Source organism: Pseudoalteromonas aurantia, assembly GCF_005886875.1.
In the GTDB taxonomy this organism is placed as follows: domain Bacteria; phylum Pseudomonadota; class Gammaproteobacteria; order Enterobacterales; family Alteromonadaceae; genus Pseudoalteromonas; species Pseudoalteromonas aurantia_A.
This window is the reverse complement of record NZ_PNBY01000014.1, coordinates 1-51,158: the sequence shown is the minus strand read 5'-3', so window position 1 is coordinate 51,158 and position 51,158 is coordinate 1. Positions and strand designations below refer to the sequence as shown.

Genomic DNA, 51,158 nt, shown 5'->3' with positions numbered 1-51,158 from the left:
CTATTTTTTTGTCAACACTTAATTTTAAACATTTTCTTAAGTGAAAAGCTAAACTAAGTTTTACTTGACGCTGACTCGTTTTAATTTGCCTTTCAGCGTGTTGCTCCGTTTCAGTGGGGTCGCATTATAGGGAGATGCAGAAAAAGCGCAAGCATTTATTTAAATAAAATCACAAAAACATGTACTTCGCTTAAAAAGCATACCAAACACCTCAAAACAGACAGAAAAAGTAACAGTAACGTCATATTTCTAGCTACTTTTCTTGCGACGGAAGTTAAGTATTGTCTATATTTAGCAATACGCAAACATAAAAAGCAAAAAAGCCGTTAATCTTCATTAACGGCTTTTATATCTGAACTCATGTTGCGGCTAATATAACAAGCTATACAATTTCCTGCGGAAGGTTGCCGCCAGCGCATCTCCATCAGGTAAAGACGCGACAATATCTAAGTACTGCTTTTTAGCGTCACCAAAGTTTAAATCTTTTCTCAATACAGTGAACAATAACTCAAGCGCTTGCTCTTTTTTACCTGCATCATTCAATAATGAGGCAAGTTTTACTTTAATATCATTATTATCAGGCTCAGCTTCTAATGCTTGGCTCATCGCTTGAATTTCAGGTGACTCTTGGGCTTGAAGTGCTTGTGCTAATTTAGCCGTTAAATTTTGGTAATATGCATCGCGCTCTTCTTCTAAAATGCTATCAAGTAAGGCTTGAGCATCTTCTAGCTTTTGGATCTGTATACAGATATCTGCCAATACCAACTTAACTCGCGAATTAGTTGGGTCTATTTCATACGCTTGTTTAGCAAAATTAAATGCACTGTTTTGGTCATCACTTTGCAGTGCCTGCTTTGCTTGATCTAACAGAAGCATCTCAGGCTTTGGTAAATGGTTGGCAAGCGCTTTTTTGATGTCTTCTTCAGTTTGCGCACCCGGTAGCATTTCTACAGGCGCACCATTTTTTAGCATGACTAATGTAGGTAAAGCTTGTAAGTTTATTTGCTGCGCTAATTGACCTGCTAGTGCTTGTTGTAAATCGCAGTCTACCGTCGCAACAATAATATGGTCAGTATAAGTCACAGCTAGGTTAGTCAAAATTGACGCTTGGGCAACACAATCAGGGTTTTGTGCGCTGAAGAAAGTAAGCAATATTAGTTTTTCTTGGTTTTGCTCACCCAATGTCTGTTGAATATTTTCAGGCGTTAATTGAATTTGGTTACTCATATTTGCTTTCTGTGATGTATTTTCTTCTTATATAGTGGCAAAAATCTTATTTACAAGCTTAACTTTTTGCCTTTGTACGCTTTCGAGTTTTACGCTTAAACGTTCGAGGCTTAGACAGCCCTTTCAAATCTGGGTTATTTGCGACCTTTGCATCGCTAACAAATTCACCCAGTTGAGACAACAAAGGGTCCATAAACATTTGATAAGTACATTCCTTATTGGCTATTTGCGCAAGGTGAGACTCCCATAATGCGGTCCTATCAGGCAGCGTAAGTGATTCAGGTAACATGGCTATCATTGCTTGCCCTAGCTCTGTTGATCTGATCTGTTTGGCATTGCGTGCTAAAAACCCACGCTTAAAGAGCAGTTCGATAATACCTGCGCGTGTGGCCTCAGTGCCTAAACCATCGGTTTCTTTTAATATCTTTTTAATGTCTTTGTCTTTTACATAACGACTGATCCCCGTCATTGCAGCCAACAGTGTTGCATCGGTATAATACTGAGGAGGCTGAGTATGCTTTTCTTGTATTTGGGCATCGTGACACTGTAAACGCTGCCCTTTCACCAAAGGCGGTAAATAGGTAGATAAGTTATCCTCATCATCACGGGCTTTACCAAACAATACTTTAAAGCCAATTTCATTGACTTGTTTTGCCTTCGCGATGAACAAACCACCAGCAATCATAATGTCAGCTTTGGTTTCATCATAACTAAACGCAGGGTAAAACTGTGCTAAATATTGCCTGCTGATCAGGCCGTACACTTGTTGCTCTTGATGGCCTAACTGTGCGGACTTCAACTTTTTACTGGTCGGAATAATGGCGTGGTGGGCAGCGACTTTTTTGTCATTCCAGCATTTTGATTTCAACGATAGGTTAGCAGCATCCACTTTAGATTGCTCACACCCATTATTATTTACCATTGCTGCCACGACCGATTCTCTTTCTTTATAGTGCGCCACTGGTAAATATCGGTTATCAGAACGTGGATACGTAATAAGTTTGTGCTTTTCATATAGGCTTTGGCACACGTCAAGCACCTGTTTAGCCGACATACCAAATGCTTTACTGGCATCGATTTGTAATGCTGATAAGTTATACGGTAAAGGCGCAAGCTGCTTTTTAGGCGTTTTCTCAATCGCGGTGACTTCACCTTCTTGATCCTTTATGCGCGAGGCCACATTTTCAGCAAGCCCTTTGACTAATACGCGTTTTTCTTCATCCATATAGGGCGCACAGGCATCACTGGGCTGCCACTTAGCACAGAAACGGCTCTTATCTTGCGTCTGTAAATGTGCAAAAACCTCATAAAATGGTTTTGATACAAACTCTGCAATGTCTGCGTCTCTTCTCACCACCAAACCAAGTACTGGTGTTTGTACTCGCCCTACAGACAGCACCCCTTGATACCCTGACTTTTGTCCCGCTAAGGTATAAGCACGTGTTAGGTTCATGCCATATAACCAATCGGCTCTGGCTCTGGCAAGGGCAGATACACTCAACGGCACAAAGTTCTGATTCGATTGCTGCGTATTGAGCGCCTTTTTTACCGCTTGAATATTCAAGTCACTAATCAGCAACCTTTGCGTCGTGTGTTTTTGCCGTTCTGATAGCCCCACATATTGCAGTACTTCATCCACAAGTAACTGCCCTTCTCTATCCGGATCACCCGCGTGCACAATCGTCTGTGCCTTTTTTATCAGCTTTTTCAGGACACCAAGCTGCTTTTTGGTATTTGCCTTGGCTTTAAATTGCCACTCAGTTGGTATGATAGGTAAGTCTTGATATTGCCATTTTTTATACTTAGGGTCATAGTCATCAGGCTGCGCTTGTTCAAGTAGATGGCCAATACACCACGAAACAACACTGCCATCGCTGGTTTCAATAAAGCCATCTTGTTTTTTATGTGGCTTGGGCAATGCATCTGCTATCGCTCTGCCTAACGATGGTTTTTCAGCAATATAAAGTTTCATGTGTGGTCTTAATATAGAATAACTGTATAAATTAACAGTTATTCTAAGCCAAGTTTGCAATAGATTCCAGCTTTGAGGCTCACGCCAGTTATTTTGATGATTTATCAATCTTATAATCGGCCTAATATGAGTGTTGCCCTATTTGCTCTTTTGCATCATAAATCTACTCACCACTTAGCTGTTAAAAACTGACTACTTTGAACAGCGCCAAAAGCACTTATAAGATCATTAAACTGGCTTTTTTACTCTAACTTAACGTTATAGCCGCACAAAATGTAAACAAAATGTTTGCTTTTTCTTTATTTGTAAATATCATGTCGACATAGAATGTGGGAAACCACCCCTTTTCTAGCTATTAATAAAAAAGGATAAGGATGTGATAAATGGAGATGATCTTCGAGCTATGCGAGTCAATGCGGCCATTTCTCAAGAGAAAATGGCTAAAAAACTCGACTGTGATAGAAAAACCATCATTAATTATGAGCTTGGTGTAAGTGATATTCGTTCAAAACAGCTTTTCATGTGGCTTGTATATTGTAAGATAGACGCTGGATCGTTATTAAACGAAATAAAACAGATCCGCGACATCACAAACAGTAAAGAAAAACCCAACTTACAGGATTAAGAACCATGAATAAATTTAGCCTACACCATGTTTTTAGCTCTATGAATCTATTTATTAAGGCGAATGGGAAGCACAAGGAAATAGCAAGAAGTGATTGTAGTTTGGTGTCGGATGGCTATTTGGCTATTAAGCCACCAAGAGTAAAAACTGTTAAGAACAATTTAACTTCATCAAAAACCGAGAACGCTATTTGCGAACTTTCTACCAAAGTGTGTACTCTTGCATTGGGAGGGACGGCATATAAAACCCCTAGAGCGGTTGCGACTAACTTTGCCCCAGTCCCTCCGATTGTTAAGGATGATAAAAAGCAAGGATAGACAATGAAACTTTCAAACCTAATTTTACTAAGTATTACATCTATCGCATTTTTTTATATTCAACTTTGGGATGTACAACTGGTAACCCCCTTATACCTGTCTTTATTAGGAATATGTGCAGCCTATGGTATATACACAAAAAATATAAATATGACTCATATTGCTGGGTTCATCTTTGTTTTAAATACTATCGCATATGTCATTTTTGAAACAGGTTTAATAAATCACGTAACACCTGATGAAAATACACTATTACAGAGCACTTTTATTTATGGTGTTCAATTACTCTTTAGCATATCAACTGTATTAGTACTAATTTTTCGCGTACAGTTATCTAGAATATTATCAAACTCAAGAAACATTGAACTAACACATTTTGACGGTATATTTCATTGGCTATATATATATAACTCTATAATTTATTTATTAACCCTGCTTGAAGATGTGTTCTATAATTCCTTTGATATGAAATCTTGGACTTTAATCTATGACAATTTTGAAGGACTTATTTATATTTCTTGGGCACTTTGCTGTGGTGTATTATTGACTATGATGATTTGCTCTTCTAAAGACAATCGTAAAGATGAAGTCGGCGCTTTATAATAAACACAGGTAATTACATCTCGATATGTAATTACCTCCAGCCACCTTCCTACTCCTCCTAAATACCACTCTAACATGCCTCATACTTTATGCTTAAGCTCCATTTGATTACTCAACCATAAAAGCCTTTATTAATTTTCAGTTAATACTGATATGCTTGCAATTTATTTATTAACTTATTTTCTTAAAAAGATCATACTATATATAAACCTGCCCTTTGCTACCCATAAATAGCTAAGTAAGGCGATAATCAATAAAGGTGATTTCTCTAATATGCATTCAAACATAGAATTTAATGCAACATAGGTCAAAAGATATGATTAACGGTGAAGATCTAAAAGCTATCCGGATACGTGCTAGCATTACTCAACAAACCATGGCCAATAGGCTAGACGTTGATAGAAAAACCATCATCAATTATGAGTTAGGTGTTAGTGACATTCCGTCTAAGAAACTTTTTAGCTGGTTACGTTATTGTAAATTAGATACCTCTGTATTGCTCACACAAATAAAAAGTATACGTGAGCAAGCTAAAAACAATGATACAGCCAAGTTACTTGATTGCGTCACTATCGCGTTTGTTTGCAGCCAAATATGGACCCTTGATGTAATAACGCATTTTTATTTATTATTACTTGGAATATGTAGTGTCTACGGCATATACCTAAAAAATATAAATATGGTGCATATCACCGGGTTTATTTTGCTTATCACAGGAGTAAACAAAACCGTATTTGATATAGGCTTAATAAATAACATTATTCCTGCTGACAATCTACTTTTACAAGGAACGCTCGTTTATGGCACGAACTTGATGTTTAGTTTGGCTCTCGCCTTAATATTAATTTTTAGGGTACAGCTTTCGCGAATAATCTCCCATTCAAAAAATATTGAACTCACCCACTTTGATGGTATTTTTCACTGGGTTTTTATCTATATGGCAACTATAAATTTAATCTCACTGTTGGAGCATGTCGCCTGGTCTTATTTCGAAATGAAATCATGGTCCTTGATTTACGATAACTTCGAACGGCTTGTTTACATTGCGTGGGCTGTTAACTGCGGTGCATTACTGACTATGATGATTTGTTGTTCTAAAGAAAATCGTAGCGATGATGCCAGCACTTTTTAATTAATAGCAAGAAAAGTGCTCACACTGCTTGTTTGCGTAGTGCTACGTGGCGAACTTAAAAATAAGCAGCCCTTTTACATCTCTGCATCACTACATCTCTGCATAAAACAAGGCTGCATATTGCTAGGCAGCCCATTACGGTGTGGCAAGGATGCTACTTTGTTTTCAGTAAATTTAATTGTGTATGCTTTTGTTCAACAATTTCCGTCATAACGCTGGCGGCCTGCTCAACTTGGTCAGCAAGTTCCGATAGCTCAGCGGCCGCATCTGCAATACTGGTGGTATTGGTATTGATCTCTTCCGTTACCATGCTTTGCTCTTCTGCTGCTGTGGCAATTTGCGTTACCTCATTAGAAATACTGGTCAATGCGGCCACCATGGTACTCATTGCCTGAGACGACTGCTGACAGTAATCAACCGCTTGCTCCCCATGCGCGACCGAGCTTTCGATGATTTTCTCTGAGCTACCCACTTCAAACGTTAAGTTATCAATCAATTTGCTGATATCGTCGGTTGATGCCTGTGTTTTTGAGGCAAGCGCCCTGACTTCATCAGCCACGACTGCAAAGCCACGCCCCTGCTCGCCCGCTCTTGCGGCTTCAATAGCGGCATTTAATGCCAGCAAGTTTGTTTGCTCTGCAATGGCCCTAATCACATCGAGGATTTTTGAAATATCACTACTTCGTTCTGCCACCTTGTTTATTGCTTGTTTCGCTTCAAGTACTTGAGAGGCCATTTCATGAACTGTTTCAGTTGTTTTTATAATGCCGGCTTCACTTTCTTGCACTTGCTTTGTGGCATCATTGGTACTACTTGCTGCTTGTTCAGACGAACGTGCAACCTCAGCCGCGGTGGCACTGAGTTCATTTATGGCGGTAACCACACTGTCTATTTCAATATGTTGGTTCGCGACTTTATTTTTAATGTTGATTGCCACTTCTGTGGTCGAAAATGATTGTTGGTAAGATTGCTCAGCCAGTAATTTCAAATCATCAATCATGTTACGCAGTTTATTGGTAAAGGCATTAAACCCTCTGCCCAGTGCGATCAATTCCGCATGCTCACTCACCTCGAGTTCATGGGTCAGGTCCCCTTCACTTGAGGCTAAGTTTTCTACTCTATGTTGAATATGGGTTAAAGGTTTGATGACCGTGTTCACTAAAATAACCGTCACAAACACACCAATACCTGCAATAATAAGGCCCACGAACATCATCCGTCGACCTAATGCATCCGTTGATTCTTCAAGCTCTCTTGCCAGTAAATTGGCATTACTTAATACGACCGCTTTAGGCAATTCAATCACTAACGACCAAGTTGTGCTTGCCAGCGGAATATCAATGGCAACCGCGACAGCAATATCTTCATTAAATTCGGAAAAGCCTCGGTTACGATGTAACACTTTTAAACTATCGGCTCGAGTTTTATTAATTGATTCGCTCAGTGGCCTTGCTAGGTTTTCATAGTGGCTAGAACCAACCACAAGCCCTAATTCACTTAATAAAGTTACTTTGGCTTGCCCGTTATATAAAGAGCGAGACAACTCTTCAACAAGCTCTTGAAAAATAGGCAGATTAACATCGACACCCACTAATCCTTTAAATGCACCACCTCCATTAACTGGTACCGTTAATGATGTCATCATGGTTTGTGTACCAGGACTCACCTCATATAAATACGGTTCCATAATACAAGGGGCATTTTTATCTCTTGCACATAAGTACCATTCAGCCTCACGTAGCCCAAACTCATTTCGTTTATCTAAGTATTTATCACTTGCTGACGCAACTTTTTGCTGTGCTATACCCGATGCATCTTGGGTAAAGTAGAGTTCAAATGTTCCTGCCCCGACTACCGAATGAGAAGCACCTGTTGTATATTGAGCATCTAACCCATCATAGCCATTTTTTTCAAATTGTGCATACATGGATGACACTAGCTTATTCTGTGCTAGTGCACCAGAGATGGCAAGCTGAACACTTTCCCGTGTTAATGGCTTTTCTGCACTGGTGCTGTTGAGTAAACCGGCAAACGTATATGGGATCCGATAAGCTTCATTAATGAAGCCCGCAACTTGCTGTCCATAAAACTGGCTTTGAGCAGTTAAATTTTGCCGTATTTCATTAAATAGCACTTCTTGAACACGTTTGTTCTGTGAGTTGTTTTCTTCTTTTAGGTGTAACCAAGTAAAAACAGTTAAGGCTAATACCATTACTGTAACGAGTACTCCAACAAAAACCAATAGCTTACTGCGAATAGAGATATGCTTCATTGTCCACCTTAATACCCTGTGTTTAACTGAAAATGGCAGCTTAAACTAATCCAAGCATAGCAAGAGTTTAAAATACAAAAATGAAGAATGATAGTTATTTACAACAAAGGCACAATGATAAGAAATAAATCACGCACAACAGATACAAAAAAGCGAGGCTTAAATCCTCGCTTTTTACTTGAAATTAAAGACTAGACGTCGTCTTCAATATTATCTTTTCCAGATGTGCGCTCTATACTATCGAGCTTATGATGTATCGCTGATTTGATCAGCATATAGCCACTAATAGGTGCCGTAAGTAATAAGAAGATTGAAATCAATATTTCTTTAACACTTAAACCTTCACCTGTGGTACTAAAAAACACCATCGCCGCAGTCAACAAACTAGCCATACCCAAGGTCGTTGCTTTTGTTGGCCCGTGTAAACGCATAAAAAAATCGGGCATTTTTACCAAGCCAATCGACCCGACCAAGACAAAGCAACCACCGATCAACAATAGTATTGAAATGATATATTCAGCCATACTTGCCTCTACTCTATAATATCGCCACGCAGTAAGTATTTACATACTGCAACCGTGCTAACAAATCCTAACATCGCAATAAGTAGCGCCGCTTCAAAATACAACGCCGTGCCCATGCTCATACCATATAAAATGATCAGCGCAATGCTATTAATATACATGGTATCTAACGCTAAGATCCTATCGGGTACTGAAGGCCCAACCACTAAGCGCCACAAGTTAAGCAATAACGAGATCCCTATCATAGCGAAAACAATTAAAATAACAGTTTCTAGCATTCAAAGATCTCCTTTAGCGGTGCTTCGTAGCGCTGCTTTATTGTTTTTATCAACGCCTCTTCATCTTGCAGATTTAACACATGGATCAATAAATAGCGCTGACTCGGATCTTCACCTTCTGGCAATGACTCTAACCAAGGATATACTTCTGCACTGACAGTACCAGGAGTTAGAGACACTGTACTTGCCAAAATTGTAATTGGCATACTGTGCGTTAAATCTAAGGGGACTTTAACAAACCCCGGATTTAACTTTTTAGTTGGCCCTAAGATCAAAATAGCCACCTGTACATTCGCGGTAATAATGTCATACAAAACCAACAACAAGTGACGCAATGCCAAACCTGGGCGCATGATCAATGGTTGCTTTGTACGAAATGGATACGTTGCCAATGGAATTAATATTGCCAGTACCGCTGCTAAAATAATATGTCCCAACGACATTGTATTATTTAGTAACAACCATACTGTAAATAGCAGCAAGCTGCGAAATGGCGTGGGTAACCAACTAAATCGTGCTTCTAAACGCATTTACTGACCTCCCTCTAAAATAGCCGATGTGGTGCCTCTAAAATCATGTAACACCGTTGCTGCATTTAATGCATATTCACTTGCTGGACCCGCAAATATTGCCATAAGAGGCGCACTTGAAAGTAACACAATTAACGCAGCCAATTGAGCCGGATGAACGCGCTCTTGTTCATGACTATCATTGGTATTGCCTTTATGATGCCAAAACACGGTACTGCCCGCTTTTGAAATACCCACCAATAAGGCTAAGCTAGCTAATAAATATAATGGCCAAAATACGACGCCATATTCGCTGTTAAAGGTGGCTTTTAATAACCAGATCTTAGCGATAAAGCCCGACAAAGGCGGCATACCTATGGCAGCAACGGCCGCAATCACAAACCCAAAGCCGAGTAATACAGGCTGAGTCACTGGACGACCTACGGTGATCCTATCTGCGACTTTACCGCGTTGCTTACCTATGAGATCAGCGAGTATAAATAATGCGGCTGTGACCATGGTTGAGTGAACGAGGTAATAGATCGCTGCGGCACTGGCTTCGACGGTTTGCACCGCGACTAAAGCCACCAATGTACCCACAGATACAATCACCAGATTTGCGACTAACTTACGTAAATCTTGGCTGGCTAATACGCCAATAGCCCCCATGACAATGGTTGCCAATGCCAACCACCAAAGCCAATTTTGTGCCATATGACTCAGCTCGCCCGCCTCATCACCAAAAATCAGCGTGTAAACACGCATCATAGAATACACGCCCACCTTAGTCATAATCGCAAACAAGGCTGCCACAACGGGCATCGCCGTTGCGTAAGTGTTCGGTAACCACAAGTGCAAAGGTAAAAGTGCGCCTTTAAGTGCAAATACGACCAATAATAATAAGCCACCAATCTTAGCGAGATACACATCATCGCCTTCTAAAAAGGTCACTTTTTGTGCCATATCAGCCATATTCAACGTACCGAGTACACCATACAGCACACCCAAAGCGATTAAGAAAATTGCAGAGCCAACCAAGTTCATAATCACATACTGAAGCGCAGCACGCGTATTACGCTTATCACCACCATGCATCAACAATGAGTATGATGCGATAAGGAGCACTTCAAAAAATACGAATAGATTAAACGCATCTCCTGTTAAAAATGCACCGTTTACGCCCAGTAATAAAAAATGAAGTAATGGATGGAAAAAGCTTCCATTTTCATCATCTCCAGCACATGCATAGAGTGCACAGACGGTACATAATATACTGGTCAAAGACACCAATAAGGTAGAAAGTGGATCAGCGACTAACACTATGCCGAAAGGCGCGGACCAGTCACCAATGGCGTATACCGCAGTACCGTGCTGTTGAACTTGTAATAATAGTGCTATTGATACACATGATGTGATCAAGCCCAAAACAACCGAAGCGATACGACGTATCGCCACATTTTTACCACAAGGTGGCATCAGTAAAATAACACCTGCCAACATCGGCAGTAAAACAGGTAAAGATGTCAAATGCTGGATCATGCTTTGCCCTTTTTATCTTTCTCAGGAACCTGACCATTCACATGGTCATTTCCTAAATCTGCTCGACCACGGATCGCTAAAATAACGACAAATGCTGTCATCGCAAAACCAATTACAATTGCGGTTAAAACCAATGCTTGAGGCAGTGGATCAGCATAATCTGTGCTATAGCCTAATACTGCCGCTTGATTTAAGCTCAGTCTACCTGAGGAAAACAAAAATAAATTCACTGCATACGACAGCATAGTTAAACCCAAAACTACGGGAAATGTACGCGACCGTAAAATCAAAAATACGCCACACGCAACCAACAACCCCACGCAAGATGCATATAATAATTCCATTAGACTTTCACCTCATCTTTATGTGCACTTGCAGTCAGCTTACCTAAACTCGCAAGGATCATTAACGTGGCACCAACTACGGTAATATACACGCCCAAATCGAAGACTAATGCACTCGCAAGTTCAATTTTACCAATGAATGGAATATCAAAATACTCAAACCATGTGGTCATAAATGGACGACCAAAGGCCCAACTACCCACGCCTGTAAATAACGCAATGGCAATACCTGAGGCAATTATTTTGCGGTAGTTAATCGTCAAGCGCTCTGCTATCCAATTCGAACCATGAGCAATATACTGTAATATAAATGCAATCGCCGTTACTAAGCCCGCAATAAATCCACCACCAGGTAAGTTATGGCCTCGTAAGAAAATATAAAATGATACTAACAACGCCAAAGGCAGTAGCGATTGCGAAATACTGGCAAGCAATAATGGGTAACGCTCTTTCGCCCAAGGTCGACCTTCGCTGTCACTGCCTGGCATAAATAATGGCAAGTTAACTAACAGCTTATAAATACCCAATGCAGCAATACCCAGTACACAAATTTCACCTAACGTATCAAAACCACGGAAATCGACCAAGATCACATTCACAACATTGGTCCCGCCGCCACCCGTTTTGGCATTTGCTAGGAAGAAGTCTGAAATAGACTCAAGTGGTCGCGTGATCAGCGCGTAACAAATACTCCCCACTACTACGCCAATCGCAGAGGCAATACCTAGGTCACGCAATACGCGTATTGAGCTTGATTCTTTTGGTGAACGCTGGGGTAAAAAGAACAGTGCCAACATTAGGAGTATAATAGTGACTACTTCTACCGTGAGCTGTGTCAATGCGAGATCCGGCGCTGAAAAGCGCGTAAATGCCACCGACACCATTAAGCCAACGACTGAAATCATGAGCAACGACACCATACGTGAGCGATGCCATATTACCGTACCAATTGCACCAATCATCAATAATGCAGCACCAATGCCATTATGAATATCAACTGGGGTGGGTTGTTTACCACCGACAAGCTGACCCATTTCAAACAACGGCCAACCAGCACTAATAAGCACCACTACCAACATCAACATTAAATAACGCTGTAACGAGCCATTTTCAATTTCACTGATCTTACGCTGACACCACTTGATCATCACATATACGCTACCATCAAATACTTTTTTAGCATTAAGCGGAGGAAGTGACGCTTGGAATTGGAACAAGTATTTGCGCTGGGTATAAATTAACAAACCACCACATACTGCAATCGCACTCATAAGGAGTGGCAAGTTGAATCCATGCCAAATGGCAATTTTAAACTCAGGGACATATCCGCCAAGCACCGCAGTCGATGCTGCTTGTAAAACCCCATCTACTACAAAGTGCGGGAACATACCCACAACCAAACATAAGGCCACAAGTACTTCAATAGGAATACGCATATAACGCGGTGGCTCGCTCGGCTCTTTCGGCAACCCTACCGGCTCACCATTGAAGAATACATCGTGAATAAAACGGGCAGAATAAGCAACTGAGAATGCTGCAGCAACGGTCGCCAATACTGGCACTAACCAAGACATAGATCCTAATAATTGCTGATGAAGTGTTTCTGCAAAGAACATTTCTTTAGATAAGAAGCCATTCAATAGCGGCACACCAGCCATCGCTGCTGCCGCAACCATCGCAAGGGTGGCTGTGTACGGCATAAATCGCCACATACCATTGAGCTTACGCATATCTCGTGTGCCCGTTTCATGGTCGATAATACCGGTCGCCATAAACAACGACGCTTTAAAGGTTGCATGGTTAATAATATGGAAAATAGCCGCCACAGTCGCAAGCTCTGTATCTAAACCAAAGAGCAAGGTAATTAACCCTAGATGGCTAATCGTTGAATAAGCTAGCAGCCCTTTTAAGTCATGTTTAAACAATGCAACGTACGCTGCAAACAGCAATGTCACAAGACCTGTTAAACCAACTAAAATAAACCATAATTCAGTGCCCGCCAGTGCTGGGTAAAACCTTGCTAGCAGGAAAATCCCCGCTTTTACCATTGTGGCTGAGTGTAAGTAAGCACTTACAGGTGTTGGTGCTGCCATTGCGTGTGGCAACCAAAAATGAAATGGAAACTGTGCCGATTTTGTAAAGGCACCCAGTAAGACTAAAATAAGGGTGATTTCATACAGCCCATGTGCTTGAATAATTTCTCGACTAGCCAGTATTGTATCTAAGTCATAACTTCCTACAATATTGCCCAGTAATAGCAAACCAGCCAATAATGCTAAACCACCACCACCTGTGATGGTTAAAGCCATACGTGCGCCTTTACGGGCTTCTGATTTATGCCACCAGTAGCTGATCAATAAAAATGAGCTAATACTGGTTAACTCCCAGAATAGCCATAGCTGCAAGACATTATTTGACATCACAATACCGAGCATTGCGGTCATAAATAGCATCAAATAGGCAAACAGCTTAGGCATTGAATCTTTAGAGCTTAAATAATAACGGGTGTAAAAAATCACTAAGATCCCGATACCCAAAATCATAAAGACGAATAAAAGCGCCAACCCATCTAACCTAAGTGATAAATTCAGGCCCAAGAGAGGCACCCATTCAGCACTGTAACGGATCACTTCCCCGGCAAAGACCGCAGGGGCTAAATTCACTGCCATCGCAAGTGCAATAACTGGCATTAACAAGGTCAACCCTGTCGATTGATTACGTGTTAATTTACCCGTTAATGAAGAAATAATACTGCCGAATAAGGATAACAAGGGTATCCAAAGCAAAGTCATAGAGTAAACCTTTTATTATTGCGTCGTCCAAGTACGACCATACACCATATTTAGTGCGCTGTTTGGTGTTGGGCGTGAAAGAAAACAACCGTGACTTTCACCACACAAAACTAACCATAGTTATACTGTATTAGTGTTTGAGTTGTCTATAGTTTCAGATTCTAGCTGATTCTATTTTAGACAAGATTAACAAACAATTCAGATATATTTCATATCTCATGAGAAATGTGAGCCAACTAAAATTATTCAGTCAAATCGAGTCTTTCACTTTTTCACCCAACGCTTTGCGTGCTGTGCGTTAATGGCCTGTTGCCACAGCCGCCGATATTGTGCTGTAAGAGGCCTGTTTTGATACTCCATAATGCTCCAACCGTCGCTGGGTTTGTAAGCTTGTAAAGTACCATAATTACACGTATTACTTTTCACCCACCCCTTGGGCGCATCGTTTAACTCACCTACATACAAGTTAGGTGCATGACGCCCAGCTCGCTGACATAACCACTTAGCCTTTTGTTTGGGTACCGAGTATTCATCTTCAAAGCCACTAAAATGCATCAGTTCATGCATGAATACCGCATATTGGCTTTGTGTATTTAACGTCATCATATCGCCGCGCACATTTGCGTTACCTTGACGCGTCATCATCAACGCTTTATCGCCTTGAGCTAGTAGCTCTGGATAGGCTCGCTTAAGTGCTGCCACATCGCAGTAGGCAAACTGCGAATTATCCGGTGTGCACTGCATAATATTGCCAATATATATCGGCTCGCTAAAACAATAGCTCCAAACACTTGGCTCAGGAGCTCTCGTATATCGAATTTTAAATTGCTTTAACTTTTTAACCGCGGCTAAATGGTCCGTCAGCACTAACACTCGGTTGATACACTCTCTCGCAAAAGTCACACCATCTAGCGGAGATACCATATTATGCGCTGCTAAACGTTCGCTATTAAATGCACTTGGTAGCACACCACGATGCAAAGACAACCAGTCTGAATAATGCATCGGTAAGGGCCGCTTTGAGACAATCAATGAGATTGCATTAATGTCGTTGGCTGCTGTTAACAGTGCAACTAAACGTATCACCTGCGCCTGTGACGCATCGTTTAAATACTGCTGCCAATAAATCCGACTTCGTGTATATAACCCTTGCTTTGCAAGCCGAATGGCCCACTCAAAGGCAATCTCAGGCTGTTCTAGTTTTGATAAAGAGCGAATGGTTGCATCAGGCAGTGCATGTAACGCAATACGTGATTGTGCTTGATAAAATGAATGTGGATGCTGCGCTAAAAAAGCGGCTTGACTGTGTAAACTAAAAAGGAGGGGGTGATGGCCACTTTGGGCCATCAAAAACAAACAACTTGTAACGATTAAACTGTGCTTAACCTGCGTTTTCACGGGCTAACAAATCTAACTCTAAACGTGCATATTTATGTTCTACAAACTCAAACACGTTGGTTGCTAAGGTTAACTTGAAAAAATCAACGGCGACATCAGCCTTACCTTCGCTTTGATACAGTTTTGCAAGATAAAAATACGCTTCACACAAGCGTTCTGAATACGCTTTTTGATCCTTTACGCCAGTAGAAAGTTGCTTTAGAAATTGCCCTTCAGACAACTCCCCTAAATATAGCGCAACTAACTGTGAAGACCATTCTTCACTATTTATTGCCTGCTGGTTAGCTTTGAGGGTCGCTTTTGCAGCAATAGGATCTAATTTAGATTGCGCTAAATATAACCACATTGCGCGATATGCATCTTGCGGAGAGCGTTCTAAAAATGATGTTAAGTCGTCAGTTGCTAGTTCAGAGCGATCGCCATAATACAACGCAATGCCCCGATTTAAATACGCATACTCATGCTGTTCGTCAATCTCTAGCACAGTGTCAAACATTTCATAGGCTTTGCCAAATTCTTGCAACAATGTATGGTGAATACCTAAAAAATTGTAAACCTCAGCCAAGTCAGGCTTCATTTTAATCGCACGATTAAAATCTATTCTTGCTAAAGTGCTTAAGCCCAAGCTGTCGTAAAGCATACCGCGGTTATAATAAAGCTGTGCACGTTGCTCTTTGGGTAAATCAACGCCCAGTAATAATTCAGAATAGCGCGCAATGGCAATCTCATTACGAAAATTGGCTTGTAAAGGAACACTCAAAGGTACATTTACAACGCGTTGTTCAACTGGTTGCTCGGTAGATTGACAACCCATTAACCCAAGGAGTACCAGGGGTAAAACGATGATGGATTTTAAATTCATATCCTTCCTTTAGTAAGCCTAACTCTAAATTCAATGAGCTTGCATTAAAACATAAAAAAGGGGGCCAATCAGCCCCCTTTTTACATAGTAAATAACTTATTTACACAAAATTACCCAGCAGGCGCTTCTGGCGCTGGCGTAGCTGATTGCTCTAACGCTTCTTTAATGCTCAGACGTACGCGGCCTTGACGGTCTACTTCTAGTACTTTAACTTTCACTTCTTGACCAACAGTTAAGTGGTCGCCGACGCTGTTAACACGCTCAGAGCTAATCTGTGAAATATGAACTAGGCCATCTTTACCTGGTAATACGTTTACAAACGCACCGAAGTCAACGATACGTACAACTTTACCATTGTAGATAGTGCCAACTTCTAGTTCAGCAGTAAGCGCTTCAATGCGAGAAATTGCATCTTTTGCACTGAGGCCATCTGTTGCTGCGATTTTGATCGTACCATCGTCTTCAATTTCAATCGTTGTGCCCGTTTCTTCAGTTAACTGACGAATTGTAGCGCCACCTTTACCAATTACTTCAGCAATCTTCTTCGGCGGGATATTCATTGTATAAATACGAGGTGCAAATTCAGAAAGTTCTTCTGAAGGTGCTGCAATTGCTTGATCCATCACTGATAGGATGTGTAAACGTGCTGCTTTAGCTTGTTTAAGTGCAATTTGCATGATCTCTTTGTTGATACCTTCAATCTTGATATCCATCTGCAATGCAGTAATACCCACTTCAGTACCCGCTACTTTAAAGTCCATGTCACCTAAGTGATCTTCGTCACCCAGAATGTCAGAAAGAACAACAAAGTTTTCTTCTTCTTTAACTAGACCCATTGCGATACCCGCAACAGAAGCTTTTATTGGTACACCGGCGTTCATTAGCGCAAGTGACGTACCACATACAGAAGCCATTGAAGAAGAACCGTTTGATTCTGTGATTTCAGATACCACACGGATAGAGTATGGGAAATCTGTCAATGTTGGCATTACAGCTTGAATACCACGCTTTGCAAGGTTACCGTGACCGATTTCACGACGCTTAGGCGAACCAACAAAACCCGTTTCACCTACACAGAATGGAGGAAAGTTATAGTTAAGCATAAAGTGGTTTTTATGTGTACCAGTTAAATCGTCGATTAACTGTGAATCACGTTCCGTACCTAAAGTAGCAGTAACTAGCGCCTGAGTTTCACCGCGGGTGAAAATAGCAGAGCCGTGAGTACGTGGTAACACACCTGTCATTACGTCAAGTGCACGAACCATATCTGGTTCACGACCATCAATACGCTTCTCACCAGCAATGATACGGCTACGTACGATGTTCTTCTCTAATGCACCAAATAATTTACCAATTTCTTGCGTATCTAACGTTTCGCCTTCAGCTAGCTCAGCAGTAAGTGCTTCAATCACACCTTCTTTTGCCGCAGTTAGCGCTGTTTTACGCTCTACTTTATCTGTGATCAAGTAAGCTGCGCCTACTTTATCAGCTGCGAGTGCTGCAACCTTGTCTGACGCTGCAACGTTTTTCTCTGGTGCAGTCCAGTCCCAAGTAGGCTTACCTGCTTCAGCTTTAAATTCATTGATTGCAGTAATGATCGCCTGAGATTGCTCATGACCATACACAACGGCACCAAGCATTACGTCTTCTGGTAATACGTCTGCTTCAGACTCAACCATAAGTACCGCGTTTTCAGTACCTGCAACAACAAGGTCAAGCTTACTTTCTTCAAGCTCTTTTAAAGTTGGGTTTAGTACATACTGGTCATCGATATAACCAACACGTGCAGCACCAATTGGGCCACTGAATGGAATGCCTGAAATAGCAAGAGCTGCTGAAGTACCAATCATCGCAACCATATCAGGTTGGATCTCAGGGTTAACAGAAACAACCGTTGCAATAACCTGTACTTCGTTTACGAAGCCATTCGGGAAAAGAGGGCGAATTGGACGGTCAATAAGACGCGCGATCAATGTCTCGCCATCATTTGGACGACCTTCACGCTTCAAGAAACCACCTGGGATACGACCCGCAGCATACATACGCTCTTGGTAGTTAACTGTTAGTGGGAAGAAGTCTTGACCCGGTTGTGCGTCACGCTTACCTACAACAGTAACAAGTACTGAAGTATCCCCGATGCTTGCTAGTACTGCACCATCTGCTTGGCGGGCAATAGCGCCAGTTTCGATTGTGACCGTGTGTTGGCCTAATTGAAATTCTTTAATAATTGCTTGCACAAATATTTCCTTAAATAAAACAAAATATAGACGCCAACTAGTACCAATTACAGTCTTAAATAGACTAAGCAATCTATTTAAGCACTACAATTGGCAAAAGCGCTGGCGCTGACTTAGCCCAATGCTAAGCGGGTGTTAGTATACGTGGAGAACACCCACAAAAAAAGGGGCTTTCAAGCCCCTTTTTTAATGTTAGCTAAAAAAGCCAACAATCAATCAAAAAATTAGCGACGTAGGCCAAGCTCTTTGATTAGCGCTGAGTAACGCTCAACGTTTTTACCTTTAAGGTAATCAAGTAATTTACGACGTTGGCTAACTTTGCGAAGAAGACCACGACGTGAGTGGAAATCATGCTTATGATCAGCAAAGTGACCTTGTAGCTTGTTGATGTCGAAAGTAAGAAGTGCTACTTGTACTTCAGGTGAACCAGTGTCGCCTTCAACACGTGCAAATTTAGCAACGATTTCTACTTTTTCTTGAGTACTTAGTGACATAATAACTCCAAAATTAATTTAAATTGTGCTTAAGCCGATCACTAATTCAGCAAAAGCGAGTAAGCGGCGCGCAGTATAGCAATATTCGCCGCGTGAGACTAGAAAAAACTATTGGTTAGTTGCCAGTGCGCGTTTGGCTTTTAAATGACCATCTGGGTTACGTTCACCAATGCCGATAAACTGCCCATCTGCAACCACTTTAATAATACCCTCGGGTACCGTGCCACATACCACAACCTGACCATAGCTGAATGCAACACCCTGCTCCGCCGTGATCTCAACCACGGGTAAATCAACCAAAGCAGTGTCCATCGGCAACAGTAATTCATCTAGGTATGTTGAAGGTTCAACCCCTTCTGCTTTTGCTTGCTGTAGCTTTTCTTCTAGTTGTTCAATCGTGACCATTTGCTCACTTGGATAGTGACCCACTTTTGAACGATGCAACATAATGACATGCGCACCACACCCTAGTTTTTCACCTAAATCATCCACGATGGTGCGAATATATGTGCCTTTAGACACATGAGCTGTCATCTGAATTTCTTCATTCTCAGCATCGTATTCATCAAGCGTTAGGCTATATACATTTATTTTTCGACATTTTCGCGGAACTTCAATGCCCTCTCTTGCATATTTATATAAAGGCTGACCTTGATATTTTAATGCTGAGTACATTGAAGGATACTGATCAGTTTCACCCAAAAAACCTGTAATTTCTTTTTGTAAACCATCAAGCGTAATATCCACAGGGCGTGTTTCAACCACTTCACCGTCAGAATCAGACGTGGTTGTACGTTCGCCTAACTTGGCACGCACAACATAAGTTTTATCAGTATCTAATAAAAACTGAGTAAACTTGGTCGCTTCACCAAAACAAATTGGTAGCATGCCTGTTGCCAGTGGATCTAATGCACCGGTGTGGCCTGCTTTTTGCGCAAAGTAAATACCCTTCGCTTGTTGCAACGCTTTATTGGACGAGATCCCTTCAGGTTTATGCAAAAGCACGATGCCATCAACCGGACGACCTTTTGAACGTCTTGCCATTACTCTTGCTCATCCTCCGATGACTCTGGTCCACGCTTTTCGTTATCATCACGAATAACCGAATCAACAAGATTTGAAATGCGCATACCTTCAAGTAACGAGTTATCTACCACAAAACGTAGTTCCGGCATAATACGCGCACGAATACGCTTACCTAAAATAGAACGAATATAGCCCGTTGCATCATTTAAGATGGCAACACTCTGCTTAGTCTTATCTTCATCACTGGTATTCAATACCGTAATAAAGATTTTTGCGTAAGATAGATCTCTTGATACTTCAACTGCGGAAACCGTCACCATGCCTAAGCGTGGGTCTTTAATTTCGCGTTGTAATATCACAGCAATCTCTTTTTGGATTTGCTGGCCAACTCTATCTGTGCGAGAAAATTCTCTCATCTTCACCACTTATAAATTTTAACTTATTGAAAAATAATAATAAGTTTAATTAGTTTTAAACGAACAAATGGGGGCTAGTGCCCCCATTTCAACCATTATTATAGCAATGGTTTACAATGTACGTTGAACTTCAACCGTCTCGAATACTTCGATTTGGTCGCCAACTTTAACATCGTTGTAGTTCTTAACACCGATACCACATTCCATGCCATTACGCACTTCTTGTACGTCGTCTTTAAAGCGACGAAGTGACTCAAGTTCACCTTCGTAGATAACCACGTTATCACGAAGTACACGGATTGGCGCGCTACGCTTAACGATGCCTTCTGTAACCATACAACCCGCAATTGCGCCGATTTTAGGAGACTTGAACACATCACGAACTTCAGCAAGACCAATGATCTCTTGCTTAAATTCAGGAGCTAGCATACCAGACATCGCTTGCTTAACTTCTTCAATCAAGCTGTAGATAACGCTGTAGTAACGTAAATCAAGGTTCTCAGAATCAACCACTTTTCGCGCTGATGCATCAGCACGTACGTTAAAGCCAACAATGATTGCATTTGAAGCCGCGGCAAGTGTTGCATCAGTTTCTGTGATACCACCTACGCCACTACCCACAATTTTCACTTTAACTTCATCTGTAGAGAGTTTAACAAGTGAATCTGCAATTGCTTGAATTGAACCTTGAACGTCCGCTTTCAATACAACATTAACTTCAGACACATTGCCTTCTGTCATGTTACTGAACATGTTCTCTAGCTTCGCTTTTTGCTGACGCGCTAGTTTAACATCACGGAATTTACCTTGACGGTACAATGCAACTTCACGCGCTTTACGCTCGTCTTTAACAACAGTCGCTTCATCACCTGCAGCAGGTACACCAGACAGACCTAGTACTTCTACTGGAATAGATGGACCAGCAGTCTTGATTTCTTTACCATTTTCGTCACGCATTGCACGAACACGGCCATACTCAAGACCACAAAGCACGATATCGCCTTGCTTCAGCTGACCTGACTGAACAAGTACGGTTGCAACTGGGCCACGGCCTTTATCAAGACGTGATTCAATGACAACACCTGCACCCATACCTTGTGTTGGTGCAGTAAGTTCTAATAGCTCAGATTGCATTAGAACCGCTTCTAAAAGCTCATCAACACCAGTACCGGCTTTTGCAGAGATGTGTGCAAATTGCGTATCGCCGCCCCACTCTTCTGGGATAACGTCTAGTTGTGCTAGTTCGTTCTTAACGCGATCTGGATCAGCGCCTTCTTTATCCATTTTGTTCACAGCAACAATCAAAGGTACACCCGCTGCTTTAGCGTGTTGTACAGCTTCTTTTGTTTGCGGCATTACACCATCATCTGCGGCAACAACTAGGATAACGATATCAGTTGCTTTTGCACCCCGTGCACGCATTGACGTAAACGCTGCGTGTCCTGGAGTATCTAAGAAGGTGATCATGCCGCCTTCCGTTTCAACGTGATATGCACCAATGTGCTGTGTAATACCACCCGCTTCGCCAGACGCTACTTTTGCGCTTCGAATGTAATCAAGCGTTGACGTTTTACCGTGGTCAACGTGACCCATTACCGTTACTACTGGCGCACGTGATTCAGTTGATTCAATTTCACTACGGTCATTCAGTACTTGTACTTCTAGTTCATTTTCTTTTACTAGAACTACTTTGTGACCCATTTCTTCAGCAACTAGTTGTGCTGTTTCTTGGTCGATAACTTGGTTAATTGTAACCATGTCACCCATTTTCATCATCGTTTTAACGACTTCAGTGCCTTTTACAGCCATACGAGAAGCTAATTCGGCAACAGCAATTGTTTCACTGATACGTACTTCTTGTTTTACATCTGCAACTGGCTTTTGGAAGCCGTGCTGTAAAGATGAAGGCGCTTTTAGTTTACCTTTACGGCCTCTTGAAGGCGCTTCAGCTCTTGCAGGTGCTTTTTTCTTTTTCTTGCGACGCGCACTTTTCTCTTCGCGTGCATCTGACTCATCTTCTGCTTCACGTGCATAAGTTGATGTAGTCAGGTGATGGTCAGCCGTTTCTTCGCGACGACGGCGTTCCTCTTCTTCTTTTTTCCAACGAGCTTCATTTTCTTCAGCTAGTTTACGCGCCACTTCTGCTTGACGCTTCGCTTCTTCTTCAGCTTTTATCAATGCTGCCTCTTCTGCTTCTTTTTGCAGACGCTCCGCTTCTAGGCGGTCTTTTTCAACTTTCGCACTATCCACTTTCTTGTCCTGCGGTTGATTGGCCTTTCGCTCAGCTTCAGCTTTGCGTTTTGCCTCTTCTTTAACTTTACGCTCAGCGTCTTCTTTTGCTTTACGCTCAGCATCTTCTTTGGCCTTTTGCTCAGCTGCTTGCTGTGCTTTTAATTCAGCCTCTTTACGGCTAGCTTCTTCAGCGGCTAGACGTTCTTGCTCTTTCTCTTGATCAATAGTGCTCTTTTTCACGTAAGTACGTTTTTTACGTACTTCAACCTGAACGGCCTTGTCTTTACCCGTAGAGCCTTTCACATTTAATGTGCTTTTACTTTTACGTTGTAAAGTCATACGTTCAGGGCCTTCAGCACCTTTACCACCGTGTTGCTTACTTAGGTAGTCAAGTAACTGAGCCTTTTCAGATTCAGTAACACTATCAGTCTCGCCTTTGGTGATCCCTGCATCGTTTAATTGCTGCAGCAATTTATCAACAGTTGTATCAATAGTCTCGGCTAGTTTTTCAATGCTTACTTCTGCCATAGTGTGTGTTACTCCGTTAATAAATTATTCGTCTTCACCAAACCAACAAATGTTACGTGCAGCCATGATTAACTGCCCAGCATCTTGCTCTGATAACTCTGTAATTTCTACTAGCTCGTCAATTCCCTGTTCAGCTAAGTCTTCAAGTGTCACAACACCTTTGCTTGCCATAACAAATGCCAAATGACGCTCTAACCCTTCTAGTGCTAGCAGATCTTCTGCAGGCTCTGCACCTTCAAGGCTTTCTTCTGTTTTAAGTGCTTTCGTTGTTAACGCATCTTTTGCTCGATTACGTAACTCTTCAACGGTGTCTTCATCAAGACCGTCAATTTCTAAGAACTCAGCAACAGGAACATACGCAACTTCTTCAAGCGTAGAGAAACCTTCATTAATTAATAAACCAGCGAAGTCATCATCAATGTCTAGGTTCTGTGTAAACAAGTTAACTAGCTTGTCTGACTCTTCTGAGTTTTTAGCATCCATGTCTTCAACAGTCATCACGTTTAATTCCCAACCAGTCAACTGGCTAGCTAAACGAATGTTTTGACCATTACGGCCAATCGCTTGTGCAAGGTTATCTGATTCCACAGCGATATCCATTGAACGCGAATCTTCATCCATTACGATAGAAGCGACTTCAGCTGGCGCCATCGCGTTAATAACAAACTGTGCAGGGTTATCATCGTATAGTACGATATCAACACGCTCACCACCAAGCTCAGTAGAAACCGCTTGTACCCGTGCACCACGCATACCAACACATGCACCAACAGGATCAATGCGCTTGTCATTTGATTTAACTGCGATCTTTGCACGAGAACCCGGATCTCGAGCGGCGCCGCGAATTTCAATCATTTCTTCGCCAATTTCTGGCACCTCAATGCGGAATAGTTCCATCAGCATTTCTGGCTTTGAACGCGTCACAAATAATTGTGCACCACGTGCTTCAGGTTTTACTTCATAAAGTAAACCACGTACACGGTCACCAGGGCGGAAGCTTTCGCGTGGTAACATGTCATCACGGTAAATAACCGCTTCAGCATTGTTGCCCAAATCAATAACAATCGCATCTCGGGTTGCTTTTTTAACAACACCCGTTACCAGCTCACCTTGTTGATCTTTATATGCTTCAACAACGAGCGCTCGTTCAGCTTCACGTACTTTCTGTACGATAACCTGTTTTGCCATTTGCGTTGTAATACGGTCAAACTTAATTGACTCAATTTGCTCTTCAACATATTCACCAAGTTGCGTTTCAGGCTCTTCTACCTGTGCCGCTTCAAGGGTGATTTCTGAATACGGGTTTTCTAGTGAACCATCTTCTTGAGGATCAACAGCCATCCAACGGCGGAAAGTATCGTACTCACCTGTTTTGCGATCGATTGATACACGTACTTCAATATCACCATCGTGTTTTTTCTTAGTTGCAGTCGCTAGAGCAAACTCTAACGCTTCAAAAATCTTTTCTTTTGGGACTGCCTTCTCATTGGAAACGGCTTCTGCCACCAATAATATCTCTTTTGCCATAAGTAATGCCTCGCTTGCCCTTGTCCTTCGCACTCAATATTTAAAATTTTGCGATGATGTTTGCACGCTCGATGTTACTGAGCATAATGAAATGTTCGTTACCATCGATCTTTAACGTGATCATATCGGCGCTAACTGCGATTAAATCGCCTTTAAAGTTGCGTCGTCCATCTTGTGGAAGTTTAGTACGTACACGTACTTCTTCACCTTGTGCCTTCTCGTAGTGAGCCAGCTTAAATAGTGGTCTATCAACGCCAGGAGAAGACACTTCCAAATCATATTCGTTTGTAATCGGGTCTTCGACGTCAAGAATTGCACTTACTTGTCTGCTTGCGTCAGCACAATTGTCTACGGTAACACCACTTTCATTTTCAATGTATACACGTAATGTAGAATGACGACCGGCTTGTACAAACTCTAGACCTAGTAATTCGAAGCCAAGTGCTTCTACAGCTGGCTCTAACATTTCAGTCAAATCTTGTTCGAGTTTTGTCACAATTTTCCTCCATACAAACAAAAAAAGGGCTTAAGCCCCAATTATACTAATGTATTGTACCAAAGTTCCTTTAAAGCTGAGCTTCAGATACAACAACGCCCCGAACCAAGCGGGGCGTCACACCTAAAACAAAGCTGTGTGGCCAAAGGCCTAACTTGGTTGCGGGCTTTACAGCCAAATTAAGCAGAAGCTTAAACGCAAAACGCGCATTACATAGAATGCGCGCTAAATCTAAAAAATAGTACTATTTTTTAGATTTTGGTTGCGGGAGCCGGATTTGAACCGACGACCTTCGGGTTATGAGCCCGACGAGCTACCAGGCTGCTCCATCCCGCGCCAATGTGCAGCAAACACTGCAAAATATGCGCAGTATTATAAGGAGTGTTCCATTAATAAGCAACCTCCCATCTATGATTAATTCGTTTAATCATTTGGCCACCGGACCTGAAAAAGGTAATTTATTATCTTGAGACATTACAAAGCGCCACAAGCTCAGATATAATGTCTCAATTTTTACATTACAGAGAAAGTATTATGAAAAAAACAACAATGACCTTTTTGACAGCGCTATCATTTGCAGTCGCTGGTCAAGCTTTTGCTGCAAGCTGTGAGGGCTATGGCCCGCAAACTCCGCGCGATATCGATAATTTACTTGGTGAAAACAAACGTGTTTTTTCAAAGGCTCCGGCCAGCGAACACATTAACCTATGTAATATCCACTTTCATAAGAATGCAGAACACAAGGCAAAAGACTTTTCAGTTTTTGCGGGTGACAGCAAATACGGTGGTTACCAATGTAACGCAACAAGCACATTAACAGCTGCTGAGCTTAAAGCACCTAAGGGCAAAGTATGTAAAAATGTGAAGCCTGGCGATACAATTGAAGTACATTGGGTTCACAGTTCGTGTGACGTAACACCAGGCAAAGGCCTTGGTTCATGTCTAAGTGATAAATGTGCTAACCCACAATTACGTGTAGAAACACAAGTATTCATGGTCGTTAATGATGAAAATGCATTTGATTTCAATGACCTTGATTACGATAGCAATATGGTTAACGGTTATCACCAAGCAAAACATATTCCAAATACAACGGGTAAACCTGTAGAGTTCCTAGGGTCAACAACAGGTCCTAGCTATACAGAGCAACAGTGCTCACCACTTCAGGTTACTTGGAGCGTTCGCCCAGCTTGTGCAAAAATCGATATTAATAGCTTAGCAACATGGTGCGAAAACAATGAGTTTGAAGAAGATCACGCACATGGTGTTCGTCAGTTAGTCACTGACCCAAAGCTACTTTCACCAATTAACTAAGTAAATATTACCACTAAATAAAATATAATAGTGATGATAATCCCTTGTTTATCATCACTGTTATCTACATATTGCGGCCAACAGTCACTTTTTCATTCACAACCTACCTATTCACACCTATACTTCTCTTATGAGTTTAAGAAACAGTCACACTGTTTGGGCTCAAGGTAGTATTTGGATTGTGCAGTACCACGGCTATCAAGTTTGGTTATGTCTGATTTTTCAAACTGACGTTTGAAATTTCCTGACAATTTTTTCCATCCGAGCAAACGGACGCGCTCTTAATCGACAAGAGGCGATTATGAGTATTTCTCCTTATCAGTACCAACTGCTAACGCAATCTTTCGCGACACTAAAGCCAAATTTTCACTGCTTTTGTGTTAGCTTGCATACTCAATTGAAGCGATATGAGCTGGAGTTTGCGATGCCTAGTTCGCCAAAGCATCTACTCACTGTTGAACATAGTATTCAAACTTTTTTAAGTGAGGGTATTGCATTACTCCCCCAACAAAGCGCATTAGTAGATTTGATAACTCAACATAAACTACATTTCGATGCACTCAAACTCAGTGAACAAGATATAGCTGTACTGTGCCATACCATGCTAGAAACCCTACAATTGCACTTGGGGCGCCAGTTTACATTGGCCTTACGAAACGCTTGGCGAAAGGCACTACACATGTTTGCCAACATAATTAAAAGTGTTGTTTTTCAAACGAGTAACGTTGTTAACTTACAAAACTTTAGGCAGCAAAAACAACAGCAGCTTTCGACCTTACGATGACTTTTTAAGACAATCACAGTAAACTCAACCGCAGTTTACGCAAAGAGAATTGTTATGAAAAAGTCGTTATTTTTATCGAGTATTTTACTGCTTCAGATAACAGGCTGTGATGTATTTGAGTCATCAAAAAAGCAAATTGAAGAACAGTATTTATCACAAAATAGTGAATTAAAAGAGGCGGTTGAAGCGATTAGGGAACAAGGTTTAGCTGCTGTTTCAGCCACGGCTGAAAAAGGCAGTGTTGCTGCCTGTGTAGCAAAACAACTTGATGGAGACCCGATGGGTGCCTTGATTGAAGTGGAAGGTGCATTACAAGATAGTGCCGACCTCTCTAAGTTGGCCGAAACAATTGGAGGCTTATCCAATCAAGAGATTTCACTGGAAAATATTCCCAAACTTCTACAGCAAGGTGCTGACACGGTAAATTACTTACGCACTTTACTCGGCGAATATGATTTAAGCGAGTTACAAGATAAGGTAAGTCACCTTTTACAGGATGGGCAAAGCCAGAGTCAAGATATTGGTGAGCATTTACGTGGTTTGGTTGAACAATGTCAGTAAAAAATAAATTACTATGATTTAAAAAGCCCAATTGGGCTTTTTTTTTTTTTGTTCGTATACCTAGTATAATTAGTTTAACGAACAAGTAACTATGAAACGAATAGGTCTCTACCTTTTTACCCAAGACTGCCGTGTGCAAGACAATGACGCCTTATATTTATTATCCGCAAGTGTCGATACCTTGATATGTTTATACTGCGTCCCACCCCAAACTCGATTTGATAAACATTTTAGCCAAACGACATCTAGTCAGGCACAAAGAGGGTACCTAAAGAGCACATTACAGGGGCTGCAAAACGCTTTAGCGCAATTTGGCCAAACATTAAACATTGAATATGGTGATCCAAGAGTAGTGGTATCAGATTACATTCACCGCTATGAAATAACGCATGTTGGTTCATCAATACCCGTGGCATATAACGAAAGCCGTTTATGGCAATGGCTCAAAAATACATTTTCGGACGTAAACTTTCAAACAGCAAACAACAGCCAAATGTACTATCGAACGCAATTGCCTTTTGACCTTACTGAATTGCCAAAATCATTTTCGTCCTTTAGAAAAAGGATAGAACGCGATGAACAATGTGATCGCGCTTTAATTGCATCCCAACAACCATGTTATCATCTTCCGCCTCCACCTCATATGATGCAGTTTAAACTGCCACAGCATCTTATTAATAGCCAAAATAATGGCTATTATGGTGGTGAAGACAATGCGCAAAAACATTTGGCAGCGTATTTTAGGTCACACGCTGCCTCGCACTACAAACAGACTCGAAACGCACTGCATGGCAGTCATTTCTCAACTTCTTTTTCCCCGTACCTTGCTCATGGCGCTTTGAGTCCTCAGCAAGTTTTAAGAGCACTTAATGAGTATGAAAGTCAATACGGCAGTAATGAGTCAACCTACTGGATTTATTTTGAACTACTGTGGCGTGAGTACTTTCATTGGTATAGCCAATTGCATCAAGGCGCGTTATTTAAATTTACGGGGATCACACAGACCAAGCCTCTTACCAGTTTTTATGCGCATTTGTTTAGTGCATGGTGTAATGCTAATACACCAGAGCCTTTAGTGAATGCCCTCATGAACGAACTCAATGAGACTGGGTGGGTCTCTAATCGAGGACGCCAAATTATCGCCAGCTACCTTGTTAACGAGTTGAAAGTAGATTGGCGTTATGGGGCCGCTTACTTTGAGCAACGACTTATTGACTATGATGCACCCAGCAATTGGGGAAATTGGCAATATATCGCGGGAGTTGGTGCCGACAGCAGAGGAGGTCGCCATTTCAATATACAAAAACAAACACAACTTTATGACCCTGAGGGTACATATACACAACTATGGCGCCCTAAAAACACAGCCAGTGTGCCTATTGATTTGGTCGATCACACGGACATGACCGGATGGCCGAATGATCAACCTGGGAGATTATCGAATGCAAAGTAGTCCCACACTTCGCCTAATATTAGGCGATCAGCTTGATGTGGGACACGCTTGGTTCCAAGACAAAACGCAAAATGTGATTTACGTCATCGCAGAATTGCACCAAGAAACCAATTACACCACACATCATATTCAAAAAGTATGCGGCTTTTTTGCCGCGATGGCACGCTTTGCCAATGCATTGCAACAAGCTCAATATCAAGTAAGCTATTTAACCCTTGATGACACGGCGCATGACAAGGATTTACCGGCATTAATACAACGGTTATGTACTGAATACGGCTGCGCACAGTTTGAGTATCAGCAGCCTGACGAATATCGCCTCGCTCAACAATTATCAAACATGGTTCTTGAAAATACCAGTGTGCACTGTGTACAGAGCAGCCACTTCTTTTTGCCATTTAATGAGATATCAACTTACTTCACAAAAGATAAACATGTCACCATGGAGCACTTTTACCGAAAAATGCGCAAACGCTTTGGTATTTTGATGGAGAGTGACGCCCCCACGGGTGGGCAGTGGAATTTTGATTCAGATAACCGAGCTAAGTTAAAAAAAGCAGATATACCCCACATTCCAGAGCCTCTGCTATTTAGTTATGATATGAGCGACATTATTGCCCGTATCCAGCGGCATAAAATAAAGACAATTGGTGAACTATCACAACCATTTATTTGGCCAACCAATCGGGCCGAAGCGCAGCAATTACTCACTTATTTTTGTAAATACTTGTTGCCGCAGTTTGGTAAATTCCAAGACGCTATGACCGCCAACAGTCCACATAAATGGAGCCTTTACCATAGCCGATTATCTTTTGCTCTAAACAGTAAAATACTCTCGCCGAAACAAGTTATCGACGCCGCCATAAATGCATATAACGCCAATCAAGACACCATTTCCATTTCACAAATTGAAGGGTTTGTCAGGCAAATTCTAGGGTGGAGAGAGTATGTCAGGGCGGTTTATTGGGTAAATATGCCAGACTACGTAACTTACAACACCCTGACTGCAACACGTGATCTTCCAAAACAATTCTGGGATGGGCAAACAAAAATGCGCTGCATGCAGCAGGCCATCAAACAAAGTTTGGACTGGGCTTATGCACATCACATTCAACGTTTAATGGTAACGGGTAACTTTTGTTTGCTCACCGGCATAGACCCGGATCAGGTAGATAACTGGTACCTTGGTATTTATATTGATGCCATTGAGTGGGTCGAAATGCCCAACACCCGAGGCATGACACAATTTGCTGATAATGGGATAGTCGCCACAAAACCTTATGCTGCAAGCGGTAATTACATCAATAAAATGAGTGACTACTGCAGTGGTTGCCATTACAACGTGAAACAAAAAACGACAGAAGATGCATGCCCACTCAACAGTTTATATTGGAACTTTATGATTGAGCATAGAACACGCTTTGCAAAAAATCCGAGGATCGGCATGGTATATCGTAATTGGGACAAACAAGATGATGTGACAAAACAGCAAACATTACAGCGAGCTCAATATTACCTTAATAACATTGACTCGCTGTGATATTGGGCTAAAACAAGCGCCAACGACGCTTCTTCGTTTGGATTTTATGTACCCAGTTTACTTCAATGGTTGTCACAGCGAGTACATCACGTTGTGACTTGGAAATAAGCTCATAACTCACACTTTCTGCAGATCCAAACCCCAAAACAAATTCAAAAGCTTGTGAACTGGCCCAACACTGAAGAATTTTTTTAGACACACTTTCTCTAATACAGTAATCGCCTAGCGCTGGCGTGTTAATAGAGAACTTAACATCTGCGTAGCACGTACGCCCTTCATTTAAGGCAACGCATTTACTTGGTGCTGCATGTAAAATCTCTACTACTCCTTCGCCATTAGCCACAGCAACCTGATGGCTAAACATCCCTGCAATAAACATTAAGGCATTAATTGAGACTACTTTAGAATACATATTTCACTCCCGCAAAAACTGCACGTGCGTGCCGAGAGTTAACAAGCGGGCTTTTTTTAGTATTACTTGCGCCAATGAGAATGGATGCACCAGCACTAAATACCCAATCTTCAGCGATGGGGTAATTGGCTTGCACTTGGGTGAACACCGACATTGAATCATCTAACTCGTAGATTGGGCGCCTTGAGGTGGCTTCATCAGCATCAACACCATAAAAGTAATCAATAAAGTTAGCGGAATAATAGTTGGCCCCAAAATTAAGCCATAAGTCCCAATTACGTAATTCAAAGTTTCGCGTTGCTTCAAAGTGCAATACCCAACCATTTGAATCACCAAATGTGTCATACACTAGCTCTGCAACTGCTTGATATTCACCTAGTGTTCTATAATAAGATAAGCCAATAGATTTATCTTGCTTACGCTTTTTTATTCCACTGAGTTCAGCAACATACCCTTCATCACCATAGTAACCTTCTTCAGAAAAGGGCAGCTGATAATTACCGTATATCGCATCAACCCCCCAGTCGTCTTCAAGAACCAGTTGATACCCGAAATCCGAACCACCAAAAAAGTCCCCTGAATGCGTATTCAAATAAAAACGTTTATATTGAATTTTGGCATCTATGAGGAGTGAAATATCATCAAAATCAGATTTTGCTCCTTCTAATTCAGGTAGTGCTAAATCAACCCAAAAGCCGCCGAGGCTCAGCTGCCATAAAAATCCATCGTCTTCGTATTCATCCTCACTTGTGTAAGCGCTAAACGAACAACACAACAAGAGAGAAAACAATATTATTATTTTTTTCATAGTCCTTGGATACACTAATAATGTGCTTATAGTTCATATTTGATCATACCTGAGCAAAACAACATCAACAATAACAACTTTTAACAGAAGGACACACACCCAAAAATTAACATTATATTAATGAAAGGTTCATATTAGTTCCGTTTAATAACCTATCAAAATAGAGTTATTACTTTACGAGGACAATATGAAAAAAATACTCGCACTATGCTCACTTGCACTCATGGGTTCAAATGCCTATGCGTTTAGTCAAGAAACTCACAAACGGATTGTTATTGATGCAGTCAATTATATGGCACAAAATCCAACGACAACGCAGTACAATAAACTTAAACAATATGCCAATGCCAACAACTTAACCATAAACGCATTAGCTAATTTGTTAGGCCAAGCAGCCTATGATGTTGATGACTTTGAAGATACATTTTTTTGCGGGGCAATAACCGGAGATTGCGTACAAGCACCTCTTTGGGGCGCAGCCCAAAGTATCGTTAAATATACCAGTTATTGGCATTTCCAAAACCACACACAAGGTGCTGATAGCCACGGCAATGATTTTGGCGGTTATAACTATGAAAAACTAACCGTTTGGGGAAATGTCGACAGCTTAGCTGCGACATGGCTAAAAGGGGATTACTTAGATGATGGCGCTGGTGGCGAAACCGGTTGGTTTAGGGCTGATGACACCCAATACAATACCTATGGAGTGACCGAAGCCAATTACCGAGTTGATAGCCATTCAAACTACAGCATGTATGATGATTTTGAAGAGATGCCTTTTCAACCTATCGATAATTTAGGGCAATATTGGTATCAGAGCTTTTTACAAAGTGGTCAACCCCAATTACTTGGCTTTGTTTTTCACACCACCGACTTGTTGCAACCTCATCATACATGGACTACTTCAGCTTTAAACCATTCAAGTTGGGAGTCTTGGGTTAAAGACTACTATGATCAAGAAGATTTAAATAACCTGCAACTTGTGCGTTCAGCAATGGCAACTTTTACACCTATCGCCAAAAATAGCCAAGACATTAGACCTTTATTAACGCAAGGCGGTGCTTTTTCTTATGCCCAAGGCGGAATAGTCCTCAATTCACAAGATCATTACGATCGCCTAACAACCGCCAAACAAGTGATCCCCCATGCAATTGCCATGGTTGTTCACCTGCTTAATCACGCAATGGTTAGTCGCTAATGCGGGGGATATTCATTTTATTGGCAAGCCTTGTTAGCTTGCCAACGATGGCAAACATCACATCGTTCAGTGAGTCTGAAGTTGCACTCATGCATACCGTATTTTCACAACACCAAAGTGATTTTACACGCCACAGTACGCAAGCCAGACTCAATGAAAATCAGTATTTACTGGCCCAAGCGCATAAACATCAACCGCAGTTGCTTATTCGTCAAGCAGATGTTGGCTATGCAACAGTATTTCATACTCGTCGTTACGTGTTGTCATTATTAAAAAATCACTTTAGTGATATTCACTTACCTTCAGCCCCAAAAATTGATTGGTCACTCTATACCAAAACCGCATTGCTTGCGGCTTTACCCCCCTACCCCAATGATAACCAGTATTCGCCCATGCAATTAACACAATTAGAAAGCATTAACTTGGCGCCTTTAACTGGCATGCCATTTACCCTTGCCGAGCTAATGTTAGAGCAGTCAATGCAAAACCGCTATAAGCTCCACCAAGGAGACTATGCGTTATTTAAAAAGTTAATTGGTGATATTAGGCAGTATCATCACCTTGTGACATCTTTAGCGACCCATCTAACCCACTCAGGTATCGCATTAAAACATCTTAACCTGATAGCTTCAGGGGAACTACTGCGCTCTCCTATGCTAAATTATTTTGGCGTGCAATCGCATATGCATGGTGAACGAAGCCCTTATGTAGAAGCACTTAAGCGAAAAATCACTCACTCTGACATCACCGCATTTTATGTAAAAAATAAAGCCGACTTTAAGCACAAAAGTCGTGTAACTGCTAGCGGCGTTCTGTTTTCAACTTCACAAGCTGCCACAACCTTTAAACAACTAGCACAAGCAACCAGTATCAAAAACGCACTAAAACAATACGCATTAAAGAGCATATTTGCAGATACCCAAGGTAAAGTCACTCGAAAACAAAACAGCCAATGGGCACACCAAGTGGTATTTAGCTTAAAAGAGTCTTTGTTAGCTGGCCCAATAAGAAGTCCGGACGGAAAGTGGCTTGTTGCGCAAACTCACCATATAAAGTTTGACTATCACGCTATCGACTCAGAAACAGTAAGATATCAAGCAACCCTTGCACTGATAGAAGATTTGGCACAGCAAACTTACCGACAAAACAAACAAGCTTGGCTGAACACACATAAGTTATCACTATGAACTTGCTAAAATTAACCCTCATAACACTCTTACTCTGTGCATTTGGCTATTTTTTGATAGCCATTACGCCTCAATCTCAGCCATTGATAGAGCATAATAATGGCTCGACTGTACGTAAAAAAACACCACACATAGAAGATGATATTCGCACTACAATTAACCAAAATCAGCCTCCTGTGGTCAATCAAATCAGTTCACTGGATCAGGTGAAAGCATCCATTCAAGCTCAGCCCTATATTCCACCTATTACTAAGTCCAAAAATACACGTTCTTACTCTGGTGAGCTAGATGATCACCAGGCATATAAGCAATTTCATGCACACCAAGAGCGCGAACTTAAAATGGCATTTATTAGCGCCTCTAAGCAAAAAATAGTGCGTTTAGAAATGCTTATAGCCCGTGGAATACGAGAAGGCCTCAGCCAAGAAAAAATAGAGTTCGCGAAAGAGAAGGTTTCAGGGCTCAAGGCCATGAATGAACAATTAGAAAATGAGCTTAATCCTCCACACTAATGTACTCAGGTGCAAACACGTTGGTCAGTGTTTATTTAGCAGCATATATATTTTCATCTAAAATGTCGGTTTTCGTCGTGAATATGCCATAACCGACATTTCAGTTCCTTGTATACTCAATTTCAAGGAGGATATTATGACTAAAAAATTACTTTTCTTTGTAGCGGACGGCTTTCAGGCACTTGATTTATTCGGCCCACTCGACGCATTCATGGAAACCAATAGCTTTGTTAGTGAGTACTACTCAAGTCAGTTATTCAGCTTGAGAAGAGGTGAAGTAAAAAGTACTCATGGGCAAAAAGTTCTGGTTGAATATACGCTCGATGATGTATTAGACGTCGATTATTTAATTATATGCGGTGGTGCTGGCATGCGCACTTTAGCGCTAAATAATACCCAAACCAAACAGCTGAGAAACCTCGCAGATAGCGCTAAAAAAGTGATGAGTATCTGTACAGGGTCATTTATCCTAGCCCAACTTTATCGCGATAAACCCCTGAATATCACCACACATTGGCGTCACTGTAATGATTTGGCATCACGGGCCAGTCATTGCGATGTTTCACCCGACCCACTTTATATAGAAGATCAAGGTGTTTGGTCTTCTGCGGGCGTGTTATCCGGTGTTGATCTCGCACTGGCAGTGATCCGTTCTGATCATGGTAACGTTATTGCAGCTAAGGTTGCTAAAGAATTAGTGGTTTACCTGCAAAGAAGTAGCCACCAAAGCCAGTTTTCTGATTTGTTAGAGATACAAAGCAATGAAAGTATCCGACTTTCCCCTTTGTTAGATTGGCTCATTGAAAATATTTCGTCCCCATGCACAGTCACTGAAATGGCTGAAGTATGTGCATTAAGTGAACGTCAATTAACAAGGCTTTTTAAGAAATACTTTAATACAACGCCTAGTCAATACTTTAAAAAGATGCGATTAGATCGCGCCAAAGATTTAATGAACTTGGAACATCCAAACCTCTCGCTAATAGCCTCTCAAGTGGGGTTTAAAAGCTATGATAGTTTCAGACGCGCCTTCATGGAACGTTTTGGTATTTCTCCCTCTCACTATTTAATTAATCATTAGAAAGAGAATGATTATGTTTAAACAATTACTCTTAATATTATTTTCGTTGTGCTGTACTGCTACCGCTGCACAACCACTGAGCGCAGCGCAATGGAAAAAAGATATTCTTAATCTTCAAGCAAGTGTTAAGCAGCACCATATCAACCCATTTCACACTATTAGCGAGAGAACATTCGACCAACATGTAAGCCAGTTACTTAGTAAAGTCCCTCATCTCAATGAAGCAGAAATAGAAGTACAAATATCTCACTTATTAGCAAGCCTTGGAGACGGACATAGCAATTATAACCTCATGTCAGGCCCTCACCGTCATTATCCATTTAAGTTTCAGTTTTTTGGAGAGCATTTACGCGTTGTTGCCACAGCTAAGCCTTATCAGCACCTTATTGGCAGTGAATTAGTCGCTATCAATTCTATTGCTATCTCTGAACTGCAAAAAAAGCTCCAGCCCTATATTGCTGGTGTTGATAATAGATATAGCTTTAAGGTTCGCTTTGCTTTTCAAATTACCATTGCAAAACTATTATTTGGGAGTGGTGTTAGTCGCGAGCAATACACGGCCAAATTTACTTTTAAACAAAACACCATGGCAAACACACACACTGTAAAAGCCGTCTCTATGCATCAATTTGCGCAGATCACTCGCCCATTCAAGCGCACTAACCCAGCACTCACATGGCAACCCATCAAACTCGATGGTATTAGGTTCGCAATTCTTCCCGCTTACGATACAGTATATATTGACTTCGATCACTACCCCGAACCGCTCTCAGTTATCACACAGTGTGATGCCATTCAAAAAACCATTAAAAAAAGTAATGCCAACGCATTAATTATCGATTTCAGAGGTAACGGTGGTGGTAACTTTTACAGTGGATTAGCCTTGTCATCTTGCCTACTCCCCCTCGATCAATTCGACTGGCAAAATAAGATTGCCGTACTTATCGACCATGTCACCTTTTCAGCTGCAATGAGTAACGCTGCGCAATTTAAATCACTATTGAACGCCCAAATTATTGGTACACCAAGCGGAGGCGATCCTAATCATTATAGCGAAACCCATCGGCTTTCTTTACCACACTCACACCGTCGTTATAGCTTATCAAAACGCTATTATTCGTTTAATAGTGTTTCATCAGACGCACTGTATCCGGATAAACACCTCTCGCAATCATGGGATGAGTATCAACAAGGCATAGATCAACCGTTGCTTAGCACGCTTTCTTTATTTAAAAATCTCCAGAGGTAACATACATCACGCTATACTATAGTGACCACTTCATATAGAGATACCAATGAGAACTTTATTACTAACACTGTGCATGCTTGTATTGGGCAATGTGTATGCAGCCGAAAAAGAAAAACAACTCCCTCCGTTAAACCCTGCCTACAAAGCAGAGCATGCGATGGTGCTAATGAACCGAGGTTCTCGAATCTATGCAGCTAACTTTCCAACGTATACAACCCCACACGATGTGCAAGTGGTCTATCAAATAGATAACCCAGATGTGGCATTTTTAAATTTAGTAAGAGATGCAAACCTTATCACTATCAAGCCAAAGCCATTCAATATTGAACGCTTAATGCGTGGTGAAGAGATTACGGTAACCGCCGATATTTACGAAGGGCATTACAAACAAGGGGGCAGCTTAGTATACAGCGACCGCGACATTGTATTTAGTAAACAGCTCTATTCTCGTAAGCTCACTGAATTGGCTGAACCCTCAAAATGGCAAGAATACGATATGATCACGGTTAAAGGTACTGAACGTATTTATGTACACAAAATCCAAAACAAACCGAGTTTTAACCATTTGATTTTTGTTGACTTAACGGGAGCGTGTTTACAAAAATTCAGAACCTCAAAAGTGGTGCCACCAGCCAATGAATTAATCTACAAATTCGTCAACTGCGGCACGCTCAAGCAACTTTACTATGATACAAGTGGTTTAGAGTAAAAGAGATAACGCCTTTTGATGTTAAACCACTGAAGTCTGCCTGTATATGAAAGCATAATACAGGCAAGGGGCCATTCATTAGTTACCTATACTTTTTCATGACGCCAATGGTATTTAGCGATTACCATCGCTAAATATAGCTATAAGTAATCAGGTAATGTCGATGATTTAACCATAATAATGCCGTCATATACTTTTGCGAGCTCAACTTGAACATTAGTCGTTCCCCAGTACTTAGTTTCGTAAGGCTGGTGTAACCAATCATCCTCAAGGCCTGGCTGATTTATTTTACTAAAGGGTAAATATAAAACATCTTGATTTACAATAGTCGTCAGCGACTCTAATGAGCTTGGATTATGAGGCCTTACAGATAACGATTCCCTGCTATTACCAGCGCTGGCACCTTGGTTCATATATAGCCCTATTGAAAATAAGTCATCACCAAAGTATTCATTCAGGTGCATGCCCATTAACGGATATTGCGTTCGGTGATCTGAAAAATACTCAGCAATATGTGTATTATGTGCCCAAATAGCTATCTTGTCATTCGGATAGAGCTCGGTAGCTAACTGAATAACGTTGTCAGCCATACTCTGATCTCGGCTCGCCATTCCCTCAGCAATGGTTCCACCAACTCGCACCTCTTCTAAGCCCAACATTCGGGAGAATGATGTTGCTAAAAATCGCGCTGTTTTTGATGTCATAGTAGAATCAGTAAATAATGCTTGAAGCTTATCTATAGCAGCTTGTGCATCAGGTAAAACTGACAAAATAGTGTCACATGACTGACTATTGCCTTGTATTTCACATGAATAACTCAACCGTGATATTTGTGCAATATCTAAAAATAAAGATTCTATATCTAAGGTAGTCAACACACCTTCTTTATCAATCGCACTTTCAAAGTATTCAGTCATATAACTGGGCGTATCTAATAACCCTGATAATTGAACATCAAACCCCACAACTTTTAAAGGCCTATCGGTTGATTGAGTGTTAACAATATACTCAAACAAATCAAGTACTTCATGTGAGTGCCAGAGACTAAATAGACACCCCTGTAGTAAGTCCCGACTTGCGAGCTCTCGCTTTTGATTCACGTCTTGATTACAGGCAAACGCCGAGCTTTCGAAGGCGACAACATTGAAATCATGATTTTTATGTAAGTACTTTATTATTCTTGTTTTTATTTGACTCATTTGTTTCGAGCCATGGGTGCTTTCACCCAACTGTACAATCCTTCGTTCTCCAATGCTCGCAGCCAACGTGTCTAAATCATTTACGCTATTTTCATCAGTTAATGAAATCAAAGGTACATGATTTTGTGTCACATAACGCTGATAAGCAACTTCCCCTCCCAAGCTTGAAGCACTGTCAGTTTGTACCGCTGTGACTGAACCGCTTTCCCCCTCACTAGAACCGCAGCCGCTCAACATACAACTTGTAATAATAACGGAAAATATACCCAACAACTTAGCGCTCATAAGACTTTCCTTTTCAAAATCAACATTCAAGAAGAAAATTAGCATATTATTCAAACAGAAAAAACCTTTACTGTGCAGGTAAAAGAAACAAAAAAAGGCCGCATAAGCGACCTTTTTAACACGATAGATTGTACTAAGTTAACTTAGCCAACATGCCTACGTGCATTGCGGAACATACGCATCCACGGGCTGTCTTCTTTCCACTCATCAGGATGCCATGAGTTTGCCACTGCGCGGAATACACGCTCTGGGTGAGGCATCATCACAGTTGCACGACCATCAGTAGAAGTTATACCCGTAATACCTTCAACAGATCCATTCGGGTTATTAGGGTATTGCGTGGTTGGTTTACCGTAGTTATCAACAAATTTCAATACCACAGTACCAGAGTTAATGGCTGTATCTACTGCACCCTGGTTTGAAAATTCAGCATGACCTTCACCATGAGAAACAGCAATAGGCATGCGAGAACCCGCCATGCCTTTAAAGAACACTGATGGGCTTTCCTGCACTTCAACTAAGCTAAAGCGCGCTTCAAAGCGCTCTGATTTGTTCGTAACAAAACGTGGCCAGTGCTCAGTGCCTGGGATCAGCTCTTTCACTGTTGACAGCATCTGACACCCATTACACACGCCTAAGCTGAATGTATCTTCACGGTGGAAGAAGGTTTGGAACTGCTCGCGCGCCATATCATTGAACAAAATAGACTTCGCCCAGCCTTCACCGGCACCTAGTACGTCACCGTAAGAGAAACCACCACATGCCACTAAGCCTTTGAACTGCTCAAGTGTTAAACGGCCTTCTAAAATATCACTCATGTGAACATCAACAGCTGCAAATCCAGCGCGGTTAAACGCAGCGGCCATTTCGATATGTGAGTTAACCCCTTGCTCACGCAAGATAGCCATTTGTGGTTTTGCACCAGTTGCAATATAAGGCGCTGCAATATCTTCGTTTAAATCGAAGCTTAACTTCACGTTTAGACCTGGGTCTTTGGCGTCAAATTTAGCATCAAATTCTTGCTTAGCACACTCTGGGTTATCACGAAGTGCCTGCATTTGATAAGTCGTTTCGGCCCAAATAGTACGAAGTTCAGTACGAGTATTACTCAGTACCGCTTTACCTGCGCGGTTAAATACCACAGTGTCTTCGCTATTTAATGCGCCGATTTCATGACTGATAGCCGTTAAACCATGTGCAGCAAGTACACCGTGTACTGCGCTCAAGTCACTGTTGCGTACTTGAATCACACCACCAAGCTCTTCGTTATAAAGTGCTTCAATGTCGCTACCTACCAAGCTATCTAGGTTCACAGTCACACCCGTGTGACCCGCAAATGCCATTTCCGTCACGGTCGTAAATAAACCACCGTCAGAACGGTCATGATAAGCAAGTAGCTTTTCATCAGCCACTAACGCCTGCATCGCATTGTAGAAACCTTTTAATAATTCAGGGCTGTCTACATCTGGCGTTTTATCACCTAGCTGCTTATAAACTTGTGCCAAGCTTGATGCACCCATGCGGTTTTGACCCGCACCTAAATCTAATAAAATGAGTGATGTTTCACCTTTGTCAGTACGTAATTGTGGCGTTACTGTTTTACGAATATCTTCAACACGACCAAACGCCGTAATGATCAATGACAGCGGAGAAGTCACTGACTTTTCTTCGCCATTCTCATCCCATTTGGTTTTCATCGACATAGAGTCTTTACCAACCGGAATAGTTAAACCTAATGCAGGGCACAGCTCTTCACCCACGGCTTTAACCGCTTCATAAAGACCCGCATCTTCACCAGGGTGACCGGCCGCCGCCATCCAGTTAGCTGATAACTTGATGTTCTCTAAGCTACCAATGTTTGTTCCTGCGATGTTAGTCAATGACTCAGCCACTGCCAAACGTGCTGATGCTCCATAGTTAAGTAATGCCGCAGGCGTACGTTCACCCAGGGACATTGCTTCACCGTGATACGTATCATACGTTGCCGCAGTTACCGCACAGTTTGCAACTGGTACTTGCCACGGGCCAACCATCTGATCACGGGCAACTAAGCCCGTTACCGTGCGGTCACCAATGGTGATCAAGAATGTTTTTTCTGCAATTGCTGGCAAACGTAATAAACGTTTTGCAGCCTCTTCTACATCGATGTTAGCCGTTTCAAGGGCGCTGCCTTCAACCTGTTGAGAAGTCACATCACGGTGCATTTTAGGCGCTTTACCTAACAATACATCCAACGGCAGATCCACTGGGTTGTTGTCAAAGTGACTATCAGAAACGGTTAAATGACGTTCCTCAGTTGCTTCACCAATCACCGCATATTGTGCACGCTCACGCTTACAAATGGCTTCAAAACGGTCAAAGTCTTCAACACCTACTGCTAATACATAACGCTCTTGAGATTCGTTACACCAAATTTCGTGTGGTGCCATACCCGGCTCATCGTTCGGAATATTACGCAATTGGAATTTACCACCACGGCCACCATCATCTACCAATTCAGGGAAAGCATTTGATAAACCACCCGCACCCACATCATGGATAAAGGCAATGGGGTTTTCATCACCTAACTGCCAACATTTGTCAATCACTTCTTGACAACGACGCTCCATTTCAGGGTTCTCACGCTGTACCGAAGCAAAGTCTAAATCTTCGTTAGATTGGCCTGATGCCATTGATGATGCTGCACCGCCACCTAGGCCGATGTTCATGGCAGGACCACCCAGTGCAATCAGCTTTGCACCGACTGGAATTTCACCTTTTTGGACATGGTCGGTACGAATATTACCTAGCCCGCCCGCCAACATAATTGGCTTATGATAACCACGCACTTCTTCGCCGTTATGGCTCGTTACTTTTTCTTCATAAGTACGGAAATACCCCAGTAGATTTGGACGACCAAACTCGTTATTAAATGCCGCGCCACCTAGTGGTCCTTCGGTCATAATGTCGAGTGCGTTAACAATACGCCCAGGCTTACCAAAGTCGCTTTCCCAAGGTTGTTCAAAGCCCGGAATACGTAAGTTAGATACGGTAAAGCCCACTAAGCCCGCTTTTGGTTTAGAACCACGGCCAGTTGCACCTTCATCACGAATTTCACCACCTGAGCCTGTTGAAGCACCAGAGAAAGGCGCAATAGCAGTTGGGTGGTTGTGGGTTTCAACCTTCATCAAGATTTCAATGTTCTCTTGATTATAAGTGTACTCACCCTCTTTATTTGGGAAGAAACGACCTGCTTTAGAACCCTTCATTACTGCGGCATTGTCTTTATAGGCAGACAATACGTTTTCTGGGTTATTTTCAAAGGTATTCTTAATCATTTTAAACAATGACTTAGGTTGTTCAGCTCCGTCGATTGTCCAATCTGCATTGAAAATCTTATGACGACAATGCTCAGAGTTTGCTTGCGCAAACATAAATAATTCGATGTCGTTCGGATTACGCCCTAACTTTTGGAAGTTTTCTACCAAATAGTCAACTTCATCATCTGCTAATGCAAAACCTTGCTCTACGTTTGCTGTTGCTAACGCTTCACGGCCACCACCTAAAATATCAACCGATGACATTGGACTAGGTTCATCAACACTAAATAACTTGCCTGCACTTTCAAGCTCTGAATGCACGGCTTCAGTCATGCGGTCATGTAGTAGTGCCGCCGTTGCTGATAATTGCTCAGCGGATAACTCGCCTTCAACATAATACGCAATACCACGCTCAACACGGTGTACTTGGCTTAAACCACAGTTGTTTGCAATATCGGTTGCCTTTGACGCCCAAGGTGAAATCGTGCCTGGACGAGGTGTAACCAAAATTAACTGACCCGCTGGCTCATGCTCAGCGATTGTCGGACCATACTCCAACAGCTTGTTTAACTTAACCAATTCGGCTTCAGATAGTTCACTTGTTAAATCAGCAAAATGCATGAATTCAGCATAAATACCTGTGATAGGTAGGTTCGCGTCAGCGCAGCTTTTAAGGATTTTTTGAACTCTAAAATCAGACAGTGCAGGAGCACCACGTAAGATCAACATAGGTATTTTCATCCGGGGTTAGGGATTGAACGATATTTTGGGTCGCCATTATAGTAGAAATAGCGGTTAGGTTTAACCCAAAATTGTCAAAACTCGTAAAAAATACCTCACCTAATTTAGCCAACACCGTAAAATTTGGCTTTGTTGTATACAAAACAAGGTGCTGGGAGTTTTGCTTTCATTAGACAATTTCGTTAACGTAGCTTATTACGAGGTTTTCTTAAGGCGAAAAAATGCAACAATTAAGGCTGCTCATCATGGTTGTTGTCATACTTTTGATAACCGGATGCGATAAAACCCCACCCAATCAACTAGAGAAAATAAAGCAAAAACAGGTCATTAAAGTTGGTACCTTGGTTGGTCCAAGCAACTACTTCCAATCTCAAAGAGCAGAACAAGGCTTTGAATATGAGCTAAGCCAACATTTTGCTCAGTATCTAGGAGTTCACCTTCAAATTGTGCCCTTTTTTAGCCTTACAGAACTTTTTGAGCGTTTAAACAGCGGCGACCTTGATTTGGCGGCATCCGGATTAAGTTATCATCCGTTACGAAAATACCGCTTTGGCCCGAGCTACCGAACTGTAAGCCAAAAATTAGTCTATAAGCAGGGACGTGTTCGTCCCAGAAGCTTCGCAGATATTGATGCGCCAATCATCGTCATTGACGGCTCTAATCATGCATTGTCGTTAGAAAAAATTCAGTACGAGTATCCAAGCTTAGAATGGCAGACAACCAACAATTTAGATGAAGAAGAGTTACTTCAAGCAATCATTGATGAAGAGATTGACTTTACCATTGCCGACTCACACACCCTAGCCCTGTTTCGCCGTTATCACCCCAATGTGAGTATTGGTTTCTCCGTAACACAAACCGATCACGTTGCGTGGGCTTTGAGAGACGATCATGACGACTCTTTATATGCGTTACTGATGCCTTTTTTTGAGAGTATGAACAATAGCGAAACACTGTACGCATTAGAAGAAAAATACTTTGGCCATATCGATGAATTTAACTACGTAAATACCCTTGCTTTTGTTGAGGCCAGTAATGACACATTGCCCAAATATCGCGCTTGGTTTGAAGAGTATGCCGGCGAATTAGACTGGCGTTTATTGGCTGCACTCAGTTACCAAGAGTCGATGTGGAACCCACGCGCTAAATCCCCAACTGGCGTGCGGGGCATTATGATGCTCACTCGACCTACCGCAAAGCAGGTTGGCGTAACAAACCGATTAAAGCCGGAACAAAATATTCGCGGTGGTGCCAAGTATTTACAAAAACTGATTAAGCGTATTCCTAAAAATATTCCTCAACCTGATAGAACTTGGTTCGCACTTGCATCGTATAACGTGGGATGGGGCCATGTGAATGATGCAAGGAAAATAACAAAGCAACAAAACAGCGATCCTGATAGTTGGGCTGAGGTAAAAAAACGACTACCCCTTCTAATCAAAAAGCGCTACTATCGAAAAACAAGATATGGATATGCACGTGGAGATGTTGCCATCCAATACGTTGACAACATTCGTCGTTATTATGACGCTCTAATATGGTTAGATGAAAATGGGGCGCTCAATACAAGCAGTGACAAATAAAAAGCGTCAAATTGATGCAAGTGTCATACTATTGCAATACATCCCTGTAATTCTGCCATGTGTGTTTTTTCTCTCACAAATAAGGAGGTGCCGATGCTTAGAAGACGTCGAACTCACCAATTTAAACGAAACACTCAACATACTAAGGCGAATCGCCGCCGCGCTATAATCAAAAGTAACCACAAAAAGGTACTGTTACGTCGCAAATTATTTGCACAGCAACAAATGGAAGAAATCGCGGCTCAGCCCTGAGTCGCTTGTTTTGCCTTCTTTGCAGCTTTGATTTCTTTTCTACGGCGCTTAAAAAAATCTGACAGTTTTTGTGCACATTCCTCTGCCAATACACCCTGAGTTACTTCTAATTGGTGGTTTAATTTAGGCTCGTTGACAATGTTCATTATTGACCCCGCAGCACCGGTTTTAGCATCACTGGCACCAAACACAAGTCTTTTTAAACGACTATGCACCAAAAGACCCGCGCACATTGGGCACGGCTCTAATGTGACATATAAGGTACAATCAACTAATCGATAGTTCTCTAACACCTTCCCAGCTTCTCTCACAGCTAACATTTCTGCATGTGCAGACGGATCGTGATTGCAAATAGATTGATTCCACCCCGCTGCAATCATTTGATTATCTTTAACTATTACAGCTCCGACGGGGATCTCATTTTGTTGTTCCGCTCGGTCTGCATAGTCAAGCGCTTTGGCCATCCAGTATTGATCTTGTTCTATTTCAGTCATTGATTTTCTGTCGTGCTACTATTAAGAGGGGTTCGTCAAGAGTAAATATACCACATATTATTGCTAAAATTACCAAAATGACATGGCTCAACACGGCACACTTACGCTATAATTCGCCGCTTTTTTTATTTCTTGAGCTCAAACACACGGGTAAAACATGAAATTTCCGGGACGCCGTAGGCATAAACATTATTTTCCAGTGGAAGAGAAAGACCCTCTAATAAACCAATTGGGCAATGACGACAGATTAAAACGCAGCTATATATGTGGTATCGACCAAATCGTCGTAGATATTGAAGCCAAAGTAGATCAAGCTTTCCTTGATGAATTTGGTTTACAACGTGGTATGTCACAAGTGATAGCCAGTGATATAACCAATGCCTTATATGAGCGCCTCAAGCGTGAAGATATGGTCGACTATGAGTTCGCTGGTGGCACAATTGGTAACACAATGCACAATTACTCGGTGCTGGCTGACGACCGCTCGGTATTACTTGGTGTAATGAGTGAAAACATTAACATTGGTAGCTACGCATATAAATTTTTATGCAATACATCTAGTCGTGTTGATTTAGATCACTTACAACCAGTTGGTGGGCCGATTGGTCGCTGCTTTACACTGATTGATGACAGTGGCGAACGTACTTTCGCAATTAGTGCTGGTTTAATGAACTATTTGCGTCCAGAGTCTATTTCAAAGACCTTGATCCAAGAAGCGTCGGCGTTGGTGATCAGTGCATATTTAATGCGGACTACGGGTGATGAAACAATGACCCAAGCAACTATGCAAGCCGTAGAATATGCAAACCAGGCAGGTGTTCCTGTGGTACTGACCCTTGGCACTAAGTTCTTAATTGAGCAAGATCCAACTTGGTGGGCCGAATTTGTCGAAAAGCATGTTGATATATTGGCGATGAATGAAGAAGAAGGAGAGGCGATCACTGGATTCTCAGATCCATTACTAGCCGCTGACAAAGCGCTAGATTGGGTGGATTTAGTCATTTGCACGGCAGGTCCTAAAGGCTTGTTTATGGCCGGGTATGTTGAAGATAGCGTAAAGCGTGAAACTGAATACCCCCTACTGCCAGGCGCTATTCCTGAATTTAATCAGTATGAATTTTCACGTGCCATGCGCAAGGCCGATTGTCCAAACCCAATTCGCGCCTATAGCCACACAGCACCTTATATGGGCGGCCCTGATACCATAAAGAATACCAATGGTGCCGGTGATTGCGCACTTGCTGCTGTGCTACATGACTTGTCTGCCAATGAATATCACAAATTGAATGTGCCAAACTCAGCAAAACATGAGCAAGCCGCAATTACATATTCTTCCCTTGCACAAATCAGTAAATATGCGAATCGTGCAAGTTATGAAGTATTAGTGCAACATTCACCACGATTGTCACGTGGTCTACCTGAACGAGAAGATTCTTTAGAAACCTCTTATTGGGATAAATAGCCCCAATAAGAGAGAATATTGAGCTTGAGTTAAAATATCGCCGTGCCGAGTTCTTCGCTTAAGAACTCGAGTGCGGCAATACCTGCCACTGAATTACCGACCTTATCTAGTCCTGGTGAACACACCGCCACAGTAAATTCATTTGGTAATACAGCAATAATCGCACCAGACACTCCTGATTTACCCGGCATACCTACTCGATAAGCAAAGTCTCCTGCGGCATCATATAACCCACTGGTAAACAACAGTGAGTTTAACTGCTTGGTTTGTTTTGCACTGAGCAGTTGCTGCTTACTTTGTTGGCAATAACCTTGATTTGATAAATAGGAAAAAGTCTTTGCAAGCTCTAAGCTATCGAGCTCAATCGCACAGTAATTAAAGTAAGACCACAACACTTCTTCTACTTCATTATTAAAGTTACCAAACGATTTCATCAAATAGGCCATCGCTGCATTTCTATAGCGATGCTCAAATTCAGACTGTGCAACTCGTTTATTTATTTTTACTTTGTCATTGCCTGATTGTGCGCGGTAATGCTCCAACATTGTATGGATTGGCGCGCCCAAGCGTGAATATAACGCATCACACGTCACTATTGCACCGGCATTAATAAACGGGTTTCTAGGTACACCATTCTCAAACTCCAATTGAGTTAACGAATTAAAAGCGGTACCTGAAGGTTCTTTGCCCACACGTTGCCATAATTCATCACCATAGCGCTGCAGTGCCATAGTCAGTGTCATGACCTTTGATACCGATTGCACAGTAAAACGTGCACTCATATCACCGGCATAATAACTTTGCCCATCCGTGGTTTGAATAGCAATAGAGAACTGACCAAGGGGCTGCTCAGCTAATGCGGGAATATAGTTAGCCACTTTACCTTGAAAACGTAAAGCTTCAATGTGATCAATGACTCGATCTAATACAGCTTGGTAATCAGTCATAGGTTTCATTTATAAATCAAAAGAAGCTGAGTCTAACATAAAAAAAGGGCCTATCTAGGCCCCTACTCGATGTTTAATTTCGTTATGCATTAACGCTTAGCGTAATTCCATTTCTTGGATAATTTCGTGTGCAATTTCCGGTGTCGTACTTACAGGCTTTTCGTGTAGATTTGCTTTTAATTGACCTTTGCGGTGCTTTAGTGCGGCATCTAACTTTTTAGCTGCACTGGCAATCGCTGGGTACATGACCTCATTCTCACCTTTCACAGAAATGCTCACACCTGAATAAGTGGTCGTAATTTCAGTGTAATACTTTTTGTGTTCGTTACTGATTATAATGTCAATAGACAACAGTGATGGAAAGTGACTCTCTATTTTGGCAAACTTTTCTTGGACGTGGCTCTTCACTGCATCAGTAACATCTACGTGGTGGCCTGAAAGATTGATTTTCATAGGGTATCCTTTTTTTTGCTTACCTCATTAATAGTATTAAGGCCATTTTAAGAATACTCAAGACCAAAATGTAAGATATTTTTAATAAATTGCAAATACATGACGCAAGCTATAAAACCTCTTTACACCTTATTAATAAAAATCATTTGGTTAGTTTTAAAATCGCAATAATTATATCCCATCTATCAGAACAACTTATTTTTACCTGACAACTATGTGGGTCACCTAGCGCCAAAAGTAAACATACGACACCCACCTTCATGAAAATTCACTTCATAAAACTTTAGACAGACCCTTAATTTAATTGCAGAATAGGCACTTATTCATTATTGCTAGGGATCAGTATGAACGACATCCACAACTTTGTTTTCGATTTAGATGGCACCTTAATTTTTGAAGGTAAGCCACTCAGTAGCCCAATAGCAGATGTCCTCATAGCATTAGAGCAATCAGGTATTAATACGTACTTTGCAACAGCTCGTCCATTAAGAGATACGCTACCCGTTTTACCTGAGTACTTTTGGGATCATACTTTAATTGGTTGTAATGGCGCGATGATCAGCAAGCAACAAAAAGTCACCAATGCCAATGCATTCAATAAAATGCAAATCATTAAGCTACTTGAATGGCTAGATGATAAAAATATAGCCTACCTTTATGACGGTCACTATGACTACGCAGTTTCTGATAAACCACATGAGTTTCACCAATGGGTGGCAAAGTTAGGCACACAACCAAGCTGTAATAACACTTTGCGCCAACAGCAAGTCATTAAGCTATTAATACTCGAGGGTCACCATTTCGACGAAATAAATACCTACTGCGAACAACATTTAGACACCTTCACCTACTACCATCACAGTGGTACGAATTGCTTTGATATCGTTACACAACACAGTAATAAACTCAGCGCACTTCAAGCATTACAACTGGACTTGTCAAAAACAGTTTGCTTTGGCAATGATCATAATGATGTCGCAATGTTAAATGCCGCACATAAAGCCGTTGTCGTTGGTGATGGGATCTCACTATCACGTGACTATACATCAGTATGCAAAGATACTATTTTAGAGCACTTAACTTCACTGTTGGCGTCAAAAGTAGCATCATAACTCACTCATAAACAATCCAAGCAGCCTTGATATGCCACTTTGTAAATAAGTCCATTCTAAGCTAAACGTGAACCAAGATAGATGTCTGATCTTTCTTGGTCATTTTACTCACCACCAGCAAAAATGAATTATCTACCATACGTTCAATCTCACCTTGCGCAATAGAACCATCTAAAATCACCGTATTCCAATGTCGCTTATTCATATGATAGCCGGGGATCACCGCTTCAAAAATATCTCGTAAAATGGCAGCCTCATCAGGATCACACTTTAGGTTTACCCACCAATGTGCGCTGTTCTCTTGACCTATTTTACCAAGCGCTAACGTCGCAAACATTTTATCTTTCACTTTATATACATCAATGCCTTCGCCAAATGGTTGACTAACACTCGCAAACGGCTTATTCAGTAAATAACGGTTTAGTTCATGATTTTCCATACGCCACATTTCCCATTTAAAAACGATAAACCAAAGGCTCTGGGTAATTTTTATCTATTCATATCTAGCATACAGGATTATAAACCACAGTAAAAAAATACAGCTGCGACTTGTGTCGCACTTTTAAACTTGATAAGGTGTGACATATGTCGCAAAGATAATAAGTCAGCAAGCAATGAAACCAAACACAACCGAACTCGAGATCCTTAAATTACTCTGGCAAAAAGAGCCTCGTACTGCACGTGAGCTTCACGAAGAAATTGCCCAGCAATTTGAATGGAGCTATTCATCGACTCGCAAAACCTTAGAGCGTATGCATGATAAAGGCTTTTTAAACATCACCCAGCAAGGTAATAAAAAAGCTTTTACTGCAACTTTACTAAAAATGCCCACATTGGCACTCTATGCTAACGACTTTGCGAAAAACATTCTTGAAATTGACGGGCCTCTCCCCATAGCAATGTTCACAGATAGTCGCCTTATCGAATCTGACGAACTTGATGAGTTACAATCTCTGCTCGATGACCTTGCCGATGAGGAGAATAAATAGTCATGCTGATGACACTTATTCTCAGTACAGGAGCCTGGTTATTTAGCTGCCTAGTACTTGTCAAGTTGGGGAAATTACTGATGATAAAAGATAAAGCGCAAGCAAACTTATGGTTTGCACTATTAACCTGAGCTGCGCATAAGAAATTGAACTAAATTCCCTTATGGTGATCAGATCTTTCGAC

Annotated in this window: 46 protein-coding genes and 1 tRNA gene; 20 read left to right on the top strand and 27 right to left on the bottom strand. The window is 41.6% G+C overall.

Annotation, left to right across the window (positions count from 1 at the left end):
• Positions 1-369: 369 nt before the first annotated feature.
• Both CWC18_RS03385 and CWC18_RS03380 read right to left on the bottom strand, forming a co-directional pair.
• Entirely contained in the window at positions 370-1,227 is an 858-nt protein-coding gene (locus CWC18_RS03385) for a tetratricopeptide repeat protein (protein ID WP_138593200.1), read from the bottom strand.
• A gap of 58 nt (positions 1,228-1,285) precedes the next feature.
• A complete protein-coding gene (locus CWC18_RS03380; protein WP_138674709.1) occupies positions 1,286-3,199 on the bottom strand; it encodes a DNA topoisomerase III in 1,914 nt (637 codons plus the stop codon).
• A gap of 376 nt (positions 3,200-3,575) precedes the next feature.
• Here CWC18_RS03380 and CWC18_RS03375 point away from each other — a divergent pair, with 376 nt between their 5' ends.
• From CWC18_RS03375 to CWC18_RS03355, 4 genes are all read left to right on the top strand, one after another.
• Positions 3,576-3,824 carry a helix-turn-helix domain-containing protein gene (locus tag CWC18_RS03375; protein ID WP_138674708.1) on the top strand — a complete coding sequence of 83 codons (249 nt, stop codon included), beginning with the start codon at positions 3,576-3,578 and terminating at the stop codon, positions 3,822-3,824.
• A 5-nt stretch (positions 3,825-3,829) separates the two neighbouring features.
• Complete coding sequence (locus tag CWC18_RS03370; RefSeq protein ID WP_138674707.1) at positions 3,830-4,141, top strand: hypothetical protein; 312 nt, start codon at positions 3,830-3,832, stop codon at positions 4,139-4,141.
• A 3-nt stretch (positions 4,142-4,144) separates the two neighbouring features.
• Complete coding sequence (locus tag CWC18_RS03365; RefSeq protein ID WP_138674706.1) at positions 4,145-4,744, top strand: hypothetical protein; 600 nt, start codon at positions 4,145-4,147, stop codon at positions 4,742-4,744.
• Between the two features lie 316 nt (positions 4,745-5,060).
• Positions 5,061-5,876 (top strand): helix-turn-helix domain-containing protein, encoded by an 816-nt coding sequence (locus tag CWC18_RS03355; protein ID WP_249348219.1) that lies wholly within the window; start codon positions 5,061-5,063, stop codon positions 5,874-5,876.
• Between the two features lie 154 nt (positions 5,877-6,030).
• On the opposite strand, the gene CWC18_RS03350 is transcribed toward CWC18_RS03355, so the two are convergent.
• The 17 genes from CWC18_RS03350 to CWC18_RS03270 all read right to left on the bottom strand — a co-directional run bounded on the left by CWC18_RS03350 (position 6,031) and on the right by CWC18_RS03270 (position 25,686).
• Positions 6,031-8,148, bottom strand: a complete 2,118-nt coding sequence (locus tag CWC18_RS03350) for a methyl-accepting chemotaxis protein (protein ID WP_138592830.1) — start codon at positions 8,146-8,148, stop codon at positions 6,031-6,033.
• A 191-nt stretch (positions 8,149-8,339) separates the two neighbouring features.
• The gene (locus CWC18_RS03345; protein WP_119860154.1) at positions 8,340-8,672 is read right to left on the bottom strand and encodes a Na+/H+ antiporter subunit G; all 333 of its coding nucleotides are present in this window, start codon (positions 8,670-8,672) and stop codon (positions 8,340-8,342) included.
• 8 nt (positions 8,673-8,680) lie between these two features.
• Positions 8,681-8,950 (bottom strand): K+/H+ antiporter subunit F, encoded by a 270-nt coding sequence (locus CWC18_RS03340; RefSeq protein WP_010365913.1) that lies wholly within the window; start codon positions 8,948-8,950, stop codon positions 8,681-8,683.
• Positions 8,944-9,480 carry a Na+/H+ antiporter subunit E gene (locus tag CWC18_RS03335; protein WP_119860153.1) on the bottom strand — a complete coding sequence of 179 codons (537 nt, stop codon included), beginning with the start codon at positions 9,478-9,480 and terminating at the stop codon, positions 8,944-8,946. The genes CWC18_RS03340 and CWC18_RS03335 overlap by 7 nt, the downstream gene beginning before the upstream one ends.
• Entirely contained in the window at positions 9,481-10,998 is a 1,518-nt protein-coding gene (locus CWC18_RS03330; protein ID WP_138674705.1) for a monovalent cation/H+ antiporter subunit D, read from the bottom strand.
• The gene (locus CWC18_RS03325; RefSeq protein ID WP_138592828.1) at positions 10,995-11,342 is read right to left on the bottom strand and encodes a Na+/H+ antiporter subunit C; all 348 of its coding nucleotides are present in this window, start codon (positions 11,340-11,342) and stop codon (positions 10,995-10,997) included. The genes CWC18_RS03330 and CWC18_RS03325 overlap by 4 nt, the downstream gene beginning before the upstream one ends.
• Entirely contained in the window at positions 11,342-14,134 is a 2,793-nt protein-coding gene (locus tag CWC18_RS03320) for a monovalent cation/H+ antiporter subunit A (RefSeq protein ID WP_138592827.1), read from the bottom strand. The genes CWC18_RS03325 and CWC18_RS03320 overlap by 1 nt, the downstream gene beginning before the upstream one ends.
• Before the next feature lie 264 nt (positions 14,135-14,398).
• Entirely contained in the window at positions 14,399-15,532 is a 1,134-nt protein-coding gene (locus tag CWC18_RS03315; protein ID WP_138674704.1) for a hypothetical protein, read from the bottom strand.
• Positions 15,516-16,394, bottom strand: coding sequence for a lipoprotein NlpI (gene nlpI / locus CWC18_RS03310; RefSeq protein ID WP_138592825.1), 879 nt, complete (start codon positions 16,392-16,394; stop codon positions 15,516-15,518). Before nlpI ends, CWC18_RS03315 begins: the two co-directional genes overlap by 17 nt.
• A 110-nt stretch (positions 16,395-16,504) precedes the next feature.
• Positions 16,505-18,631 (bottom strand): polyribonucleotide nucleotidyltransferase, encoded by a 2,127-nt coding sequence (pnp, locus tag CWC18_RS03305; protein ID WP_138592824.1) that lies wholly within the window; start codon positions 18,629-18,631, stop codon positions 16,505-16,507.
• Positions 18,632-18,855: 224 nt separating this feature from the next.
• Complete coding sequence (gene rpsO, locus CWC18_RS03300; protein WP_010365898.1) at positions 18,856-19,125, bottom strand: 30S ribosomal protein S15; 270 nt, start codon at positions 19,123-19,125, stop codon at positions 18,856-18,858.
• Between the two features lie 108 nt (positions 19,126-19,233).
• Entirely contained in the window at positions 19,234-20,169 is a 936-nt protein-coding gene (truB, locus tag CWC18_RS03295) for a tRNA pseudouridine(55) synthase TruB (RefSeq protein WP_138592823.1), read from the bottom strand.
• A complete protein-coding gene (rbfA, locus tag CWC18_RS03290; protein ID WP_010365895.1) occupies positions 20,169-20,567 on the bottom strand; it encodes a 30S ribosome-binding factor RbfA in 399 nt (132 codons plus the stop codon). Before rbfA ends, truB begins: the two co-directional genes overlap by 1 nt.
• Positions 20,568-20,678: 111 nt before the next feature.
• A complete protein-coding gene (gene infB / locus CWC18_RS03285; protein WP_138592822.1) occupies positions 20,679-23,327 on the bottom strand; it encodes a translation initiation factor IF-2 in 2,649 nt (882 codons plus the stop codon).
• Positions 23,328-23,351: 24 nt separating this feature from the next.
• A complete protein-coding gene (gene nusA, locus CWC18_RS03280) occupies positions 23,352-24,854 on the bottom strand; it encodes a transcription termination factor NusA (protein WP_138592821.1) in 1,503 nt (500 codons plus the stop codon).
• A 40-nt stretch (positions 24,855-24,894) separates the two neighbouring features.
• Entirely contained in the window at positions 24,895-25,350 is a 456-nt protein-coding gene (gene rimP, locus CWC18_RS03275; RefSeq protein WP_138592820.1) for a ribosome maturation factor RimP, read from the bottom strand.
• A 259-nt stretch (positions 25,351-25,609) separates the two neighbouring features.
• Positions 25,610-25,686: transfer RNA gene (locus tag CWC18_RS03270), tRNA-Met, on the bottom strand.
• 198 nt (positions 25,687-25,884) lie between these two features.
• On the opposite strand from CWC18_RS03270, the gene CWC18_RS03265 reads away from it, so the two are divergent.
• The 5 genes from CWC18_RS03265 to CWC18_RS03245 all read left to right on the top strand — a co-directional run bounded on the left by CWC18_RS03265 (position 25,885) and on the right by CWC18_RS03245 (position 31,002).
• Positions 25,885-26,664: a delta-class carbonic anhydrase gene (locus CWC18_RS03265; RefSeq protein WP_138592819.1), complete on the top strand. Its 780-nt coding sequence runs from the start codon at positions 25,885-25,887 to the stop codon at positions 26,662-26,664.
• Positions 26,665-26,965: 301 nt separating this feature from the next.
• A complete protein-coding gene (locus CWC18_RS03260) occupies positions 26,966-27,448 on the top strand; it encodes a globin (RefSeq protein ID WP_138592818.1) in 483 nt (160 codons plus the stop codon).
• Between the two features lie 54 nt (positions 27,449-27,502).
• Positions 27,503-28,009: a hypothetical protein gene (locus CWC18_RS03255; protein ID WP_138674703.1), complete on the top strand. Its 507-nt coding sequence runs from the start codon at positions 27,503-27,505 to the stop codon at positions 28,007-28,009.
• Between the two features lie 91 nt (positions 28,010-28,100).
• The gene (locus tag CWC18_RS03250; RefSeq protein WP_138592816.1) at positions 28,101-29,462 is read left to right on the top strand and encodes a DASH family cryptochrome; all 1,362 of its coding nucleotides are present in this window, start codon (positions 28,101-28,103) and stop codon (positions 29,460-29,462) included.
• Positions 29,452-31,002: a cryptochrome/photolyase family protein gene (locus CWC18_RS03245; RefSeq protein ID WP_138674702.1), complete on the top strand. Its 1,551-nt coding sequence runs from the start codon at positions 29,452-29,454 to the stop codon at positions 31,000-31,002. The genes CWC18_RS03250 and CWC18_RS03245 overlap by 11 nt, the downstream gene beginning before the upstream one ends.
• A 7-nt stretch (positions 31,003-31,009) precedes the next feature.
• Here the strand turns inward: CWC18_RS03245 and CWC18_RS03240 are convergent, their stop codons facing one another.
• Positions 31,010-31,414 (bottom strand): DUF3019 domain-containing protein, encoded by a 405-nt coding sequence (locus CWC18_RS03240; RefSeq protein ID WP_138592814.1) that lies wholly within the window; start codon positions 31,412-31,414, stop codon positions 31,010-31,012.
• A complete protein-coding gene (locus CWC18_RS03235) occupies positions 31,404-32,222 on the bottom strand; it encodes a MipA/OmpV family protein (RefSeq protein WP_138592813.1) in 819 nt (272 codons plus the stop codon). The genes CWC18_RS03240 and CWC18_RS03235 overlap by 11 nt, the downstream gene beginning before the upstream one ends.
• A 187-nt stretch (positions 32,223-32,409) precedes the next feature.
• Here CWC18_RS03235 and CWC18_RS03230 point away from each other — a divergent pair, with 187 nt between their 5' ends.
• The 6 genes from CWC18_RS03230 to CWC18_RS03205 all read left to right on the top strand — a co-directional run bounded on the left by CWC18_RS03230 (position 32,410) and on the right by CWC18_RS03205 (position 38,158).
• Positions 32,410-33,420 (top strand): phospholipase, encoded by a 1,011-nt coding sequence (locus CWC18_RS03230; protein WP_138592812.1) that lies wholly within the window; start codon positions 32,410-32,412, stop codon positions 33,418-33,420.
• A complete protein-coding gene (locus tag CWC18_RS03225; RefSeq protein WP_138592811.1) occupies positions 33,420-34,607 on the top strand; it encodes a peptidyl-prolyl cis-trans isomerase in 1,188 nt (395 codons plus the stop codon). Before CWC18_RS03230 ends, CWC18_RS03225 begins: the two co-directional genes overlap by 1 nt.
• Complete coding sequence (locus CWC18_RS03220) at positions 34,604-35,119, top strand: hypothetical protein (protein ID WP_138592810.1); 516 nt, start codon at positions 34,604-34,606, stop codon at positions 35,117-35,119. The genes CWC18_RS03225 and CWC18_RS03220 overlap by 4 nt, the downstream gene beginning before the upstream one ends.
• A gap of 136 nt (positions 35,120-35,255) precedes the next feature.
• Positions 35,256-36,200, top strand: a complete 945-nt coding sequence (locus CWC18_RS03215) for a GlxA family transcriptional regulator (RefSeq protein WP_138592809.1) — start codon at positions 35,256-35,258, stop codon at positions 36,198-36,200.
• A gap of 13 nt (positions 36,201-36,213) precedes the next feature.
• Positions 36,214-37,449: a S41 family peptidase gene (locus CWC18_RS03210; RefSeq protein ID WP_171041024.1), complete on the top strand. Its 1,236-nt coding sequence runs from the start codon at positions 36,214-36,216 to the stop codon at positions 37,447-37,449.
• A gap of 46 nt (positions 37,450-37,495) precedes the next feature.
• On the top strand, positions 37,496-38,158 hold the full coding sequence (locus CWC18_RS03205; RefSeq protein WP_138592807.1) for a hypothetical protein: 663 nt from the start codon (positions 37,496-37,498) through the stop codon (positions 38,156-38,158).
• A gap of 140 nt (positions 38,159-38,298) precedes the next feature.
• Here the strand turns inward: CWC18_RS03205 and CWC18_RS03200 are convergent, their stop codons facing one another.
• Both CWC18_RS03200 and purL read right to left on the bottom strand, forming a co-directional pair.
• A complete protein-coding gene (locus tag CWC18_RS03200) occupies positions 38,299-39,642 on the bottom strand; it encodes an erythromycin esterase family protein (RefSeq protein WP_171041023.1) in 1,344 nt (447 codons plus the stop codon).
• Between the two features lie 143 nt (positions 39,643-39,785).
• The gene (purL, locus tag CWC18_RS03195) at positions 39,786-43,670 is read right to left on the bottom strand and encodes a phosphoribosylformylglycinamidine synthase (protein WP_138674700.1); all 3,885 of its coding nucleotides are present in this window, start codon (positions 43,668-43,670) and stop codon (positions 39,786-39,788) included.
• Positions 43,671-43,903: 233 nt separating this feature from the next.
• Between purL and mltF the strand changes: the two genes are divergently transcribed.
• Positions 43,904-45,265, top strand: coding sequence for a membrane-bound lytic murein transglycosylase MltF (gene mltF, locus CWC18_RS03190; protein ID WP_138592804.1), 1,362 nt, complete (start codon positions 43,904-43,906; stop codon positions 45,263-45,265).
• A 93-nt stretch (positions 45,266-45,358) separates the two neighbouring features.
• Positions 45,359-45,517: a hypothetical protein gene (locus CWC18_RS20960; protein ID WP_171041022.1), complete on the top strand. Its 159-nt coding sequence runs from the start codon at positions 45,359-45,361 to the stop codon at positions 45,515-45,517.
• Here the strand turns inward: CWC18_RS20960 and tadA are convergent.
• Entirely contained in the window at positions 45,508-46,011 is a 504-nt protein-coding gene (gene tadA / locus CWC18_RS03185; RefSeq protein ID WP_138592803.1) for a tRNA adenosine(34) deaminase TadA, read from the bottom strand. The genes CWC18_RS20960 and tadA overlap by 10 nt on opposite strands.
• 157 nt (positions 46,012-46,168) lie before the next feature.
• On the opposite strand from tadA, the gene CWC18_RS03180 reads away from it, so the two are divergent.
• Complete coding sequence (locus CWC18_RS03180; RefSeq protein WP_119860131.1) at positions 46,169-47,473, top strand: inosine/guanosine kinase; 1,305 nt, start codon at positions 46,169-46,171, stop codon at positions 47,471-47,473.
• A 29-nt stretch (positions 47,474-47,502) separates the two neighbouring features.
• Here CWC18_RS03180 and glsB read toward each other — a convergent pair whose 3' ends face one another.
• Both glsB and hpf read right to left on the bottom strand, forming a co-directional pair.
• Positions 47,503-48,420, bottom strand: coding sequence for a glutaminase B (gene glsB, locus CWC18_RS03175; protein ID WP_138592802.1), 918 nt, complete (start codon positions 48,418-48,420; stop codon positions 47,503-47,505).
• A gap of 96 nt (positions 48,421-48,516) precedes the next feature.
• Positions 48,517-48,873 carry a ribosome hibernation-promoting factor, HPF/YfiA family gene (hpf, locus tag CWC18_RS03170; RefSeq protein ID WP_119860129.1) on the bottom strand — a complete coding sequence of 119 codons (357 nt, stop codon included), beginning with the start codon at positions 48,871-48,873 and terminating at the stop codon, positions 48,517-48,519.
• Between the two features lie 344 nt (positions 48,874-49,217).
• On the opposite strand from hpf, the gene CWC18_RS03165 reads away from it, so the two are divergent.
• Positions 49,218-49,985, top strand: a complete 768-nt coding sequence (locus CWC18_RS03165; protein ID WP_138674699.1) for an HAD-IIB family hydrolase — start codon at positions 49,218-49,220, stop codon at positions 49,983-49,985.
• Positions 49,986-50,046: 61 nt separating this feature from the next.
• Here the strand turns inward: CWC18_RS03165 and CWC18_RS03160 are convergent, their stop codons facing one another.
• On the bottom strand, positions 50,047-50,424 hold the full coding sequence (locus tag CWC18_RS03160; protein WP_138674698.1) for an MmcQ/YjbR family DNA-binding protein: 378 nt from the start codon (positions 50,422-50,424) through the stop codon (positions 50,047-50,049).
• A gap of 175 nt (positions 50,425-50,599) precedes the next feature.
• On the opposite strand from CWC18_RS03160, the gene CWC18_RS03155 reads away from it, so the two are divergent.
• The gene (locus tag CWC18_RS03155; RefSeq protein WP_119860164.1) at positions 50,600-50,974 is read left to right on the top strand and encodes a BlaI/MecI/CopY family transcriptional regulator; all 375 of its coding nucleotides are present in this window, start codon (positions 50,600-50,602) and stop codon (positions 50,972-50,974) included.
• Positions 50,975-51,158: the final 184 nt, after the last annotated feature.

Excerpts from the sequence above, each read along its gene's own strand:
- CWC18_RS03385 (WP_138593200.1), bottom strand. The coding sequence starts at position 1,227 with ATGAGTAACCAAATTCAATTAACGCCTGAAAATATTCAACAGACATTG.
- CWC18_RS03380 (WP_138674709.1), bottom strand. The coding sequence starts at position 3,199 with ATGAAACTTTATATTGCTGAAAAACCATCGTTAGGCAGAGCGATAGCA.
- CWC18_RS03370 (WP_138674707.1), top strand. The coding sequence starts at position 3,830 with ATGAATAAATTTAGCCTACACCATGTTTTTAGCTCTATGAATCTATTT.
- CWC18_RS03365 (WP_138674706.1), top strand. The coding sequence starts at position 4,145 with ATGAAACTTTCAAACCTAATTTTACTAAGTATTACATCTATCGCATTT.
- CWC18_RS03355 (WP_249348219.1), top strand. The coding sequence starts at position 5,061 with ATGATTAACGGTGAAGATCTAAAAGCTATCCGGATACGTGCTAGCATT.
- CWC18_RS03350 (WP_138592830.1), bottom strand. The coding sequence starts at position 8,148 with ATGAAGCATATCTCTATTCGCAGTAAGCTATTGGTTTTTGTTGGAGTA.
- CWC18_RS03345 (WP_119860154.1), bottom strand. The coding sequence starts at position 8,672 with ATGGCTGAATATATCATTTCAATACTATTGTTGATCGGTGGTTGCTTT.
- CWC18_RS03340 (WP_010365913.1), bottom strand. The coding sequence starts at position 8,950 with ATGCTAGAAACTGTTATTTTAATTGTTTTCGCTATGATAGGGATCTCG.
- CWC18_RS03335 (WP_119860153.1), bottom strand. The coding sequence starts at position 9,480 with ATGCGTTTAGAAGCACGATTTAGTTGGTTACCCACGCCATTTCGCAGC.
- CWC18_RS03330 (WP_138674705.1), bottom strand. The coding sequence starts at position 10,998 with ATGATCCAGCATTTGACATCTTTACCTGTTTTACTGCCGATGTTGGCA.
- CWC18_RS03325 (WP_138592828.1), bottom strand. The coding sequence starts at position 11,342 with ATGGAATTATTATATGCATCTTGCGTGGGGTTGTTGGTTGCGTGTGGC.
- CWC18_RS03320 (WP_138592827.1), bottom strand. The coding sequence starts at position 14,134 with ATGACTTTGCTTTGGATACCCTTGTTATCCTTATTCGGCAGTATTATT.
- nlpI (WP_138592825.1), bottom strand. The coding sequence starts at position 16,394 with ATGAATTTAAAATCCATCATCGTTTTACCCCTGGTACTCCTTGGGTTA.
- rpsO (WP_010365898.1), bottom strand. The coding sequence starts at position 19,125 with ATGTCACTAAGTACTCAAGAAAAAGTAGAAATCGTTGCTAAATTTGCA.
- truB (WP_138592823.1), bottom strand. The coding sequence starts at position 20,169 with ATGGCAAGACGTTCAAAAGGTCGTCCGGTTGATGGCATCGTGCTTTTG.
- rbfA (WP_010365895.1), bottom strand. The coding sequence starts at position 20,567 with ATGAGAGAATTTTCTCGCACAGATAGAGTTGGCCAGCAAATCCAAAAA.
- infB (WP_138592822.1), bottom strand. The coding sequence starts at position 23,327 with ATGGCAGAAGTAAGCATTGAAAAACTAGCCGAGACTATTGATACAACT.
- nusA (WP_138592821.1), bottom strand. The coding sequence starts at position 24,854 with ATGGCAAAAGAGATATTATTGGTGGCAGAAGCCGTTTCCAATGAGAAG.
- CWC18_RS03265 (WP_138592819.1), top strand. The coding sequence starts at position 25,885 with ATGAAAAAAACAACAATGACCTTTTTGACAGCGCTATCATTTGCAGTC.
- CWC18_RS03260 (WP_138592818.1), top strand. The coding sequence starts at position 26,966 with ATGAGTATTTCTCCTTATCAGTACCAACTGCTAACGCAATCTTTCGCG.
- CWC18_RS03255 (WP_138674703.1), top strand. The coding sequence starts at position 27,503 with ATGAAAAAGTCGTTATTTTTATCGAGTATTTTACTGCTTCAGATAACA.
- CWC18_RS03250 (WP_138592816.1), top strand. The coding sequence starts at position 28,101 with ATGAAACGAATAGGTCTCTACCTTTTTACCCAAGACTGCCGTGTGCAA.
- CWC18_RS03245 (WP_138674702.1), top strand. The coding sequence starts at position 29,452 with ATGCAAAGTAGTCCCACACTTCGCCTAATATTAGGCGATCAGCTTGAT.
- CWC18_RS03240 (WP_138592814.1), bottom strand. The coding sequence starts at position 31,414 with ATGTATTCTAAAGTAGTCTCAATTAATGCCTTAATGTTTATTGCAGGG.
- CWC18_RS03235 (WP_138592813.1), bottom strand. The coding sequence starts at position 32,222 with ATGAAAAAAATAATAATATTGTTTTCTCTCTTGTTGTGTTGTTCGTTT.
- CWC18_RS03230 (WP_138592812.1), top strand. The coding sequence starts at position 32,410 with ATGAAAAAAATACTCGCACTATGCTCACTTGCACTCATGGGTTCAAAT.
- CWC18_RS03225 (WP_138592811.1), top strand. The coding sequence starts at position 33,420 with ATGCGGGGGATATTCATTTTATTGGCAAGCCTTGTTAGCTTGCCAACG.
- CWC18_RS03220 (WP_138592810.1), top strand. The coding sequence starts at position 34,604 with ATGAACTTGCTAAAATTAACCCTCATAACACTCTTACTCTGTGCATTT.
- CWC18_RS03215 (WP_138592809.1), top strand. The coding sequence starts at position 35,256 with ATGACTAAAAAATTACTTTTCTTTGTAGCGGACGGCTTTCAGGCACTT.
- CWC18_RS03210 (WP_171041024.1), top strand. The coding sequence starts at position 36,214 with ATGTTTAAACAATTACTCTTAATATTATTTTCGTTGTGCTGTACTGCT.
- CWC18_RS03205 (WP_138592807.1), top strand. The coding sequence starts at position 37,496 with ATGAGAACTTTATTACTAACACTGTGCATGCTTGTATTGGGCAATGTG.
- CWC18_RS03200 (WP_171041023.1), bottom strand. The coding sequence starts at position 39,642 with ATGAGCGCTAAGTTGTTGGGTATATTTTCCGTTATTATTACAAGTTGT.
- purL (WP_138674700.1), bottom strand. The coding sequence starts at position 43,670 with ATGTTGATCTTACGTGGTGCTCCTGCACTGTCTGATTTTAGAGTTCAA.
- mltF (WP_138592804.1), top strand. The coding sequence starts at position 43,904 with ATGCAACAATTAAGGCTGCTCATCATGGTTGTTGTCATACTTTTGATA.
- CWC18_RS20960 (WP_171041022.1), top strand. The coding sequence starts at position 45,359 with ATGCTTAGAAGACGTCGAACTCACCAATTTAAACGAAACACTCAACAT.
- tadA (WP_138592803.1), bottom strand. The coding sequence starts at position 46,011 with ATGACTGAAATAGAACAAGATCAATACTGGATGGCCAAAGCGCTTGAC.
- CWC18_RS03180 (WP_119860131.1), top strand. The coding sequence starts at position 46,169 with ATGAAATTTCCGGGACGCCGTAGGCATAAACATTATTTTCCAGTGGAA.
- glsB (WP_138592802.1), bottom strand. The coding sequence starts at position 48,420 with ATGACTGATTACCAAGCTGTATTAGATCGAGTCATTGATCACATTGAA.
- hpf (WP_119860129.1), bottom strand. The coding sequence starts at position 48,873 with ATGAAAATCAATCTTTCAGGCCACCACGTAGATGTTACTGATGCAGTG.
- CWC18_RS03165 (WP_138674699.1), top strand. The coding sequence starts at position 49,218 with ATGAACGACATCCACAACTTTGTTTTCGATTTAGATGGCACCTTAATT.
- CWC18_RS03160 (WP_138674698.1), bottom strand. The coding sequence starts at position 50,424 with ATGGAAAATCATGAACTAAACCGTTATTTACTGAATAAGCCGTTTGCG.
- CWC18_RS03155 (WP_119860164.1), top strand. The coding sequence starts at position 50,600 with ATGAAACCAAACACAACCGAACTCGAGATCCTTAAATTACTCTGGCAA.